Origin of the sequence: Fibrobacter sp. UWH5, from assembly GCF_900142505.1 — a bacterium.
Taxonomy (GTDB): domain Bacteria; phylum Fibrobacterota; class Fibrobacteria; order Fibrobacterales; family Fibrobacteraceae; genus Fibrobacter.
On the sequence record NZ_FRBB01000013.1, the window covers coordinates 1 to 57,671 of the forward strand.

Annotated in this window: 40 protein-coding genes (1 of these 40 running past the window's edge); 22 read left to right on the forward strand and 18 right to left on the reverse strand. The window is 49.5% G+C overall.

What is annotated here, in order from left to right; translation table 11 throughout:
- Positions 1–176 precede the first annotated feature (176 nt).
- The 5 genes from BUB38_RS10665 to BUB38_RS10685 all read right to left on the reverse strand — a co-directional run bounded on the left by BUB38_RS10665 (position 177) and on the right by BUB38_RS10685 (position 4,417).
- Positions 177–746: a hypothetical protein gene (locus tag BUB38_RS10665; protein ID WP_073160377.1), complete on the reverse strand. Its 570-nt coding sequence runs from the start codon at positions 744–746 to the stop codon at positions 177–179.
- Positions 747–1,425: 679 nt separating this feature from the next.
- Positions 1,426–1,806, reverse strand: a complete 381-nt coding sequence (locus BUB38_RS10670) for a hypothetical protein (RefSeq protein ID WP_073160379.1) — start codon at positions 1,804–1,806, stop codon at positions 1,426–1,428.
- 157 nt (positions 1,807–1,963) lie between these two features.
- Complete coding sequence (locus BUB38_RS10675; RefSeq protein ID WP_073160381.1) at positions 1,964–2,974, reverse strand: aspartate-semialdehyde dehydrogenase; 1,011 nt, start codon at positions 2,972–2,974, stop codon at positions 1,964–1,966.
- The gene (locus tag BUB38_RS10680; protein WP_083542109.1) at positions 2,971–3,933 is read right to left on the reverse strand and encodes a hypothetical protein; all 963 of its coding nucleotides are present in this window, start codon (positions 3,931–3,933) and stop codon (positions 2,971–2,973) included. Before BUB38_RS10680 ends, BUB38_RS10675 begins: the two co-directional genes overlap by 4 nt.
- A gap of 4 nt (positions 3,934–3,937) precedes the next feature.
- Positions 3,938–4,417 carry a single-stranded DNA-binding protein gene (locus BUB38_RS10685; RefSeq protein ID WP_073160383.1) on the reverse strand — a complete coding sequence of 160 codons (480 nt, stop codon included), beginning with the start codon at positions 4,415–4,417 and terminating at the stop codon, positions 3,938–3,940.
- Between the two features lie 372 nt (positions 4,418–4,789).
- Between BUB38_RS10685 and BUB38_RS10690 the strand changes: the two genes are divergently transcribed.
- The 5 genes from BUB38_RS10690 to BUB38_RS10710 all read left to right on the forward strand — a co-directional run bounded on the left by BUB38_RS10690 (position 4,790) and on the right by BUB38_RS10710 (position 13,045).
- The gene (locus tag BUB38_RS10690) at positions 4,790–5,887 is read left to right on the forward strand and encodes an exo-beta-N-acetylmuramidase NamZ family protein (protein WP_073160385.1); all 1,098 of its coding nucleotides are present in this window, start codon (positions 4,790–4,792) and stop codon (positions 5,885–5,887) included.
- A 154-nt stretch (positions 5,888–6,041) separates the two neighbouring features.
- Complete coding sequence (locus tag BUB38_RS10695) at positions 6,042–7,124, forward strand: GGDEF domain-containing protein (protein ID WP_073160387.1); 1,083 nt, start codon at positions 6,042–6,044, stop codon at positions 7,122–7,124.
- Positions 7,125–7,416: 292 nt separating this feature from the next.
- Entirely contained in the window at positions 7,417–8,238 is an 822-nt protein-coding gene (locus tag BUB38_RS10700; RefSeq protein WP_073160515.1) for a TIGR02147 family protein, read from the forward strand.
- 13 nt (positions 8,239–8,251) lie between these two features.
- A complete protein-coding gene (locus tag BUB38_RS10705) occupies positions 8,252–10,516 on the forward strand; it encodes a hypothetical protein (protein WP_073160389.1) in 2,265 nt (754 codons plus the stop codon).
- A gap of 153 nt (positions 10,517–10,669) precedes the next feature.
- On the forward strand, positions 10,670–13,045 hold the full coding sequence (locus BUB38_RS10710; RefSeq protein ID WP_073160391.1) for a YdgH/BhsA/McbA family protein: 2,376 nt from the start codon (positions 10,670–10,672) through the stop codon (positions 13,043–13,045).
- Positions 13,046–13,267: 222 nt separating this feature from the next.
- Here BUB38_RS10710 and BUB38_RS10715 read toward each other — a convergent pair whose 3' ends face one another.
- From BUB38_RS10715 to BUB38_RS10745, 7 genes are all read right to left on the reverse strand, one after another.
- Positions 13,268–14,584, reverse strand: coding sequence for a type II toxin-antitoxin system HipA family toxin (locus BUB38_RS10715; RefSeq protein WP_073160393.1), 1,317 nt, complete (start codon positions 14,582–14,584; stop codon positions 13,268–13,270).
- Between the two features lie 18 nt (positions 14,585–14,602).
- On the reverse strand, positions 14,603–15,025 hold the full coding sequence (locus tag BUB38_RS10720; protein ID WP_073160395.1) for a helix-turn-helix domain-containing protein: 423 nt from the start codon (positions 15,023–15,025) through the stop codon (positions 14,603–14,605).
- A 326-nt stretch (positions 15,026–15,351) separates the two neighbouring features.
- Positions 15,352–15,954: a 3-isopropylmalate dehydratase small subunit gene (locus BUB38_RS10725; RefSeq protein ID WP_073160397.1), complete on the reverse strand. Its 603-nt coding sequence runs from the start codon at positions 15,952–15,954 to the stop codon at positions 15,352–15,354.
- Positions 15,955–15,975: 21 nt separating this feature from the next.
- On the reverse strand, positions 15,976–17,385 hold the full coding sequence (leuC, locus tag BUB38_RS10730) for a 3-isopropylmalate dehydratase large subunit (protein ID WP_073160399.1): 1,410 nt from the start codon (positions 17,383–17,385) through the stop codon (positions 15,976–15,978).
- Between the two features lie 135 nt (positions 17,386–17,520).
- A complete protein-coding gene (locus BUB38_RS10735) occupies positions 17,521–17,970 on the reverse strand; it encodes a hypothetical protein (RefSeq protein WP_073160401.1) in 450 nt (149 codons plus the stop codon).
- A gap of 249 nt (positions 17,971–18,219) precedes the next feature.
- Positions 18,220–19,674, reverse strand: a complete 1,455-nt coding sequence (locus BUB38_RS10740; RefSeq protein WP_073160403.1) for a M23 family metallopeptidase — start codon at positions 19,672–19,674, stop codon at positions 18,220–18,222.
- Positions 19,675–19,686: 12 nt separating this feature from the next.
- Positions 19,687–20,097: a hypothetical protein gene (locus BUB38_RS10745; RefSeq protein WP_073160405.1), complete on the reverse strand. Its 411-nt coding sequence runs from the start codon at positions 20,095–20,097 to the stop codon at positions 19,687–19,689.
- Positions 20,098–20,543: 446 nt separating this feature from the next.
- Here BUB38_RS10745 and BUB38_RS10750 point away from each other — a divergent pair, with 446 nt between their 5' ends.
- The 4 genes from BUB38_RS10750 to BUB38_RS10765 all read left to right on the forward strand — a co-directional run bounded on the left by BUB38_RS10750 (position 20,544) and on the right by BUB38_RS10765 (position 37,292).
- On the forward strand, positions 20,544–27,863 hold the full coding sequence (locus tag BUB38_RS10750) for a tandem-95 repeat protein (RefSeq protein WP_073160407.1): 7,320 nt from the start codon (positions 20,544–20,546) through the stop codon (positions 27,861–27,863).
- A gap of 254 nt (positions 27,864–28,117) precedes the next feature.
- Entirely contained in the window at positions 28,118–30,928 is a 2,811-nt protein-coding gene (locus tag BUB38_RS10755) for a T9SS type A sorting domain-containing protein (protein WP_170932288.1), read from the forward strand.
- A gap of 172 nt (positions 30,929–31,100) precedes the next feature.
- Positions 31,101–35,555 (forward strand): acyl-CoA dehydratase activase, encoded by a 4,455-nt coding sequence (locus tag BUB38_RS10760; RefSeq protein WP_073160411.1) that lies wholly within the window; start codon positions 31,101–31,103, stop codon positions 35,553–35,555.
- Positions 35,556–35,690: 135 nt separating this feature from the next.
- Entirely contained in the window at positions 35,691–37,292 is a 1,602-nt protein-coding gene (locus BUB38_RS10765; protein ID WP_073160517.1) for an ABC-F family ATP-binding cassette domain-containing protein, read from the forward strand.
- A 123-nt stretch (positions 37,293–37,415) separates the two neighbouring features.
- Here BUB38_RS10765 and BUB38_RS10770 read toward each other — a convergent pair whose 3' ends face one another.
- From BUB38_RS10770 to BUB38_RS10780, 3 genes are all read right to left on the reverse strand, one after another.
- Entirely contained in the window at positions 37,416–39,800 is a 2,385-nt protein-coding gene (locus BUB38_RS10770) for a DUF748 domain-containing protein (protein WP_073160413.1), read from the reverse strand.
- A gap of 65 nt (positions 39,801–39,865) precedes the next feature.
- The gene (recQ, locus tag BUB38_RS10775) at positions 39,866–41,725 is read right to left on the reverse strand and encodes a DNA helicase RecQ (RefSeq protein WP_073160415.1); all 1,860 of its coding nucleotides are present in this window, start codon (positions 41,723–41,725) and stop codon (positions 39,866–39,868) included.
- Positions 41,726–41,766: 41 nt separating this feature from the next.
- Positions 41,767–43,284 carry a GGDEF domain-containing protein gene (locus BUB38_RS10780; RefSeq protein ID WP_073160417.1) on the reverse strand — a complete coding sequence of 506 codons (1,518 nt, stop codon included), beginning with the start codon at positions 43,282–43,284 and terminating at the stop codon, positions 41,767–41,769.
- 72 nt (positions 43,285–43,356) lie between these two features.
- On the opposite strand from BUB38_RS10780, the gene BUB38_RS10785 reads away from it, so the two are divergent.
- The 7 genes from BUB38_RS10785 (at position 43,357) to BUB38_RS10815 (ending at position 48,413) form a co-directional block, all read left to right on the forward strand.
- Positions 43,357–44,205, forward strand: a complete 849-nt coding sequence (locus BUB38_RS10785; RefSeq protein ID WP_249269339.1) for a nucleotidyltransferase family protein — start codon at positions 43,357–43,359, stop codon at positions 44,203–44,205.
- An 87-nt stretch (positions 44,206–44,292) separates the two neighbouring features.
- Positions 44,293–45,108: an RNA methyltransferase gene (locus BUB38_RS10790; RefSeq protein WP_073160421.1), complete on the forward strand. Its 816-nt coding sequence runs from the start codon at positions 44,293–44,295 to the stop codon at positions 45,106–45,108.
- A 276-nt stretch (positions 45,109–45,384) separates the two neighbouring features.
- Complete coding sequence (locus BUB38_RS10795) at positions 45,385–45,813, forward strand: dUTP diphosphatase (RefSeq protein WP_073160519.1); 429 nt, start codon at positions 45,385–45,387, stop codon at positions 45,811–45,813.
- A gap of 57 nt (positions 45,814–45,870) precedes the next feature.
- The gene (locus BUB38_RS10800) at positions 45,871–46,494 is read left to right on the forward strand and encodes a hypothetical protein (RefSeq protein WP_139258412.1); all 624 of its coding nucleotides are present in this window, start codon (positions 45,871–45,873) and stop codon (positions 46,492–46,494) included.
- A gap of 173 nt (positions 46,495–46,667) precedes the next feature.
- Positions 46,668–46,895, forward strand: a complete 228-nt coding sequence (locus BUB38_RS10805; RefSeq protein ID WP_141100382.1) for a DUF4258 domain-containing protein — start codon at positions 46,668–46,670, stop codon at positions 46,893–46,895.
- Between the two features lie 7 nt (positions 46,896–46,902).
- Positions 46,903–47,172, forward strand: coding sequence for a CopG family antitoxin (locus BUB38_RS10810; protein WP_101478955.1), 270 nt, complete (start codon positions 46,903–46,905; stop codon positions 47,170–47,172).
- Positions 47,173–47,429: 257 nt separating this feature from the next.
- Positions 47,430–48,413, forward strand: a complete 984-nt coding sequence (locus tag BUB38_RS10815) for a diaminopimelate dehydrogenase (RefSeq protein WP_073160427.1) — start codon at positions 47,430–47,432, stop codon at positions 48,411–48,413.
- A gap of 163 nt (positions 48,414–48,576) precedes the next feature.
- Here BUB38_RS10815 and BUB38_RS10820 read toward each other — a convergent pair whose 3' ends face one another.
- From BUB38_RS10820 to BUB38_RS10830, 3 genes are all read right to left on the reverse strand, one after another.
- On the reverse strand, positions 48,577–49,722 hold the full coding sequence (locus BUB38_RS10820) for a histidine phosphatase family protein (protein ID WP_139258414.1): 1,146 nt from the start codon (positions 49,720–49,722) through the stop codon (positions 48,577–48,579).
- 96 nt (positions 49,723–49,818) lie between these two features.
- On the reverse strand, positions 49,819–50,226 hold the full coding sequence (locus BUB38_RS10825; RefSeq protein WP_073160431.1) for an acyl-CoA thioesterase: 408 nt from the start codon (positions 50,224–50,226) through the stop codon (positions 49,819–49,821).
- Between the two features lie 30 nt (positions 50,227–50,256).
- Positions 50,257–51,321, reverse strand: a complete 1,065-nt coding sequence (locus BUB38_RS10830) for a BamA/TamA family outer membrane protein (protein ID WP_073160523.1) — start codon at positions 51,319–51,321, stop codon at positions 50,257–50,259.
- Positions 51,322–51,397: 76 nt separating this feature from the next.
- On the opposite strand from BUB38_RS10830, the gene BUB38_RS10835 reads away from it, so the two are divergent.
- The 6 genes from BUB38_RS10835 to BUB38_RS10860 all read left to right on the forward strand — a co-directional run.
- Entirely contained in the window at positions 51,398–52,447 is a 1,050-nt protein-coding gene (locus BUB38_RS10835) for an ABC transporter permease (protein ID WP_254794942.1), read from the forward strand.
- Between the two features lie 9 nt (positions 52,448–52,456).
- Positions 52,457–53,239: an ABC transporter ATP-binding protein gene (locus BUB38_RS10840; protein ID WP_073160435.1), complete on the forward strand. Its 783-nt coding sequence runs from the start codon at positions 52,457–52,459 to the stop codon at positions 53,237–53,239.
- 13 nt (positions 53,240–53,252) lie between these two features.
- Entirely contained in the window at positions 53,253–54,200 is a 948-nt protein-coding gene (locus BUB38_RS10845; protein ID WP_073160437.1) for an MlaD family protein, read from the forward strand.
- A gap of 54 nt (positions 54,201–54,254) precedes the next feature.
- Entirely contained in the window at positions 54,255–54,854 is a 600-nt protein-coding gene (locus tag BUB38_RS10850) for an ABC-type transport auxiliary lipoprotein family protein (protein WP_073160439.1), read from the forward strand.
- Positions 54,855–54,865: 11 nt separating this feature from the next.
- Complete coding sequence (locus BUB38_RS10855; RefSeq protein WP_073160441.1) at positions 54,866–55,906, forward strand: DHH family phosphoesterase; 1,041 nt, start codon at positions 54,866–54,868, stop codon at positions 55,904–55,906.
- 99 nt (positions 55,907–56,005) lie between these two features.
- On the forward strand, positions 56,006–57,671 hold the 5' portion of the coding sequence (locus BUB38_RS10860) for a toxin-antitoxin system YwqK family antitoxin (RefSeq protein WP_073160443.1). It continues 62 nt past the right edge of the window; 1,666 of the gene's 1,728 nt are visible here — the first part of the coding sequence; the start codon lies at positions 56,006–56,008; its stop codon lies off the right edge, out of view.

The window sequence follows — 57,671 nt, forward strand, 5'->3', positions numbered from 1 at the left end:
ATGGATTTGTATAATTTTGACATGGGCTTTTTTCTTCTGTTTTTTTTGGCGATTAAATTTTAGAAAATAGCCCATTTTTTGTTTAATTTAGGCGAATGTCAACAAAAAAGGGTGGCGAAGCCACCCACACATGTTGATGAAGAGCCAAGAAAGTAGGATAAATAGCCAGGATTTCATCATTTGATATAGCCCTTCTTTTTCATTTCCTCTCTGACTTTTATTCGTATTTCTTCATTTGTTTTTTCATTGCAAAAATTGAAGTTTTTTTCGTAATTGTTGCCAAAACAAGGTCCATTCATCTCCTGTTTTCTTGCCTCAATAGCTTTGTCCAAAAGGCCATTTTGCATAAGGCTATCCAAAATTGAAGCCACATCTTTTTTGTATGCCACCGAATCCTTCATTGCTGAGCAAGAGCGGAATTCTAAACATATTTTATCGACTACATCCAAGAATAGATCCGTATCCTTGGTATAATTCCATTTTCTTACAAATTCTTTTTTTGCTGCCCTAAACGCACGAACTCCCACCGAAATGGAATCTTTCGGGTCAAAATCCTTCAATGTGACTATTCTGGAGCTGTCCAACGGAATTATTCGCTTTTTCTTGTGAGGTGTAATTGCTGGAGGGGTGGTCAACTGTATTTCCGCCGACTGAGTTTCATTCACGTCTTTCTTTTCCGAACATCCGAACATCATAGCCGCCACCACTGCGAAGGCTAAAATCATTTTTGCGAACTTGCTTGCCATATTCAATTTCCTGCTCCATGGTTGTGTAGATAGAATAAATAATGAGTGTGTATTTGTCTATAACTTTTATTTAGGTGAAGTTTTTTTTGAATAGCATAACTTTATGCTAATTGAAATATTTGTCTCATTAGAAGACAAATCTTCATCTGAGAGGCTGGATTTCGCTCACCCGGGAAGTAAGGCTGTTTTTGAAAGACAACGTGATGTAAGAATCATAAGCGTCACAATTCGCAATTGATTTTGACGTGAGAGCAATTACGCTGAACACAGCGAGCAGCTTCATCACATGGCAAACCTCTACAACCTTGCAAGCACCCGTGCGTACGAGGTTCCGGATTTTGCGATTTTGCCCCATCCTCCGAACATCCGATCATCATAGCCGCCGTCACGGCAAATCCATCGCAAAAATCGCAAGTTGCATTAGATTCCCAAAAACCATTCTTTGATGAACTCCCTCCACATTCTGAAACCCACGTTCCTGTGTATGTGAAACGAGAACCTTCGCCTCCCTCAGAAAAACATTCGTTTGCGTAGTGGTCGTGCATTAGCGTTTCAATAAGCGATATCGCATTTTCCTTGCTAAGTCCACCTTCTTCTATATAAGGTGACAATTTTTCACAATATTCTACGGCAGAAGAAATCGACAAAAAATAGTTAGATAAAGTAAAATTTTATTCATTTAATTGCACATTCCCTTCTTTAAACACTCTTTCATCATCTTTCTAAACAATATTTCTGGGTCGGGTTTATGTGGTGACTGGTTTCCTTTTATTTGGTCAAGAGAATCATTGTATTTTTTTACTTCTGTGACGTACAATCTAAAGGAATCTTTTTCCATCTTTTTTTTCACTTTTAATTCGACCAGAGAATCCAATTTTTTTTCGTCCGTTTCAATAAGGAATTCTTCCGTTAATAGTTTCGCTTCATCAACTTTTGCTTTTTCAATCAGACGTTTTTCCTGTTGTTGCTTCTGCGATTTTTCTCCATTCTCCGTACATCCGGCCATCGTTGTGGTCGCTACGGCAAATGCCAAAATTATTTTTGCAAGTTTACTTGCCATATTTAAACCTCTTTTACCTAATATAACCAATCAGGAATTTTATCGGGCAGGGTTGTTTAGATAAAGTAATTCTTTTTGGCGGTAAAAAAACGGCCCGGCTTGAACCGAGTCGTTTTTCAATTGCATTTTGTCGCGGAACCTGTCCGCGCACTCGCCTTTACAGGAGTTCTGCAATCTGGACAGCGTTCAGTGCAGCACCCTTACGGATCTGGTCGCCGGTGAGCCACAGAGTGTTGCCGCAATCGTCAGCGAGATCCTTACGGATACGGCCGACATAAACGTCGTCGTGACCGGCGCTTTCCAGCGGCATGGGGTAGACGTAGTTCTGCGGATCGTCCTTCAGGAATACGCCCGGAGCGTTCTTGAGGGCTGCGCGGATTTCTTCGACGGAAACCGGCTTTTCGGTTTCGAACCACACGGATTCGGAATGAGAACGGAGAGAGCTAACGCGTACGCAAGTTGCACTGGTGCGAACATCGGAGTGCATAATCTTACGGGTTTCGTTGAACATCTTCATTTCTTCCTTGGTGTAGTCATTTTCGGTCATCTTGTCGATCTGCGGAATGACGTTGTAAGCCAGCTGGAAGGGGAACTTCTTGATGTGGGTGGTAGAACCGGTTTCAATGATGTCCTTGTACTGCTGCTGGAGTTCTTCCATAGCAACTGCACCTGCACCGCTTGCGCTCTGGTAAGAGGAAACGCGGATCTTCTTGATGTGGGAAATCTTTTCGATGGGGTTCAGAACCACAACCATCATGATGGTGGTGCAGTTGGGGTTTGCGATAATGCCGCAGCCACCGTTTTCGGCCTTGTGCAGCGGAATGTCGCAAGCGTTCACTTCGGGAACGACCAGAGGAACGTTGTCCATCATACGGAAGTAGCTGGTGTTGTCGACGACGACTGCGCCATTTTCTACAGCAATGGGTGCAAATTCCTTAGAAACTGCAGCGCCTGCGGAAGAGAGAACCAGGTCGACACCCTTGAATGCATCGGCGCAGGTCAGTTCGACCTTCAGCTTTTCACCCTTGAAGGTGAATTCCTTACCGACGCTACGTTCGGAAGCGAGAAGCTTGAGGTTCTGGAGAGGGAAGTTGCGCTGTTCCAAGATGGAAAGCAGTTCCTGGCCAACGGCACCGGTGGCGCCCATAATAGCTACGTTACGAATCATTGTTGATCCTGTTGTTCTATTGGTTGTGGTTTATTGTTTGATTTCAAATTTTCGATATCGTTCCGGAAGCGGTCCAGATAGACGTTCATCTGGGCAATCTGGCTTCGAGTCTGCCTGTATTGCACAAGCTGTTCCTCGGGGTTATCCTGGAGCGTATAGTTGTAAAGGGAATAAGCGGCCAGACGGGCGCTTTCACTTGCCTGAATCAGTTCGGAGTGAGCTTCGCTGGACTCGTGGGGGTGGAACAGTCCCAGAACCTTCTTGTTCAGGGCAACGGCATTGTTGTTGATGGCCAATGCCTGTTGGCTACGAATCTCGCGTTCGCTTTCGCTGATGTTGGCAGGGAGAGGTTCAAAGACGTCGATGGAGTTCGAGATGTCCAGCATGCGTCGAATGACGGATTCTGCCTCGTCTACATAGCTCTCGAGACGGCTGTTGGCGAATTCCCTGTCAGAAGAAGCGGGGGCGCCGATTTTAGATGCGGCGTACTGCTTTGCCTTGTACTGAACAGCCTTGCCTCCGTCGCCATTTTCGAAGGAGGCGATGTAGTCCTGGTAGCGGGCGTTCTGTTCGGCCAGTTCCCTCGGGTTGTATTCCGAAGTGGGAATGAACGTGGGGCGGTCCCAATAGGCGATTCCCAGGAAGCCGGCCAGCATAAATACGGCAAGGAAGATGTTTCCGCTCATGGTGGCTCGGTCTTCGCTACGGATGGCGTAGATGATAGACAGGATTACCATGCTGGCGAAAGTCAACAGCAGGCCGCCGTCGCAGTTGTAGGTGATGTAGGTGTTCTTGGCGAAGTAGAACACGCAGTCCATGGCTACAATCAAAATAGACAGAAGGACTCCCAGAATCTTCTGACTGCGGGTATAGGCTGCTGCTGACTGGAGAATCGCCGTAAAGGTGATCCCCAGCGGAAGCACGAGCATTAATGCAATGTCTGCGACTTGATGGTTCATCTAGTTAGAACGGCAGGTCTTCGTCTGCGCCTTCGGCCATGGGAGCGTCGTAGGCGGGAGCGGAACTCTGCTGGTTGAAACTGTTACCCTGATTGAAACTACTGCCCTGGTTGAAGGAGCCACCGCCGAAATTGCCGCCGTTCTGGTTGCGGGGAGTCAGAAGCTGGAAGGTATCCAGGCTGACTTCGGTGGCGTAGCGCTTCTGGCCGGAAGTCTGGTCGGTCCAGCTGCGGTTGGTGAGAGAGCCTTCGACATAGAGGGTCATGCCCTTGTGGACGCCCAGCTGTTCCATGGTTTCGGCAACCTTGCCCCAGCCGACGATGTTGTGCCAGTCGGTCTGTTCCTTCTGTTCGCCGTTGTTGTCGCGGTAGCGGCGGGAAGTTGCCAGGGAGAAAGACACGCGCTTACGGCCAGTGGGACCTGCGCTAATGACGGGATCCTTGCCGATGTTACCAATGAGCATCACTTTATTGAGATAAGCCATAATTAATCCTATTTTTATTTTTTTGTTTCTACGGGAGCAAAGATAAAAAAAACGAATGTCATTAAACTGTCAATTTGAAAAACCAGAGCATTTTGCAAACAATATGCGACATTTTTTGCTCAAATAACTATCTTAAAGCAGCAAGTTTAAAGGCTAAAGGTACGAGGCTGGATATTAGATATGAGTTGTCAGATACGAAATCTTATAATCGCGCCGAAGGCACCAAAGTTAGGTATGAGGTATCAGGTATGAGGGCGGAGCCTGTGGCTCCTTTCAGCTAAATAATCGCGCCGAAGGCGCCATATTTTAACTCATAACTCATAACTCATAACTCATAACTCTTCACTCTTCACTATTAACTACTAACTAACCATGGTTACTCTCGCTCTTTCCAATTTCGAAAAGTCTTTCCCTGCCGCCCTCCGTGGCAAGCGCCTTGGCGCAGTCCTCCATCCCGCATCTGTTTGCGCTGATCTGAGCTATACTCTTGATCTTCTGAAGTCCTATGATGGCAAGCTGTTTAAGTTGTCTGCATTGTTCGGTCCCCAGCATGGTATCAAGGGCCACACCCAGGACAACATGATTGAATGGGAAGGCTACACCGACCCGGAACTTGGAATTCCTGTTTACAGCCTTTATGGCGAACACCGCGAACCTACCGCCGAAATGCTTTCTCACGTGGACGCCCTCCTGGTAGACTTGCAGGATGTGGGCGCCCGTTATTACACCTTCATCTGGACTCTTTACCTGTGCATGAAGGCTTGCGAAAAGCTGGGTATTCCCGTTGTGGTCGTGGATCGCCCGAACCCCATTAATTGCGTAGATGAAGAAGGTCCGGTACTGGACCTGAACTACACCAGCTTTGTGGGCCTCCACAGCATCCGTACCCGCCACGCCAAGACTATTGGCGAATTGGCTGAACAGTTCAAGGCTGAATGTTTCCCCAAGTGCGAACTTTACGTGATGCACATGGAAGGCTACGACAAAAAGATGTGGTACGATCAGACTGGTTTGCCTTGGATTTTGCCCAGCCCCAACATGCCCACCTTGGACACCGCAATCGTTTATCCTGGCATGTGCCTCTTTGAGGCAACTAACGTCAGCGAAGGTCGCGGTACTACTCGACCCTTCGAAATCTTTGGCGCACCGTTTATCGATGCCGTTAAACTTTGCAAGTACATGAACGGCCTGAAACTGCCTGGCGTCTACTTCCGCGAAAACTACTTCCAGCCCACCTTCCACAAGGGCGCTGGCCAGATTTGCGGCGGCGCCCAGATTCACGTTCTGGATCGCGACAAGTTCCGCAGTTTCGACATGGCAATTAAACTTCTGCAGTACATCTTCAACGAATATCCCAAGGATTTCGCCTGGAAGCAGCCGCCTTACGAATACGAATTCCACAAGCTGCCCATCGACATCTTGCTGGGCAATGGAACCTTCCGTAAGGAATTTATCGAGTCTTCTATCTAATTATTAAAGTTAGACTTGTGCGAAAGCGTCCGCTGTGGCGGGCGCTTTTGCTTTATGCTTATTACCCATAAAAAATGGTGATTCTTGTTGAAATTCTTATAATACAATTTTATATTAAGAACTCCGTTGGGTATGGTGTTGAAGGAGAGGTGTCATGTTTCAGGAACGTCTGGACGAATTCCTGCGTAAGCAGGATACATTGGAAAATGTATTCTTTTGGGTGACTTTGGGCCTTGTAGGCCTGGCGTCGTTCATGTCTGCAGTTTCCTCTGTTGTTGAAAAGCTGCCGGGATCGACAGTTACTTTTTGCTTTTTCTGCTTCTTGTGTGTTGTCCTCCTGGGGGTTCTCGCCAAGATAACTCAGAAAATCTCGTTTTGCTATGTGGCGCTGTGCCTTTTGATGTGCGGCATTATCCTGCCTCTTCAGTTTTTCATGTATGGCGCTCTGAACAGCAGTATCATCATCTATTTCTTTGGCTCGGTGTTCCTCTGTGCGCTTCACGAAAAGAGGGCGACCCGTTATATGTTGATCGCCTTTGCCATTGTGTCGGGCGAAGCTTCTTTTGTGGTGTCCTGGCTGCATCCGGAGTGGGTGACCAACATCGATGCCGAAACCACGTTTATCGATTATTGCGCCACTTATCTGGTGCTGTCCATTTGCCTTGGTGCGACGACTTCGTATTTGCTGAAACTTTATGCCTTGAACCAGAAAGACAAGGACGAACTTCTGGAGAAACTGCGGTATCTGGCCGAAAAGGATCCGCTGACCGATTTGTACAACCGTCGCCATTTTATTGACTACCTGTCGAAAACGGTATGGCATGATCGCAAGGATGGCTATTACGTGTTCATGTACGACATCGATAACTTCAAGGAGATTAACGATACTTACGGCCATCCTTTTGGTGATATGGTGTTGCGCGGTGTTGCGACTATTGGGCGCAGCGTCGAGGATGCCAGCAAGGGGGAATGCGCTGTTCGTTATGGTGGCGAGGAGTTTATCCAGCTGATCCGCGCCAGTTCCATGGAAATGGCCTTTGCCAAGGCGGAATATATCCGCACCCAGGTCCGTGGAATTGCCTATGCCGACAAGCCCGAGATGGTAATATCCATCAGCGGCGGTTTGGTCTGTTGCGGCGATGAAGCCTTTGAAAGTCAGAATAAGATTTTGAGTGGGGTAGACGCCTTGTTGTACAAGGCTAAAGCTAACGGAAAAAATCAGATCTGCAAGGAATAAAAGTCTTGCTTTAAATATGACAAAAAGTCCGAGTCTAGAGACCCGGACTTTTTGTATTGTTCTTTTTTGCGAGAAAAATAGGCTCTTCATCAACATGTGTGGGTGGCTTCGCCACCCTTTTTTTGTTGACTTTCGCTTAAATTAAACACAAAAACTTGACGTTTTTTTTGTATATGGATGTATTGTAGAACTGATTACAGAAAATCTAGAAAGTGTCTCTATATCCTTATAAATACTGCAATTTTGTATTGTAGATTTGATAAGGAAATTATAATGTTCTATATTGTCTATTGTGAAAAGCGTTGTTGAATATTTGGATTACAGAAAGTTTATTTCGGATTTTTATTCGGAACGCAAGGCCATGTACGGTTTTACATGGCGTGAATTTGCCCGCATTGCCAGATTTTCCAATCCCGTGTATCTGAAACAGGTTGCTGATGGTAAGTACAATCTGAGCACGGAGGCGGCAGAACGTGTGGCCAAGGCCGTGGATTTGGTTGGCATTGAATCGACTTATTTCAAGTTGCTCGTTTCTTTTTCCAATGCCAAGAACGACCGCCTACGTCAGGCCGCTTTCGTCCAGATGCAGGCAATTGCCAAGAAACGCAAGAGCACTGCCTTAATCGACGATGTGTTCAAGTTATTTAAGTCTTGGAAATATTCGGTGATTCGTGAATTGGCTGTGTCGATGGACTGCCCGACACCGGTAGAAATTTCCAAAATGTGCTACCCTGAAATCCCCACGGGTGAAGTCAGCGCTGCATTGAAGCTGATGTGTAAGTTGGGGGTGCTGGTTCTGGACGGAACAGGTAATTATCACCAGACGTCGAAGGTTCTTTCCATGATGGATGAGGCGAAGCCCGTTGCTTCCACGAACCTGCAACGTGAAATGGGGAACCTTGCCCTGGATGCACTTAGTGAATTGCCCTTTGCAGAGAGAAGCATGAGCGGACTTACGATTGGCATTTCCTCAAAAAATTATGAACGCATTGTAAAGGAAATTGCAGATTTCAGAAAAAGGATAACGTCGATTGTTGTTGAAGACGAAAAGACCGAACAGGTCTATAGATTGAATTTGCAATTTTTCCCGTTGTCAAAAAAAATAAAAAAATGAAAAAGGCCGTTTTATGAGAAAAAATGTCTTTGGCTTGATTGTTGTTGTTGCTTTGTCGTTGATGCATATTGCTTGTTCCGATAAGGATAAAACTGCTGGCGGTGTTGTGGAAGATCAGGGAGTTGTGGCCATTGTCGATAAGACTGTTGCGGGTGTATCCCAGAAGGGACCGTTCGTAAATGGGTCTTCCATTCTGCTCTTTGAAATGGACGGAAATTATGCCCAGACTGGCAAGAGTTTCCCGGGTAATATTTCCAGTAATAAGGGGGATTTCTCCCTGCGCAATGTTTCCCTGGTGTCTCAATACGCGACTTTGGTGGCAAACGGATACTATAAGAATGAAGTAACTGGTAAGACCTCCTCCGGCACAATTCAGCTAAATGCTATTACGGACTTAAGTGCACGCAGTTATGTTAACGTCAATTTGCTGACTCATCTGGAATATAGGCGTGTCCTGACGCTTTTGGATTCCGGCTTAGCCATGTCTCAGGCAAAGAAACAGACGGAAACTGAAATTTTCAAATTCCTGGGATTCGATGAAAATACTGTTGGAAATGATGCGGAAAACTTCGAGGATCTGGATATTTTCAATTCCGGGGAGGGTGATGCAGCCTTGCTTGCTATCTCTATCCTAACGCAGGGTGATTTGGTAGAAGGTGATTTGACTGAACGTTTGACAGAAGTGTCTGAGGGGTTGGCTGATGAAAAATGGAATGGCGATTCCTTGAAGACTGTAATGGCCGATTGGGCTGTAGATGCTCCACTTGCGAAGATTCGTGGGAATGTTGTTGATTGGAAATTCTCTGATAAGGTTCCTGATTTCGAAAAGTTCGTGAAGCGATTCTGGTGGAATAACTACGGTCTTGGAAATTGCGGTTCAAACAATAAGAATGATTCTGCATTTAATGCCAATAAGTTGAGTCGTCTTTATGAAAAGAAATTTGTTTGTGATGGAGACAATTGGAATCTGCAATTTGATGTATCTAGCAAGACTATTTTGAATACATGGAACGGAAAAAATGGATCGAAGAATATTTATGTAAATGGAAAACTCTTTTCCAACTGGTATTCTGTAACGGACTTGCAGTATCCTGCAGGGAGTACCGAGTTCATCTTTGGCATGGGAAGCGGTGCGGATAGCGTTATTTCCAGTGAAAAAATTGCGGCTTGTGGCGGCCATTGCGGTACCGTGATTTTTTCTGGATGGAAGGATGATGAACATTCTTATTTGAACTGGGGCATTACTGGATTTTGGCTGGACACGGATAACGTGGGCGTTGATGCTTCTGAATGGAATGGGCTTTGTGTGACCTATCAAAAGTCAACGGATGGGGTTATGCTTCTCTACCTAGATACAGATCACGAAGATGATTCTGATAAGCTTCAATATGCCTTTATGCCTGCCGGCCAGCCTACTACCGTGAATATTTCCTGGGATGATTTCTCTCAGGAAGGGTGGGGCATCCCTTTAGACGTGCATGAGTTAGTGAAAAACCTAGTTCATGTGAATTTTATGTTTAAAGCGGAGCCGAATACGGCTATAAAGTTTAATATTCTGGAAGTTGGTCCTTATGGTAAGTGTAGCGGAGACGTGGAATCTCATTTTGATGTGGAAAAAACATTTGAACCCTGGACTGCCGAAAAGGGCGTTCGCGTAATGACGGACTTGATTACGGATACGGTGGCGGTGAGCTGGGCCGGTAAATGGTATGCCTGGACCGATGGAAATGACGGATCTTCGACAATCTTGAATCTGGGACCCGACGATGATAATCCCATTCCGACTATTAAGGATGATCGGGTTCAGGATGAAGTCATAAAGAGGTGTGAAGGACTCTGCGGACACATCTATTTTGGGGATTCTTTGCGTATCAGCGACGGTAAAGGTTATGATGCGGCTCCATGGGCTGTGGAAAAGGTGTCTTTGGTGCAAGATGATGTTCATGGGGAGAGTGCTCTTGATTGGCTTGGCCTTTGCATGGAGTACGTTTCCGATGTGGATATTCAAATGACCGTGGTTTCTGATGTAAAGGACGGAGGTGAAGGATGGGTAAAATTTATTGCTCCTAAAAGCAAGGAAAAAACTGTGATTGACATGCTTTGGAGTGGCTTTAAACAAATGGACTATGCCAAGAAGAAAATCTCAGTGGAGGAATACATTAGAACATTGAAAGCCTTGTTCATTTTTCAATATGGAAAACCTTTTGATGAAGCCTATTTCAACATCACGAAACTTGGTGCTTACGGGACTTGTGGTATAGCTTACAATCAAAACTAGCTGAGATAAAAGCTCTTCATTGCTTATGTGCTCACCGGACTGGTGAGCTTTTTTGTATTGTACTTTATTGATTTGCTGTATTGTTGTGTTTGAATTTAATGATGCCGTGTGTAAATTCTTCTTATCAATTGAAAATATTGTTAAGGAGATAATATGAAAAAAAAAAATTTGGCTGTCGGTGGTCTGGCGGTAACAGCTCTCGTTGCAGCAATGAGTCTGACCGCATGCTCTGCAGAAAACGGCGTTGATGGCAAGGATGGTGTTGCTGGTATTGATGGCAAGGATGGCGTAAGTTGTTCTGCCAAGGCTCTGGAAGACGCTTCTGGCTATACCCTTACCTGCGGTGACAAGGAAATTGGTAAGATTTTAAATGGTAACGATGGTATCGAAGGAAAGGCTGGCGCAAGCTGCTCTGCTGCACCAAACGCCGATACCACGGGCTATGTAATCAGCTGCGATGGTAAGGAAGTTGGCTTAATCAAGAATGGCGTTGATGGCAAGGATGGTGCATCTTGCTCCGCTACGCCTCTTGATGATGAAACCGGCTTTACCTTGACATGTGGTGAAGACGAAATTGGCGTAATCAAGAATGGTACCGCGGGTACCAGCTGTTCTGCAGCGCCCAATGCTGATGCTACTGGTTATGTTCTTACTTGCGGAGGTGTGGAAGTCGGTACCATACTGAATGGAAAAGATGGTGACGACGGTACTTCTTGTTCTGCAGTAGAAAATGTAACAAAGACGGGTTATACTCTTTCTTGCAACGACGAAAATGTTGGTACGATTTTACATGGAACAAATGGTGATGACTGCGTTGCCGAGGCTCTAAAAGATGGTTCCGGTGTGATGATTACCTGTGGTGAAGGCGAAGGTGTCAAGCTGACCAACGGTAAGAGCGTTACCTGCGAGGCTACCGATTACTCTGGTGCTGATGGTACTGGCTACACCATTACTTGTGGTGATGAAGCCCCCTTCACTATCTTGAATGGTGCAAAGGGTGATAAGGGTGAGAAGGGTGAAAATGCCAAGACCATCTACACCATGGCTATGATGAATGGTGGTCGTGTGACTCACGAGTACATTGTGGATCCTACTACAAAAAAACTTGTTGTTGGTACTGTTGCCGAAGCTGACAAGGGCGTTGGCAATTTCGTAACTTGGGATGGTGCTAAGGCTGCAGCCTCTGGGGATTATCAGATCAAGACCGGAAAGGGTAAGCCTGAATATGAACCGGGTTGGTGGTTTTCTTATGGTGAAGGGGACGGCGGTAAGTCTTCTGTGACATGGCCTGTCGATGTCGGTAATCCGTTTTCTGATGATGCCAAGGACCCAGTTATTGATATCTGCGGAGGCCTTTGCGGAACCTATGTCCTTGACCAGGGTGATTGGGACTATGAACCTCTCGTTGGTGTCGGTTTCAATGTGGCTGGCGAAACCAAGGTCGGAACAAAGGGGGTTTTGCAATCGGCAGATGTCACTGATTGGAAGGGCATTTGCGTAGCTTTGGCAGCTAGCGGAACTGAAGGGGTCCATGCATATGTAGAACTATCTCCGCAAGGTGAAAAGACATTGACCGAATACGACAATCCTCTGTTTAAGTTCTCTGCTAAGAGTAGCGCAATTATCAATATGCCCTGGACGGCCTTTGAGGCTGAAGGATGGAGTGGAAATGGTGCAACCGCAGAAGACGTTGTTAAGATTTTGACTCAGATCAAGTTCGTCTTCCGTGGCGAAACTGGTGAAGCCGGCTACTTCAACATCCAGAAGATTGGTATGTACGGTCGCTGCGGTGATGTTGTTAACCCGTACGAAGGCATTCCTCAGTATGAATTCGTAGCAGGAACCAACATCATTAAACCGTTCACTGCTTCTAGTGATGACAAGAGTTCTGAATTCAAGACCTGGAGAGGTGTTGATGGTCAAAGTAAGTTCCCTAATGGTGAAGGCTGGATGTTCTTCTACACGGATAAAAATGAAGACGATCCAGAAATAGCTGCTGCTAATAAATCTGATTTTATTTTCCCTGTCAGCTATGAGGCAGATCATAATTTTGTTAAGAGTCATGTGGAAGCCTGTGATGGCATCTGCGGAACTCTTCAGCTGAAGGCTTCCGAAACAGGGGTGTCTCATGGTCGTTATGCGGGTCTCTATACAAACGTTAGGGAGGACACGGACAAAGGTTCTGATTTGAGTGGCATTAAGGGTCTTTGTTTGACCTATACGCTTAAGGGTGATGTTGACCATGTACATCTGCGAATTGATCCTGTTGATGAAAAGAATACCACTGGTTATAACTATCATCGTAAAGCTTTGCCGCAGGCAGAGACTCCTATTACCTTGAATGTTCCGTGGAGTGAATTCAAACAAGATTCGACTAAGGATGGTGATGGCAATATTTGGGGTGTTGAAAAGTCCATTGACTATGTCGTGAAACAGTCTGCGTCGATTCAGGTGTTCTTCGGTGGTGATGCTGGCCAAACTGCTGATTTTAACATCATGCAGCTTGGTGCCTACGGCAACTGCCAGTAATTATTTCTGTGTTACTGAAATCGAGAATGCGTAATTCTCTATGATGTAGCAAAGGGGCATGGCTTTGACCATGCCCTTTCTTGTATTGTGAAATTCGTTTTGTTTGTATTGTTCTGTTTGATTTTGCGGCTTTTGCTTTTAAAATTGGGCTGATGAATGAAAAACGTTTTTTTTGTGAATTTTGCCTTGATGGTGGTGTTGTAGAAGATGAAGGGGTAAAACCTAAAACGTTCTGTGTACAGCCTTGATCTGCTTGATGTATTCCGCTCTAACTTCGTTTGTTTTTGCAAACTTACTCCATTGGCTGACTGCGCTTTGCACGTCGGCCAATATTTTTTTGTAGCGGCCTTGCTTAAGGCCAGCAAACTTTGCCACGGCCTTGAAATCGTCAGTGGTGAAATAGTCACGCTTGCCGTTGAAGGTGAGCTGATGGGTACCGGTCCAGAGACCGCCCGGATTGTAGGCGTAAGTCATGTCGAATGCGGGGGCCAGGCTCCATTCGCCCCGCTTGTTCATCAGAAATCCGATGTTCTTGGCGTGATCATCCTGGTTGCGGGCACAGATATTGAAAACGGCCCTGCGGAAAAATTCTTCGAGGGTGTCGTAACCGAGGCCTAGCTGTTTGATTATGGTAATTGCCTGCTCGTAGCTGTAGGCTCCTGCAGCATTGAAGTCGTAGTGGGCGAGGCTGCAGAGGGACTGGTAATGCAACTTCTTGCCGCCGGCGAGGCGGTCGAAGCGTCTGGTCATAAAGTGCCTGTGTCCTGCTTTTTCCAATAGACGACATTCGGACATCTGGATGCCTGCTGCATGTGCCATCTGGTAGTAGGTGTATTCGATAGGGCCGTAGCCTTGAATGTCCGCCTTCTCCTTGTCGCTGTTGTTCTGCACATCGTCCAGCTTCAGAAGCCAATAAGTGAAGTTTTCGCTATTGGCGACTTGCCCGGAACGGATTTCGCCGGTGGTTTCGTCCAGGGCGATAAGCACCTTTGCCCTTGCGCCGCCTGCGGATGTGCCTACGCGAAGAATCTGCTCGAAGGTCTGCTGCTGCTTTTTTGTCTTTAGAGGGCGCGCGGCTCCTTTGCCGATGCTAGCCCTGAAATTCTTTCGGCTGTCTAAAATGCTTGCGGCGAAGTTTCGGAGGTTTTCTACATCCAGAATGTCGTTCTCGCTTGCGGCGGGACCTTCGACTGGATAAAATTCCAGGGCGCCCATGCCGCGGCTGCCTGTATAGCAGAGACGCTCCAGGGCTGTAAAAGACTCGGGATTCCTCCCTTGCTTTATAAGCCAGGAATCGATGAGCCTGTTACCGAACTTGTCGGGAATGGAGTCGGCGAAAAGTCCTGGCAGACCTTTAAACGTGTTAGATAAAAGCGGAAATGTGTAAATTTGACGGCTTACGGGCATGGTAATGGGCGAGGGCTCGACGCCGGCCCCGACAAATGCGGGTGCGTATTCAAAATGCGCCACAGATTCGCCTTCCTGCATGGAAAGCGCCCCGATGGTTGTTCCCCAAAGCTTGACTTCGACGGCGATCATGAATCCTCCCAAATGGACTTACTTGTCTTCGTCCCAAACCCATTTGGACTTAGATTCGGCGGCGATACTTGTTTCAGAAAAATCATTTGGACTGTCGAAAGAACTTGCCTGCCCCTGTGTATTGTTTCTTGGTTTGGAGGCACGCTTGCGCTTGTTCTTTTGCTGGTTCTTGGACTGCATCAGAAGTTCCATGGGGCTCGGGCCAAGCTCAGGAACAATGCTGATAAACTGGTTCAAAAGCCCCAGTGCGCGCAGAATTTTTACCATGTTCAGAAGTTGGGTGGATTGCCCTTTTTCGATGTGCTCCACGGTGCTTTTGCTGACGCCCGCCCTGTTAGCGAGCTCCGCCTGTGTCCAGTTGTTGTTGAGCCTGTAGCCTGCAATGCGTTTGCCGAATTCAACAAGGACTGCTTCGTCAGAAAAGGGAGTATACTTGACCATGGTTTATTCCTCCATGGGGTAATATACAAATTTTATTTCGAAATGATGTATTTTTATTTAAAATTTACGAATAAATACTAAATATTTATTATAAATCAGTAAAAATAAAGAATTAAATTTTGTGATGCTAAATTACGATTTTTGTGTAACTACAAAAAAAATGCCCGAGTCTAGTGACCCGAGCATTTTTAATTCGCTCTTTTGCCTTTAAGGCACGGAGTGCCGACCTCTAAGCGATGCGACCTCTTGCCTCAAAGCACCTATACGATACTTGGAACTTTAGTTCCGTAGTAGAGTTATCCACCTTGTGGAGCAGGTGCGCCCTACTACTTAAGGAAGTTCATGTACGGAAGCTTGGATGCCAGTTCCTGCACCTTGTCGGCGTTAGCCTGAAGGGCGGAGCGAGCGTTCCAGGAACCGTCCAGGAACTGACCGCGAGGACCATCAGCCAGAGTGAGGGCGATGGTTTCGTCACCCAGCTTCAGGGTGCGAGCGTCGGTGCTGGTTTCCAGTTCCTTGGAAGGATTAGCTTCGATCCAAGCGAGAATCTTGTCTGCAGTAGCGTGGTCTACCTTGAAGCAGGGAACGCCAAGAGCAACGCAGTTACCGAAGAAGATTTCGGAATAGCTTTCTGCGATGATGGCCTTGATGCCCCAGCGCTTCAGAGCCTGAGGAGCGTGTTCACGGCTGGAACCGCAACCGAAGTTCTGGTTGGAAACCAGGATGGTGCCGTTCTTGTAGGCCGGGTCACGGAAGGGGTGAACCTTGCCCTGGGCTTCCAGGCCGGCGATATCGTCGGCGAAGGCGTTTGCGCCGAGACCTTCGAAAGTCACGCACTTGAGGAAGCGAGCCGGAATGATACGGTCGGTATCGATGTCGTTGCCGCGAACAGGAACGCCGGAACCTTTAACGATGTCAATAGAATTCATTTTTAAATCTCCTTGTTCCTATTACTTGATGTACTTGCGGACGTCGGTAACCTTGCCTTCGATAGCGGCAGCGGCGACCATGGCGGGGCTCATCAAAATGGTACGGCCGGTGGGAGAACCCTGGCGGCCCTTGAAGTTACGGTTGCTGGAAGAAGCGCTAACCTGGCGACCCTTCAGCTTATCCGGATTCATGGCGAGGCAGAGAGAGCAGCCAGCTTCACGCCATTCTGCACCTGCTTCCTTAAAGATCTTGTCGAGACCGAGAGCTTCTGCTTCAACCTTGATCTTCATGGAGCCCGGAACAACCCACATCTTGACGGTGTCGGCAACCTTGTGGCCCTTGATGATTTCAGCAGCAGCCTGGAGGTCGGAGAGACGGCCGTTGGTGCAGGAGCCCACGAATGCGATGTCGATGGGGGTGCCGATCATCTTGCCACCTTCTTCCCAGCCCATGTATTCATAAGCTTCGGAGATGACCTTCTTTTCGGAGCCTTCGAATTCTGCGATCTTCGGCATGTTGTCGTTGAGCTGGATTGCCTGTGCCGGAGTGATACCCCAGGTCACCATGGGTTCCAGGTTGTCGCAGTTGATTTCGATTTCGTCGTCGAACTGAGCGTCGGCGTCGGTAGCCACGGACTTCCAGTAGGCAACAGCGACCTCCCACTTGTCTGCCTTGGGGGCGTAGGGCTTGCCCTTCAGGAATTCGAAGGTCTTTTCGTCGGGGTTGCAGTAACCAACGCGTGCACCGCCTTCGATAGCCATGTTACAGATGGTCATACGGCCTTCCATGCTCATGGCTTCGATAACCGGGCCTGCAAATTCGTAAGCGTAGCCAACGCCACCGTTCACGCCAAGCTTTGCGATGTAGGCGAGGGCAACATCCTTAGCGGTAACGCCCGGCTTCAGCTTACCAGTAAAGTTGATGCGGCGGGTCTTGAGGGGGCTCATGGCCAAAGTCTGGGTAGCGAGAACGTCGGCAACCTGGCTAGTACCGATACCGAATGCGATAGCGCCGAAAGCACCGTGGGTAGCAGTGTGAGAGTCACCGCAAGCGACGGTCATGCCCGGCTGGGTAACGCCTTCTTCGGGGCCGACAATGTGGATCACACCCTGTTCGCAGGTCTTGGGGCCAAAGAACTTGATGCCGTTGGATTCAGTGTTCTTTTCGATATGGGAGAACATTTCTTCGGAAATGCCGTCCTGGAGGGGACGGTTGCGTTCCGGGAAAGTGGTGGGAATAATGTGGTCAACGGTAGCGAAGGTGCGTTCCGGGAACAGGACCTTGGTGCCTTCTTCACGAAGGGAAGCAAATGCCTGGGGGCTGGTCACTTCGTGGCAGAGGTGGAGACCGATGAAAAGCTGGCACTGGCCGCTCTCGAGCTTAGCAACAGTGTGGCTTTCGAAAATTTTCTGGTATAATGATTTTCCCATAGTGTGTCTCGTTTGTTTGCGGGTCCGTACATAACGGACTCAATAAAATTTGCGGTGTAAATCTAGAAAAAATGCCCCGGTTTTTAAACCAGGGCGTTTGAATCAAACCTTATTTATTGATTGGCCAAGGGGCGATTAGTACTGTTCCAGCTGAGTTTCGAACTGATACTTGCCCTTGTAGTAGGCCAGCATTTCGCTGGTGCTGGTGAAAGCGCCTGCGCGGATGGCGTTACGGACTTCGGGATCGTTACGGGACATTTCTACGATCTTTGCATCCACATCCTTGAAGAACAGGACGTTTGCGGCCATGGCCACGTGGTTCTGGTTGAAGTTCAAATTGTAGCGGCGTTCCAGAGTCTGGAACAGTTCAGACTGGCAGGCGTTTTCCGGAGGATTGCGCTTGGCGACGGGCATGTAGCACTTGTTGATGTATTCCTGCTTCAGGGATACGATCATGTTGTCAATAGCGGGAATGCTGTGGTCAGAGTCGTGGGAAGCCAGTTCTGCCTTGGGGGTGACGATGCCGGAGCATGCGGTGAGTAGGGCGGCGGTAATGGTCAAGAAAGCCAAAACACTAAACTTCATTTTTATTTCCTTTTTTACCCGTTGTTTTTTACCAATCCCTAATTCCGCGTGCAAAGTTATTTATTTGTGGATATCTTGGCGAGATGGCGAATGTAATTTTTAGATTACACAATGCCTAAAAAGCATAAGAAAAAGTTTTTTTGAACATATTTTCGTTTCGCTTGTGTTAAAAATCACACAGAAAAAAACGATGTAGGGTGTTGTGTTTTTTACAACGGCTGGCGGGCTGGATTCCGCTAAAATAAAGGGCTAGGGACTGTTTGGCTTAAAGAGATAGAACCACTTGATAGGGTCGATTACCTTGTAGCGGACGTTGCCGATGCGCTTGTCTCCGTTCCTGTCGATAAGGCCTGTGACAACGTGGGCGTGAGGGCCTGTAGTGTGTCCCGTGATACCTACGGTTGCGATGGGATCGCCTGCCATAACTTCCTGACCGTCTAGGTAAAGGAGCTTGTCGCAGTGCATGAACAGGATGACGTCCTTTTCGCGTACAAGGCCGATGATGACGCCGCCTCTTTCGTCTTTGCTGGTCCAGGCCTTTGCTGCGAACGGAGCCAGGATTCGGGCGCCCTGGCGGCTGGCCAGGTCAATGCCGTTGTGCTGGCGCTGGTTGGCGCTCGGCTTTGCGTGGTAAAATTCAGTAAGGTAGCTGATGCTGTCAGAGACGATGGAGGTCCAGTACTTCCAGGCGGCACCGATGGAGTCTGTGGCTGTTTGGCCCAGGTAGTCGGGGCGGGAATACTTGATTGTTGTTCCGGCGGGAGGGATGTGGAAACCGTTCTTTTCCCAGGATTTGCCGTCGTAACCGTTTTCGTCTAGGGTGACGTTGACGTATTGACGGATCATGCGTTCGTTTGTAATGGTGGCGTTGAATCGTCCGATGGCGTAACGGGCGATTCGTTGCATGGTTTCCTTGCCGTCGAAAACGTATTCGAAGGACGGTGCCACAGACAGGTGGTCTCGCTCCTGGGTTCTGTTGCGGATGTTCGAAACTCCGGGTTCCAGGTGGCTGAAGAAGAAGAACGGAATTGTAATTGCCAGTAGCAGGAACAGCGGGAAGAATCGCTTGAAGACTTTGGAAATACCGTCTAGGGGGTTCTTTCTGAGAATCTCCAGCTTGTGCAGGTTCTCGATGATCTTAACGAAGCCGGCTGGATTTGTCTGCCAGTTGCTTTTACGGACTTCGCCGAACAGGGATACGCTGCGCTTTACTGCCTTTGCTGCACCGGGGAAACGACGACGGTTTGGAACAAACTTGTGTAACCAGAGCAGAGGTATTTTCTGCAGGCTAGGTGCGTCTTCCAGATAAATTGCCGCCGTGTCGCTGTTGGGTTCGTCGTTGTCGGCGATGATGAGACCGCGGGCGATAAGCGCCAGGTAGCGGGCCTGTACCTCGGTAACTTCTTGCGGAAGGATGCCGATGACCTGGGGCGTTGTTTTCTTGATTTCTTGCAGCAGGTGGTAAAGTTCGCGGAACTGGTCGTCGTTTTCGGGAAGGCTCCTTTTGAGTACGGTGTCGTTAAAAGGATGTTTGCCCGAAAAATCCATAAGCACAAAAGAAGCCCCGGCGTTGAGCGCCAGAGCCAGATTTTGTAGGCTTTCCAGAGGAATAGCCGACTTTTGGGTGTCGGCTTGTTCACAAGGGAAGGCGAAAAGGGTCAGACCGCCTTGACGGTACAGGTTGTCTAGAACCTTACGCTGCATAAAAGCTTTTAATTAAGCCTTTGCGGTGCCGCGGGGGTAGGTGAAACCTGCAGGAGGAGCTGCAACGAACTTGTCCACCTGGAGGAAGAGTTCTTCGGCGGTGGAGGAGGGGTTGAAGTAGATTTCCTGGTTGCGGTTCTGGGTACGGCCCTTGAGGGGCTCGCTACGGCGAGAACGGCTAACGACGCCCAGGGGAAGGACTTCCAGCAGGGGCAGCAGGCCGAAGTAGCGGAACAGGCTGAAATTCTTCTGCCAGGTGGTACGTTCGGCGAGAACTGCGAAAGTGCCGTCAAAGATGGACTTGGTCTGGAGCAGTTCGTCGGAAGTCATGGTGACCAGTTCGTGATTGGTGGGGAAGTTGTTCACGAAGTTGACCATGTCACCCTTGAGGTAATTTGCGTCGCAGAGGAATACGAATTTCATTATATACACCTTTTTATTATTGTTAATTCTGTATGCAAGATAATTTTTTGTTGGAAACTTGTCATAGAAAAAGGGCCTCAAAAAGGGGGTCCTGGGCAACTCGGACGTAAAAAAGTTTCAATTTTACGAAAAATTTACAATTAGAAGTTCTGACTGGGTGAACCCATTACAGGAAAGACTATCCTGTCTCTCTTATTTTATGAAAAAAACTTTTTTTTTAATTACTTTGGTATCTTGTTGATTATCAACGACTTACGAAAGATTGTCTTTTTTGTCAAGTGTTAAAAGTTCCATTTTGGGCTTAAAAACGTCAGTTTTTTGTAAAAATGTGTTTGAAAACACTATATTTGGGCGGTATAACTCGCTTTACCGCTAGCGTGTTTATGGTTTTTGTGAAAACAAAAGTGAACGAATGCATAGTGGATGGAATTTATGGGAGATCATAAATGAAACGAAAAAACTGGTCTGTAGCAGCTCTGCTTGCTTCAACCGGACTACTGGCCTCGGTCGGCGTAATTGCTCAAGAAGCTGGTTCTGGTAATGCAGCCGCTGTCGAAAATAACGCTCCTTCCGTGATGGGTATTCCTGGTGAATCCATTAACGAAGGTGGCAAATTTGCACCGATTAAGTTGGATAGCTACGTATCCGACGATATGGATAAGCCGAACCAGCTGAAGTGGTCCGTCTCCGGCAACAAGAAGCTGAAGGTGTCCATTTCTCCGGAACGCGTGGCAACCATCGAAACACCCGATCAGTACTGGAACGGCAACGAAGACATTACCTTCGCCGCTACCGATACTAAGGGCGCAATCGGTTCTGAAACTGTAAACTTCAATGTTGAATCCGTGAACAATCCTCCGGTGGTGGCTCAGATTCCTGACCAGACCATCGACGAAGGTAAGCAGTTCACCAAGATCAAGCTTGATGACTTCGTTACTGACCCCGACCATCCGAAGAATCAGATGCTTTGGGAATTCGATATCCAGCCCAATGGCAAGGATCAGGCCGATGGCGACCTGAACGTGGAAATCGACCCGAACCGCGTTGCCACTGTGGTGATCCCGGACCCCAACTGGTATGGTTCCGCAAAGATCAAGTTCACTGCAACTGATGGTGAATACGCCAGCGATTCCAAGACCGCTGTGTTCACTGTGAAGCCCATTAACGATGCTCCGGTCATGCAGAAGATTCCTGACCAGACCATCGATGAAAAGAATGAATTCGAATCCATCAGCCTCACTGATTTCGTGAGCGACGTTGATGACGATGTCGCCAAGCTGAAGTGGACTGTCGAAGGTGGTAAGGACCTGAAGGTCGAAATCGACAAGTACGGTACCGCCAACGTCAAGATCCCGAATGAATTCTGGAACGGCTCTGAAACCTTTATCTTCAAGGCAACCGACGCTGCCGGTGCTTCCGCTAGCGCTAAGGTAACCTTCACCGTTAAGTCCATTAACGATGCTCCTGAATTTGTTCAAGATGTTCCTGAACAGACCATCGATGAAAAGCAGGAATTCAAGCCCATCGAACTGGACAAGCTGATCAAGGATCCGGACCACTCTTTCGAACAACTTAAGTGGACCATTTCTGGTACTAAGGACCTGAAGGTTGTTCTGAATGGCAAGACCGCTACTATCAAGATTCCGAACAAACTCTGGAACGGTAGCGAATCCATCAAGTTCAAGGCTTGCGACCCCGAAGGCGCATGCGCTGAATCCGAAAATACCTTCACCGTTAACTCTGTGAACGACGTTCCTGTTCTGGTCAAGGCTATCCCCAACCAGACCATCGACGAAAAGAAGCTGTTCGCCAAGATCAAGCTTGACGAATTCGTGAAGGATGCCGACCACAAGAATTCCGAACTGTCCTGGGAAGCTGATGTTAAGCATCAGGGCAAGGAACCGGAATCTGGTACCCTCAGCGTGAACATCGATGATTCTCGCGTGGCTTCCATCGAAATCCCGGATACCTACTGGAACGGTACTGCAGTGGTGACCTTCACCTGCACCGACCCGGATGGCGCTTCTGTCAAGCAGGATGTGACTTTGTCTGTGAAGTCCATCAACGACCTGCCTGTATTCAAGAAGATTCCTGACCAGACTATCGAAGAAAAGAACGAATTCTCTTCTATCGTTCTGGATGAATATCTGTCTGACGCTGACCACGATATTTCCAAGCTCAAGGTTGAAATTACCGGCAACAAGGATATCAAGGTCAACCTGAATAACAAGACTCGCGAAGTTTCTTTCAAGACCCCCAGCGAACTCTGGAACGGTTCTGAAACTCTGACCTTCTCTGCAACCGACCCCGAAGGCGGCGTTGCTAAGACTCAGATGAAGCTCACCGTGAAGTCCATCAACGATCCTCCTGTCATGAAGGATATCCCGGAACAGACCATCAAGGAAAAGGAACAGTTCAAGGTTGTTGAACTGGATAAGTATGTTGATGATCTGGACCACTCCAAGGATAAGCTGAAGTGGACCATCACCGGTAACCGCGAACTTAAGGTTGCTGTTGACGGTAACCGCGTTATGAAGGTAACTCCTCCGTCTCCGCAGTGGAACGGTTCCGAAACTCTCACCATCAAGGTGACTGACCCGGAAGGCGCTACCGATGAACGCTCTGTGGCTTACACTGTTGAATCCGTGAACGACGTTCCCGAATTCGTAAAGCAGATTGCTCCGCAGACCATCAAGGAAAAGGGCCAGTTCACTCCGGTCAAGCTGGGTGAAATGGTTCGTGACCTGGACCACAAGCTTAGCGACCTGACCTTCTCTGTTGATGTCAAGTCTACTATCAAGGGCAAGGAACCTGGCCTCACTGTTGAAATCGACGCTCAGCAGGTTGCCAAGATCGTTATCCCCAACAAGCTCTGGAACGGTGCCGATGAAATCTCCTTCACCGCCACTGACCCGGAAGGCGCAAAGGCTACCTCTAAGGCCGTCTTTACCGTTCAGTCTGTAAACGATGTGCCGGTTCTCAAGAAGATTCCGGACCAGATGATCGACGAAAAGATGGAATTCGCTTCTATCAACCTGGCTGAACTCGCTTCTGACGCTGACCATGCCTTTGGCCAGTTGAAGTGGGATGTTGCCGGTGCCAAGGCACTTAAGGTTAATATCGACAAGTCCGGTATCGCTACTGTCAAGGCTCCGTCTCCGCTGTGGAACGGTTCCGAAAAGCTGACCTTCACCGTTACTGACCCGGAAGGTGCTTCTGCCAAGAGCGACGCTGTGTTCACCGTGAAGTCCATCAACGATCCTCCTGTCATGAAGGATATTGCTGGCCAGACCATCAAGGAAAAGGGTGAATTCAAGACCATCGAACTGGATAAGTTCGTTGAAGACCTTGACCACGATAAGTCTAAGCTGAAGTGGACTGTTTCCGGCAACAAGGACCTGAAGGTTGCTATTGACGCAAAGCATGTGGCTACCATTACCACTCCCAACAAGTACTGGAATGGTTCCGAAGCTATCACCTTCACCGTTACTGACCCTGAAGGTGCCGCTGACAAGCGTACCGTCAACTTCACTGTTGAATCTGTAAATGACCTGCCCGTATTCACCAAGCCCATTAAGGATCAGACCATTCCTGAAAAGCGTGAATTCGCAATCATTAACCTGAACGATATCGTAAACGATCCGGACCACAAGGCCGATCAGCTCACCTGGTCCTTCGATGTCAAGCCCAAGGCCAAGGGTGCTACCCCGGCTCTGAAGGTGTCTGTTGATGGCCAGCGTATGGCTAAGATCGTTATTCCGGACAAGTACTGGAATGGTGCCGAAGAAATCACCTTCAAGGTGGAAGACCCGGATGGCGGCAAGGCTACCTGCACCGCTCTGTTCACCGTTCAGTCTGTGAACGACGCTCCGACTATCGGTCAGATCAAGGATCAGACCATCGACGAAAAGCAGCAGTTTGCTGACTTCGACCTGGCTGCAATCGTTAAGGATCCGGACCACGCATTCGACAAGCTCAAGATTGATGTTGCCGGTGCTAAGGACCTCAAGGTTACTGTTGGCAAGGACGGCAAGGTTTCTGTGAAGACTCCGAACGTTCTGTGGAACGGTTCCGAAAAGCTGACCTTCACCGTTACTGACCCGGAAGGTGCATCTGCCAAGGCTACGGCTGCATTTACCGTGAAGTCCATTAACGATGCTCCGGTCATGAAGGATATTGCTGACCAGACTATCAAGGAAAAGGGCTCCTTCAAGTCCTTCAACCTGGATAACTATGTTGAAGATCTTGACCACCCGAAGAACAAGCTGAAGTGGAAGATCGAAGGTGCTAAGGAACTGAAGGTTGCTATGGATGCAAGCCACAACGTTTCTATCACCCAGCCCAACCCGTTCTGGCACGGTTCTGAAAAGATCAAGTTCTCTGTCGTTGACCCTGAAGGTGCTGCAGATAGCCGTGAAGTGACCTTCACCGTTGAATCTGTAAACGACGCTCCTGTCTTTGTTAAGGAACTGAAGGATCAGTCCATTGACGAAAAGAAGCAGTTCCAGACCATCAAGCTGGACGACCTGGTTAACGATCCTGACCACAAGAAGGCTGATCTGAAGTGGTCCTTCGACGTGAAGCCGGTTAAGGCTGGTGCTCCTGCTGCCAAGGGCAAGAAGGCTGCAAAGGCTGAAGAAGCTCCTGCAGGTGAAACCCTGTCCGTTAAGGTGGACAAGGGCGAAGGTGGCGCTCGCGTTGCTACCGTCGTTATCCCCAATAAGTACTGGAATGGTGCTGCAGACATTACCTTCTCCGTTACTGACCCTGAAGGCGCAAAGGCTGTAAAGACCGCTCGCTACGAAGTTCGTTCTATTAACGATCCTCCGAAGATTTCTGAAAAGGCCCCGAAGGGTGAAACCATTAAGGAAAATGGTGTATTCAAGACCATCGACCTTTCTACTCTCGCTTCTGACCCGGATCACAAGACCACTCAGCTGAAGTGGAGCGTGTCTGGCAACAAGGGTCTGAAGGTTGACCTCCGTAAGGACAATACCGCTATTGTTTCTGTTCCCAATGACCAGTGGAACGGCAAGGAAACTATCGCATTCACCGTTACCGACCCTGAAGGTGCATCTGCAACTCATAAGATGATCTTCGAAGTGACCCGCGTGAACGACGCTCCGGTCTTCGTCAAGAAGATTGCCGACCAGAAGATCAAGGAAAAGCAGCAGTTCGCCCAGATCAAGCTTGACGAATACGTTAAGGATCCGGACAACAAGCCCAGCGAACTGAAGTGGACCGTTTCTGGCAACAAGAAGCTGAAGGCTGAAATCAATGGTAGCCGCATTCTTACCGTTAGCGCTCCGGATCCGTATTTCTGGTGCAAGCCTGAAATGCTGGTTATCCAGGTCACTGACCCGGATGGTGCAACTACCTCTACTACCGCTACCTTCGAAATCACTTCTGTGAACGATGCTCCTGTCATGAAGGACATCCCGGCTCAGAAGATCAAGGAAAAGGGCCAGTTCAAGGAAATCGATCTTAACAAGTTCGTTAAGGATCCGGACCACAAGCTGGAAGACCTGACTTGGACCGTTAAGGTTGCCAAGGTTGGCGCTGCTGCTCCTGCTCCTGCCAAGAAGCCGGCTAAGAAGCCTGCTAAGAAGGGCAAGAAGGGTGCTAAGGTTGAAGAAGAACCGGAAGCACCGGCACCGGAACCGGTTGACGAATTCCAGGTGGAAATCGACAACAAGAACATTGCTCGTATCAAGATTGCTGATAAGTACTGGAATGGTGAACGTAACGTGACCTTCACTGTTACTGACCCTGAAGGTGCTAAGGACTCCAAGACCGTTAACTTCCTGGTTGAATCTGTGAACGATGCTCCGGCTATCGCTCCGATCCCGACCCAGACCATCAAGGAAAAGGAATCCTTCCAGCCCATCGACCTGACCAAGTTCGTTTCTGATCCTGACCATAAGATTGAACAGCTGAAGTTCGAACTGGCTCCGACCCGCGCTCTCAAGGCTTCTATCAATGCCAAGAAGCAGCTGATTGTTTCTACTCCGGATAAGTACTGGAACGGTACCGAAAAGATCAAGCTCGACGTCTTTGACCCGGAAGGTGCAAAGGCTACCCAGCAGCTGACCTTCGAAGTGACCCCGGTTAACGATCCTCCGGTAATCAGCAAGGTTGCTGGTCAGAAGATCAAGGAAAAGGAAAAGTTCCAGGTTGTTGACCTGTCCAAGTCTGCAACTGACCCGGATAACAAGCCCAATGAACTCCACTGGTCTGTTTCTGGCAACAAGGAACTGAAGGTTGATATCAAGGGTAACCGTGCTAACGTCATTACCCCGAACCCCAACTGGTTCGGTAAGGAAACCCTGACCTTCACCGTTAAGGATATCGCAGGTGCCTCTGCTTCTACTAAGGCTACCTTCGAAGTGACCCCGGTGAACGATCCTCCTGTTCTGAAGCCTGTTCAGCCCTTCGTCATCGAAGAAAAGAAGCAGTTTGCTCCCTTCGACTTCAGCAAGGTTGTAAGCGATCCGGATAACAAGCTGGAAGAACTGGTTTGGACTCTGGATAACGAAACTCCGGCTTCCAAGGCTGCCAAGAATGCTCCGGCAAAGAAGGGCAAGAAGGCCAAGGGTGCTGCTGTTGAAGCTGTTAAGCATGACCTGATCTTCAACATTGACGACAAGGGTGTGCTGACTGTTGAAATTCCGGACAAGTACTGGAACGGTACCGAAACTGTGAATGTGAACGTCTTTGACCCGGCTGGCGAAAAGGCTACCATTCCTGTGAAGTTCACCGTGAAGCCCGTAAACGATCCTCCTGTCGTGAAGGAAATTCCTGGCCAGGAAACTCTGGAAGGTAAGTCCTTCAAGGCTATCAAGCTGGATAACTACGTTACCGACCCCGACCACAAGGTTCATGAAATCAAGTGGAAGGTTACCGGTGCCAAGAACCTGGCTGTTGAAATTTCTGGTGGTCGCGAAGCTGTGATCCGCCCGAAGAAGCAGGATTGGTTCGGCGAAGAAACCCTCGTCTTTACCGCTCAGGATCCGGCTGGTGGCATGGACAAGACTGTTGCCAAGTTCGTTGTTAAGCATGTGAATGCTGCTCCGATCATGCGCGACATTCCTGACTTCACCATCAAGGAAAATGACAACAAGGGCGTTGTGGGTAAGATCAAGCTTGACCAGTATGCCCGCGATAAGGACCATCGCTTCGACGAACTGAAGTGGACCTTCACTGGCAACAAGTTCCTGACTGTCAAGTATGACAAGAACGCTAAGACCGCTATTGTTGCTATGCCGCACGAACACTGGAAGGGCAAGCCGGAACGCATTACCTTCACCGTCACTGACCCTGAAGGCGCAAAGGCTAGCAAGTCCGCTCTGTTCACCGTGATCCCCGTGAACAACGCTCCGGAAGCAAGCAACCAGACTTACATGACCCAGGAAGGCGATGAACTTAAGGTTTCCGCTTCTGAAGGCCTGATGTCCGGTGTGAATGACCCCGATGGCGAAAAGCCGGTGTCTGTTCAGATTGTCCAGAAACCGCGCAATGGTAAGATCAACCTGAATGAAAAGGATGGTTCCTTCACCTATATGCCGAACAAGGGCTTCTCCGGTCTCGATGAATTCACCTTCAAGGTGAAGGATCCGGGTGGACTCTACTCCAAGGTCGCAACTGCTGAAATTAACGTAAGTTTCAAGATGCAGGACCTCCGCGGCGGCAAGAAGGCCGAAGCAAAGAAGGAAGAACCCAAGGAAGACAAGCCGGCCAAGGGTAAGAAGAAGGGCAAGAAGAAGTAATTCTTGAACGATCTTCTATTCCAATAAAAGTTTGACTTTTAGAGCCCTGTGACGCAAGTCGCAGGGCTTTTTTGCATTTCCCATAATAAATCAATGGTTGTACTCTTATGCTCCGTTGTAATGACCTCAAGGGTTATTGGGGTTCGCAAGTCTTTTAGGATACTTTCCTTGTTTGTTGGGTTTATATTATGGCTGGTTTTGAAAATTCCGGTGTTTGGAATTTTCTGATTTAGGGCTCTGCCCAAGGGATGTTTATGGTTAAAGGGTTGTTTGGGGCCACTGGCCTCGTGTTGGGTCTGTCTGTTTTTGCCGGCGCAAAAGCTGCAGATGGATTTAATTGGAGTGCTGTCAGCATGGGCGGTGGCGGATTCGTTAGTGCCATTGTCGCTTCTCCGCTGGAAAAGGGCCTTTTTTACGCTCGTACGGACGTGGGCGGTGCCTATCGCTGGGATGAATCCGGTGCCCGCTGGGTTTCGCTCATGGACTGGGTCGATGTGACTGAACGAGGCCTTCTGGGGGTGGAAGCCATTGCCGTTGACCCTCAGGAAGAGGGCGTGGTCTATATGATGACCGGTACCAGCTACTGGAATAATGGCCGTAGTGCGTTCTTGCGCAGTAAGGATCGCGGTAATTCCTGGGAATTGCTCTACACTTGGGACGAAGATGGTACCAAGGGAGCTAAGGTTACCAGCTTTGGTGCCCACGGAAACGGCATGGGTCGCGGAAATGGGGAAGCCTTGGCTGTGGATCCCAACGATTCGAAGATTATGTTCTACGGTTCGAAGAATAAGGGCTTGTGGAAGTCGGCTGATAACGGCTCCAGCTGGAGTCATGTGGATGCCTGGACAACTGCGGCCGGGTCTGATACGACGTGGAATGGTTCCGGTTTTAGCTTTGTTCAGTATGCGCCTGGCAGTTCCAAGAATCTTTATGCCGGTTTTTTGCGTGAGGGTTCTACCAAGAACAAGACTTTTGAAAATGTGTTTGCTTCGACGGATGGCGGTGCTTCGTGGAAGGCTTTGCCGATTCCTGATAGCTTGCGTACTACGAAGGGTGGCGGCGTTGTCCGTCTGATGCCTCAGCGTGCCGTGATTACCAAGGATGGAAGTTCCATGGTGGTGACTTTTGCCGATGGTGCCGGCCCTCATTCCATGGGTTGGGACGAAGGCTGGGGCCCGATCTGGGATGGCTTTGGTCGCGGAGCCGTACTGAAGTGCAATTTGAAGACGGGCGCCTGGACTGACGTTTCTCCTGCAGATTATCTGGATGGGGAAGGGGAGGCCAAGTATGATATGACCGACTACTCCAAGACGGATGAGTACGAATATATTGCTCCTTATGGCGGCATCACCATTAACCCTAACGATGATAAGGAAATGGTGGTGACCACGGAAGGTTACAATGGACCGCAGTTCTGGTACAAGAAGGGCGAAGACGGAAAGGATGTGTGGAGCGACCGCTGGGGTTCCAATATTTTCCATACCACAGATGGTGGCGAAACATGGATTGCCTCTTTCCGTTACTATTGGATGGAAGGTGGAGTTTATCCGACAACGCAGCAGATGGATGCTAACGGGATCGGCTGGATGCACGACGGTTCCATTCACTGGGCGGGTAGCGTGGCCATGGATCCCTTTGACCATAATCGCGTTTTCGTGACTTCTGGAAATGGAATTTTCAGGACGGACAATCTAACTGATTATACGGTGACGAAGGCGGAAAACTCCTGGGAAGAAGATCAGATTGCCATGAATCAGGTTTGGCATTTTAGTGCCCATGGCGTTGAAGAAACCGTGCCTTTCGAGGTGGTGAGCATTCCTGGCGGCCCCATGATTTCCATTATTGGCGACTACGACGGATTCCGTCATGATGATATTACCAAGTTCCCGCAGTTCCGTCATATGACGGACGTGAGCGGAACGGCAGTTCCTCTGGGAACTACCCAGGGGCTTGCCTATGCGGCGAAGTCCGGTACTTTGGTGAAGGTGGCCAATGCCCGTAAGTATGAGGGCAAGTATAGCGATGTTCCTATTGAACCTCTGCAGTTCTCTAGCGATTCCGGAAAGACTTGGACTGTGGGTACTTACTGCAAGCTTGACGAAAAGATTGCCAACGGCACCGCCGCTATTTCAACTGACGGCGAAGTGGCCTTGTTTGTTCCCATGGAAGGTAGTACCAGCGTTTACCGCTACAGCAATGCGGCCTACACGGAAGTGACGGGTATCGATAACGGTTCCTTTGTTGTGGGTGATCCTGAAAATGCGGATGTGTTCTATGCTTACAACAAGACGGAAGGCCTGTTCTACAAGAGTTCCGACAAGGGTGTTAGTTTTAGCGCTGTTGGAAAACCCGGTGTGAGCGTCTTTAAGAAGTTCCGTGCGATTCCTGGTTATGAGGGCGACTTGTGGCTGCCCATTGCTGAACAGGATCCGTCTACTGGTGTGGGCGTTGGCGGCAGTCTGCAGCACTCCACTGACGGGGGCAAGACTTGGTCTGCGGTGAAGGGCGTTGGCTATTGCGAGGCCGTTGGTTTTGGCGCTCCCAAGACGAAGGGCGGATATCCTGCAATTTATGTGTTTGCCACAATTGACGGCGTTACCGGTGTGTTCGGCTCTGATGACAAGGGCGCTTCCTGGACCCGCGTAAATGATGACGGTCATGAATTTGGCGGTCTTGCCAATGGCGAATTCGTTATGGGCGACATGAATACCTATGGCGTCGTATACATGAGTACTGCAGGCCGTGGCATTGCGGTGCGTGTTCCCGACACCTGGAAGATGGGTTCCTCTGAATCTGATGGTACAATCAAGGTTGGCCCGAGGACTCCGGCGGTTTCTGCTAGCCGTGCGGTTTATGCCCGTGGCAATCTGGAATTGACTCTGAAAAATTCCGGGGCTTCTGTCAGCGTGTTCAATATGCAGGGACAGAAACTGTTTAGCCGATTCTATGGCAGTTCCGTAAGCGTCCCCCTGAAGGAACTGGTGGGTGCCAAGGGCAGTTTCTATGTGCGTGTCGAGAGCGGTAAGCAGGTCTTGTTCAGCAATAAGGTTATTATTGCCCGATAGGGCAAACCTTTTTATAGGTTTGCAGTTCTAATAGCTTATCTGTAAAAAATATACCTGGGTGGCCTAGTGCCACCTTTTTTGTTTTTTTATGGGGTATTTCTGCTCATATTACAGAAAAAATGGGCTTTGTAGGTTTATGTTTTTAAACTTATTTTTCTAAATTTGGCGCACTATGAGTACAACTAAGAATGATTTATGGGTCGGTGTCGACGTCGGTTCTACAACCGTTAAGATTGCCGTCGTTGAACCTGAAACCAACAAGCTTTTACACTACACATACCAGCGCCATAACGCCATGCAGGCCCAGAAGGTCCATGAGGTGCTGCGCGAAGCCCACGGTCTGTTCCCGGGCAAGAACTTTAGAGTCGCTTTCTGCGGCAGTGGCGGTCAGCCCTTTGCCGAGGCAACTCACGCATTTTTCGTACAGGAAGTGGTGGCCAACGCTCTCGCCGTTCGTGCTACTTACCCCGATACCCGTGTCGCTATTGAATTGGGTGGCCAGGACGCCAAGGTGGTGTTCTTCGAGAAGGATCCCACTACTGGCAAGCTGATTGCCAGCGACATGCGTATGAACGGTGTCTGCGCCGGCGGTACCGGTGCGTTCATCGACCAGGTGGCAGAACTCCTCCGTGTGAAGACCGAGGCCTTTGAAGGTTACGCCAAGCGCGGTCAGAAGGTTTATGAAATCTCCGGCCGTTGCGGTGTGTTCGCCAAGACCGACATTCAGCCCATGCTGAACAACGGTATCGCCAAGGAAGATATCGCCCTTTCCAGCTTCCATGCCATTGCCAAGCAGACCATCGGTGGTCTTGCCCAGGGTATGGAAATCAAGCCGCCCGTCATTTTCGAAGGTGGCCCCCTTACCTTTAACCCGACCCTTGTCCGCGCCTTCAAGGAACGTCTGGGAATCACGGATGAACAGGCTATCGTGCCTGAACATTCCGAAGTACTCGTAGCTATGGGCGCCGCTCTCTCCCTGGGCTCCATGTTTGCTGACCAGGAATGCTTTTACCGCGAAGAAGGCTCTCTGGACTCCCTGGTCCACTTTAACGAAGCCCGTCAGGCCGAACATAAGGCCAAGGCTGCCGCCGACCTCTTCTTCAAGAACGACCTGGAATACCAGCAGTTCCTGGAAGATCACAAGATGGCGAGCAACGTGTACCCGCAGCCCGCTTCCGGTTCTACCATCAATTGCTACCTGGGTATCGACGCCGGTTCCACTACCACCAAGTTCGTTCTTATCGATGAACAGGACAACGTGATCGATGGCTTCTACGCTAGCAACAACGGCGAACCGCTCCAGGTGCTCAAGGATGCCATGAACGAACTGACCGACCGTTACGAAGAATACGGTTGTAAGTTGAACATCCTGGGTGTGGGTACTACCGGTTATGGTGAACAGCTCTTCGCTAAGGCCGTTCATGCCGACTACCACACTGTGGAAACCGTGGCTCATGCAAACGCTGCCCAGCGTATCTGCCCCGACGTGTCCTTCATTCTGGATATCGGTGGTCAGGACATGAAGGCAATCTCTGTTCAGGACGGTGTGGTTACCGGTATTATCCTGAACGAAGCTTGCTCCTCGGGTTGCGGTTCTTTCATCGAAACTTATGCACGTTCCCTGGGCATTCCCATGGAAAAGATTGCAGAACTGGCTTTCAATGCCAAGAGCCCGTCTCAGCTGGGTTCTCGCTGCACCGTGTTCATGAACAGCTCTATCATCACCGAACAGCGTGATGGTAAGCAGCCTGAAGACATTATCGCCGGTATCTGCCGCTCCATTATTAACAACGTTTTCACCAAGGTGATCCGTATCCGCAACCTCAACACTCTCGGTAAGAAGGTGGTGGTGCAGGGCGGTACCTTCAAGAACAACGCTGTGCTCCGCGCCTTTGAACAGTACACGGGCCTGAAGCCCATCCGTCCGGAACGTCCGGGTGAAATGGGTGCAATCGGTATTGCTCTTCTCACCAAGAAGTTCATGGAAGAAAAGCGCAAGGAAAATCCGGAACTGAAGTCCAGCTTCATCGGCCTCGAAGCCATGAAGACTTTCAGCTGGCACAACCAGCCGGGTCAGCTTTGCCAGTACTGCACCAACCATTGCTCCAGAACCATCGTTACCTTTAGTGACGGTCAGAACTTCGTTACCGGCAATCGCTGCGAACGTGGTGAAGTGACTGCCGATCCTAACGATCCGAAGACCAAGGCTCTCATCGCCGAAATCAACAAGAAGATGATGGCCGTGCCCGATATGATCAAGCGTACCAACCAGCTGCTGGTGAAGGACTATGCTCCGGCCAAGTTGGTGGAACCGCAGTTGAAGGCTGATGGTACTCAGAAGACCATCGGTATTCCTCGCGCTCTTGAATTCTGGGCAAGTCTGCCTTTCTGGAAGGCTTTCTTTACCAGCCTGGGTTACACGGTTGTTGTAAGCCGTAGCTCTGACTACAAGATGTTCGAAGCTGGCTTGCACAGCGTGCCTTCCGATACGGTCTGCTTCCCGGCAAAGCTTGTTCACGGTCATGTGCTCAGCCTCATCGAAAAGAAGGTTGACCGTATCTTCTTCCCCATGATGGTGGCTGTTCCCAGTGACCACACCAAGTTTGACGCCACTTCTGTTTGCCCGGTGGTGCAGGCTTACCCCAACATCATCAAGAACACCGACGAACCTGAAAAGAACTATGGCGTTCCCATGGATCAGCCGATCTTCCACTGGTTCAATTCCAAGCTCCGTCGCTCTCAGACCATCGACTGGTTCCATGAAAACTGGAAGCTGGACAAGAAGCTGATTTCCAAGGCTGTGGATGAAGGTGAAAAGGCTCTGAACGACTACAAGACTACTTTGCTTGAAGAAGGTCAGAAGATCCTTGATGACGTTCGCGCCAAGAATACTTTTGCCGTGGTGATTGCCGGTCGTCCGTACCATGTGGACCCGCTGATCAACCACAACATTGCCTCTCACTTTACCGCCATGGGCATTCCGGTTCTTACAACCGAATCTCTCCCTGGCGTGTATGACCAGGATGTGCCGAACCACACCCGCGTTGAAATCAAGAATACCTTCCACCTGCGTATGCTTGGCGCTACCATGATCGCTGCCAAGGATCCTAATGTGGAACTGGCTCAGATCGTTAGCTTCGGTTGCGGTCATGACTCCATCTTGACCGACGAAATGTCCCGTATGCTCCATCTGGATTCCAATAAGGAAATGCTGATGTTGAAGCTGGATGAAGGTGACGCCCGTGGTCCTGTTGGCATTCGTATCAAGAGCTTTATCGAAACGGTGAAGGCTCGCCGTGCTGCAAATCTGCCCGACAAGCCCGCTTCCAACGAACCGCTGTTCCATACTCCGTTCGTTGCCGAAGATAAGACTCGCCGTCGCATCTTGACTCCGAACTTGTCTCCTGCATTTACCGTTCTTGCCAGCGAATACATGAAGGCTAACGGCTTTATCGCTGAATACCTGCCCGTGGCCGACAAGAAGGCTGTGGAACTGGGTAAGAAGTACGTGCATAACGATATTTGCTTCCCCTGTCAGGTGAACATCGGTGAAGGTTTGAAGTGGCTGGTGGAACACCCCGAAGTAAAGCCGTCCAACGTTTCTATGTGCTTGGCCAAGAACTGCGAAAACTGCCGTGCCGTGCAGTACGCCGTGCTTGCCCGTAAGGCTTTGGACGAAGCTGGTTTCGAAGATGTAAGTATCATTACCACCGGTGACGACGTGAAGGGTATGCATCCGGGCTTTAAGACCGGTCTTGACTTTAGACTCCACATGCTGTGGGGCCTGGTGACCATGGACGCTATTGAAACCATGTACCGCGCTATTCGCCCCTACGAAGTGAACGCTGGCGACACCCAGAAGGTTTACGACGTCTGGATGCCTCGCATCATGGAAATTGGCGGTCACCTGAAGAAGACAGAATTGCCGCACCCCACCAAGATGCTGGCTGAATTCACCAAGTGTATCGATGCCTTCAACGGTATTGAAATCACCGAAGACCGTAAGAAGGGTATCCGTAAGCCTCGCGTTGCCGTGCTGGGTGAAATTCTCATGAACTACCACCCCAGCGCCAATGGCTTCGTAGAAAACTACCTGATGAACAACGGCATGGAAGTTTACCTGCCGGGTATGACCGACTTCTTCCGCGTGGACGAAGCCGTGCGTGCCGAAAAGCTGAAGCGTGGTTTCTCTGCAAACCCCATTAGCGACCGCATTGTGGGCGGCATTACCGCCAAGGCCTACACCCGCGCTCTGGAAACTGTTCGCAAGATCATGAAGGAACACTTCAGCCTTTACGAACATCATGCAGACTGCTACGAGTTGATGGATTACGTCCGCGACATTATCGACCCCACCTACAATACGGGTGAAGGTTGGTTGATTCCGGGCGAAATCATCTACAACTCTCAGCATGGCATTAATAGCCACATTGTGCTGCAGCCTTTTGCCTGCTTGGCTAACCACATTTCCGGTCGCGGCCTGACCAAGGCTGTTAAGGAACGTTGCCCCCATATCCAGGTCCTGTCTCTGGACTACGACCCGGATACCAGCTTCGCAAACATCGAAAACCGTTTGCAGATGCTGATCATCAACGCTCGCGAACTGGAAAAGGCTAATAAAGCGTAGAGGATAAAGGTTAAAGTTTAAAGGTTAAAGGGGCTTCGCCTCTACGCTTTATGCTTTCCGCTTTCCGCAAAAAGGACGTCGGTTTTGAGGCCGGCGTCCCTTTTGTTTTTTGAAAAAAATTCTAAATTTGGCGCCATGCTGAATGTTTCTAATGTAAGTCTTCAATATGGTAGCCGCGTTCTCTTCAAGGAAGTGAATCTTTCCTTCAAGCGCGGCAACTGCTATGGTGTGATCGGTGCAAATGGCGCCGGCAAGTCCACCTTCCTCAAGATCCTTTCCGGTGAACTGGAACCCAATACCGGTGACGTGACCAAGGACCCGGGCGAACGAATCGCCGTCCTTAAGCAGGATCACTTCGCCTACGAACAGAACACTGTTCTTGAAACTGTGATGATGGGTTTCCCGGAACTTTATGAACTGGGCAAGAAGCGTGACGAACTGTATGCTCTTCCGGAAATGACCGAAGAACAGGGCATGCAGGCCATGGAAATTGAAACCCGTTTCGGTGAAATCGGCGGTTACGAAGCTGACTCCAATGCTGCAGTGCTCCTGAAGGGTCTGGGCATTCCCGAAGAATTCCACTACAGCCTTATGGCCGATCTGGATGGCGGTCAGAAGATTCGCGTGCTCCTGGCTCAGGCTCTTTTTGGCAACCCCGACATTCTTCTGCTTGACGAACCGACCAACCACTTAGATCTGGATACCGTCGCCTGGTTGGAAGATTACCTGGAACGTTTCGAAAATATCGTGATCGTGGTGAGCCATGACCGTCACTTCCTGAATGCGGTTTGCACTCATACTTGCGATATTGACTACGGCAAGATTAACATCTACGGTGGTAACTACGAATTCTGGTATGCAGCTAGCCAGCTGGCCCAGAAGCAGCGTAAGGACCAGAACCGCCGCGCCGAAGAAAAGATTGAAGAATTGAAGGCCTTTATCCGCCGCTTCGCTTCCAACGCCGCAAAGGCCAAGCAGGCTACTTCCCGTAAGAAGCTGTTGGATAAGATGACCGTCGAAGAAATGCCGGCTTCTAGCCGTAAGTTCCCCTGGGTCAACTTCAAGATGGACCGCGAACCGGGCAAGATCGTGCTGGAAGTGAATAACGCTTCTATCGACGGCGGTGATGGCATCGTTTGCAACGGTGTGAACTTCAAGCTGAACAACGGCGACAAGGTTGCCCTGGTTGGCGAATATGACACCCTGAAGACCGCCTTCTTCCAGCTCATTGCCGAAGAAACCAAGGCTGCCGACGGCGTGCTCAAGTGGGGTAGCACCATTAGCTACAACTACTTCCCCAAGAACAACGACGCTTACTTTGCCAGCGAACTTTCTCTGGTGGATTGGCTGCGCCAGTACAGTAAGGAACAGGACGAATCCTTTATCCGCGGATTCCTGGGCCGTATGCTCTTCACCGGCGAAGAAGCCCTGAAGTGCTGTAACGTTCTTTCCGGTGGTGAAAAGGTTCGCTGCATGCTTTCCAAGATGATGCTCTCCAACGCAAACTGCTTGCTGCTGGACGAACCTACCGCTCACTTGGACTTGGAAGCCATTACCGCTCTCAACAACGGCCTGACCGCTTTCCAGGGCCCGGTGATCTTCTGCTCTCAGGACCACGAATTCGTGCAGACTGTGGCAAACCGCGTGCTGGAACTGACTCCCAATGGCGTTGTTGACCGCTCCATCACCTTCGATGAATGGTATGAATCGAAGTCTAAGGGCAACAAGAAGAAGTAAGTCCTGATTTTGTGGGGACTGCAGGTCGGTCCCGCAAACTTTAAAGAAAAATCCTCGGTTTTAAACCGAGGATTTTTTCGCTATAGGAAACGTTTTTCGCTGTAGGTGCAGCGCGACTTCCAATTACTGTACGTCGATCTGTACCTTGAAGTTTGCCTTGCCCTTGTGGTTAACCAGCTGGGAACGGGGAGCGGTTGTGACCGTGACGTTCTTCTTGGTAACACCGGATTGCTGCTGAAGGGTCTTCAGCAGTTCTGCGTTGCGCTTGGCAGCCATGTCCAGCAGTTCCTTTTCGAGAGCCTTGCGGTCCAGATTGGCGGCGTTGGCGGCAACGTAGGCGGTGTAGGCTTCGTCCTTGTCGTCGATGGCGATGATAGCCTTTTCGTCCAGCTCGTTCAGGGCGGTCTTGCCCTGAGTAGACTTGTAGAACTCGGTTTTAAGTTTGCGGGTCTTGTAGGCTTCCACCGTCTTCTTCATATTGAAGGACTGCACAAAGTTCATCTTCAACTTGGGATCCTTGGCCAGGGCAGAAACCATCTTGATTGCCTTGGCGTACTGTTCGCTTTCCATGTGGTTGTTCAGCGGGTCGATAACGATTTCGTCGTTCTTGCCCAGGTCGAAACCGATGGCGCTTGCACCGGATGCGGCGACGTTACCCACAATCTTCAGGGGAGAAAGGGCCACCTTGATCAGCAGGTTCATCACGGTCTTCCAGACAATCTTGAGGTAAGAGAATTCGGGATCCTGCATGTTGCCCTGCACGGGAACGTCAAACTGAATCTTGTCGTCCTTGTCCTTGAGAATGTACAGACCCACCTTCATGGGGACGGTGAATTCCGGGTCGCTGCCTTCTACCTTGTCGCCAACGTCGATGTTGTAGATGTCGATTGTGTTTTTGCTATCCAGGTTGAACTTGTTGATCTTGTTGTCGCTGGCGAAAGCCATGGTGCCAGAAATGATGGGGTAGCCGGTGTAGTGGAGGCTGTAGGGGCTGAAGTGCTTCAGGGCCAGATTCTTGATGCTGACATAGGCATCCATAGTGCTCAGGTCGGAGAGGGCTCCCTTGTACTTTACAGAAACGGTGCCGCCTTCGGGGAAGTTGGCGTTTACGTTAACGGTGCAGGGGGTGTCAAAGTTGATGTTGGAACCGGAAACGCTGATGCCGCTAACCTTATAGTTGAAGGGCGTCTTGATGGTAAGATCGTTTGCGGAGACGGACGTGTTCTTGACTTGCAACCTGTTCAGTACGAATTTCAGAGGCTTTGCTGGGGCGGCCTTGGCTGTTTCGGGAGCGGCTGCGACAGCGGAATCAGACTTGGAAGAGTCTACAGGTGCTTCGGTAACGACGGCTGCGGCCAGGGCGCTGTCAACTGCGCTGGTGTCCTCGGCTGCACCCTTGGGATTTAGAAGTATGTCGATGTTGGTCTTGCCGCCCTTCAGCAGGTCCAGATGGGCGAATGCGCCATCGACCACTACTGAATCTACGACAAAGTCCATTTCGTTCAGGTTAGCCTTCTTGATGCCGACCTGTACGCTGTTCACGCCGATGGTCTTTTCGGATGTTTCGGTAAGGACGATATTGTTAAGGCCTACGGTACCTGCAACATTGCTAGAAAGAACGTCATTCACATTGCCTGCAACATTCAGGTTGACGTCCAGGGAGCCGCTAAAGTCCTTATAGTTGATGAAGTCCTTCAGGTAGGGCTTGCCGCAGGCCAGTTCAAACTGCTTCAGGGCGACTGCTACATTGAAGTCCTGAGTTTTCATGTTGAAGAGAACTTTCACGGTCAGATCGCCGCCATCTGCAAACTTCAGGTTTACGCCAATGTCGGTGTCCTTGTTGTTGAAGTAGACGGCGGGAATATCTACAGAGAAATCCTGGAGGTGAATTTTTGAACCGACCTTGCGATCCTGATAGATGATGTTGCCCTTTTCCAGGACGATGTTCTGGATGGCGACATCAAATCCTCCGGTCATTTCGACGGGGTCAATGTTTATGGCCTTGATAGAATCGCCTGCGGCGGAGTCTGCTGCAGCTACGTTTTCGGTTTTGGCGGAGTCTGCAGTTGCATCAGCGGTTGCCGATGGGGTGGCTGCGGAATCTGTGGCGACGCTGTCCTGCTCATTTGCGGCGAACTTATCCAGGATGTCGCTGAAGTTGAAGCGGTCGCCGTCTTGTACTACCTGGGTGTAAAGGCCTTTCAAATAGATTTCGCTGACGTTGATTTCTTTGGACAGCAGGCGAGTGGGATTCACGTTGACGCGGAACTTTTCAAATCCCACGAAAGGTGTTGCGCCGTCCTGTTCGAAAATGGCGAAATCGTCTACGGTAACTGTGAAGGTGAACGGGTTGAAGTCCACGTCGGCAATCTTCATTTTGCGGCCGATGAGTTCCTCGGAATGCTCGACTACATAGTCTTTTGCGATACCGGGGGCGATTTTGAGGGCGGCGATCACGAGAACGATCAATACCGCCAGGACAATGAGGGCAATGTAACGTTTCTTCATATTTCAAATAATAAAAAAAGTGTCCGGAAATTGCACGTTAATTATCATGTACACGCTTTATAATGCTAGTCTTCGCCGTTGATTATCTGCAGAAATTCCTGACCGTATTTTTGCAACTTCATGGCGCCGATTCCGGGGATGTTGGCCATGTCGGTGAGGCTGGCCGGGCGTTCCTGAACCATACCCAGCAAAACCTTGTCGCTGAAGATGACGTAGGGCGGTACGTTGGCGGCGTCGGCAAGATTGCGGCGATGGATTCGCAGGGCCTCGAAAAGTACGGCGTCGCTTCCTTCCAGATTGTCCTTGGCGCTGAGGCGTACAGAAACTTTTTGCGGTTGCGAGCTTCTCTGGTTTGCGATTTTTTTTCGCTTGTCTTCTGTAATCAGGGCCAATTGAATTTCTTTTTCGCCGAAGAGCACCTGCTTCCCGAATTCGGTAATGCGCAAGGTCTTCTTGTCGGTGTAGCTCATGGTAAGGCAACCTAGATGAATCATCTGCTGGATGTAGGATTGCCATTTGTCGGCGGGGGTGGCTGCCCCTACGCCAAAGGTCTTGATTTTGTCGTAACCCTTTTCGATGATTTCTGCCCGATGGGACCCCCGCAGGATGTCGATAATCATGTTGGCGTTCTCTTGTTCGCGGGTGCGGAAGATGGCACTGAGGGCTTTTTGAGCCAGGATGGTTCCGTTAAAACGGCGTGGTGGGTGGTTGCAAATATCGCAGTTGCCGCAGTCCTGTTCCATGACTTCGCCGAAATAGCCTAGTAGGATTCGCCGGCGGCAAACCAGGCTGGTGGCGTAATGCTGGATTCGCTCCAACTTTTCTAGTTGCAGGTGCCGTTGCTGTGGGTCGCTGCAATCCTGGGCGAACTTGGCCAGCTGAACGATGTCGCTGTCGGAATAGAACAGCAGGGTGTCGGCCGGGAGGCCGTCGCGGCCGGCGCGTCCGATTTCCTGATAGAATCCCTCCATGTTTTTGGGCGTGTTGTAATGGATGACGAATCGGATGTTGGATTTGTCGATGCCCATGCCGAAGGCGATGGTGGCGCAGATGACCTTGGTGCGGTCGTAGATGAAGTCCTCTTGAATTCTTGCGCGTTCATCGGCGGTCATGCCGGCGTGGTAGGCGTCTGCCATGATGTGCCTTTTGCGGAGTTCGTCGGCAACAGTTTCGGTAGACTTGCGGGAAAGGCAGTATACAATTCCGCTTTCACCCTTTCTTTCTTTTATAAAGTCTGCGATTTCGTCCAGCTTACTCAATTTTTTATAGTTAAGACGAACGTCTAGGGACAAGTTCTTTCTGTCAAAACTATCCAGGATCAGATTTTCTTCGGGAATGCGAAGCTGCTGTAAAATATCTTCTCGGGTAATGGCGTCGGCCGTGGCCGTCAGGGCGAGAATGGGAATGCCGGGGAAGTTTTCGCGGAGCTTAAAAAGCTGGGTGTATTCGGGGCGGAAATCGTGGCCCCACTGAGAAATGCAATGGGCTTCGTCGATTGCGAACAGCGAAACGCGACCGCGGGGGAGCAGGTTCTCTACTTCAAAAACCAGACGTTCGGGGGAGATGTACAGCAGTTTAAGTTCACCGCGGCAAAAGGCGCTGCGGATCTCGGAAGCTTCTTCAGTTGAAAGGCCGCTGTTCAGTGCCGCTGCGGGGATGCCGTTTTCGCGGAGACTGTCCACTTGATCCTTCATGAGGGCGATCAGAGGCGAAACCACCACGGCGCAACCATCGAAAACCAGGGCCGGAATCTGGTAGCAGATTGACTTGCCTCCACCGGTTGGCATTAGGGCCAAGGTGTCCTTGCGTTCAAGAACCTGTCTGATGACTTCGACCTGCTTGGGTCTAAAGCTGTCGTAACCGAAATATTCCTTAAGCTTCTGCTGTGCTGTATTAAAAAGAAGACTTGCCTGCTGATCACTCATGCAGGTAAATATAATATTTGGTGTACAAATGTGCAAGAGTTTTATTCGTCACGCCAGAAGGTGAAGGCCTTGCCTTCGATCTTCTTGCTGCGGTAAGTGCAGTTATCGATTCTACGGTAGTATTCCTCGAAGTCGATTCCTTCTTCGCCGTTTAGGAATGTTGCGCCCAGGCTAACAGAAATATTTAGGTTGTTCACCTTTTCGAAAGTAATCCTGCTGATAGATTCAAAGAATCTGCTGATAATCTGGATTCCCTGTTCCTCGTTAGAAACTCCGCTCACGAAGAAAATGTATTCATCTCCGCCGAGACGCAATAGAATGTCTTCTTCGCGGAAAGTTTCCTTCATGGCATTGGCGACAGCGATAATAACTTCGTCGCCCATTTGGTGACCGTAGTTGTCGTTGATGTGCTTGAATTTATCTACATCGAACAGGGCCAACATGCCGATTCGGTTTTCGTTGATGGCTGTCTTTATCTTGTCAATACCGGCCTGGCGGTTCAGCAGTCCGGTCATGGCGTCGGTTTCGGCTTTGGCAATCAACGTTGTTTCGATCTTTTTCTGTTCGCTGATATTTTCGACGGCGTAAATAACCTGGCTTGGCTTAACTTCGGTGTTTACGGGACCAATGGCGATAAAGCGGGCTCGGCACCAACCAAAATTCTTGCCCATGAATTCCTGGGTGATGGTGCGCTTGCCTTTGAGCCTGTCGGGTAGTGTTTTGGTGTTTACGAAATCCAGAATGCGGTCCAGGTATTCGGGAGCTGTGGTTGCCGTCATGGCCAGCGTTATTTGTCTGCTGAAATTTTCGTTGAAACTGTCTACGCTAGAATCAATAAAGTTGTTTGTTCTAATTGAGAAGAACGTGTCCGAGTCCAGGTTGATCTGGTGCATGGAAACGTAAATGTCCGAAATGGATCTGAGGTTGTGGGTAAGCTGATCCTTGGTGCTGAACTGGGATACGCGATTTTCAAAAAGCATTCGTTGGCATTTGTCGCGGACGTTGAATATGCCGACAATCATGCCGATGCCGCTATAGACGATGCAGTTGACGATTTCTGTTCCAACAATTTCGGCCGGCTTGACGGAACCGCAATAATAGAGGAAGATGAAATCGGCGATAATAGTGATAATTACGATGTGGATTGGTCGCATGACAAACAGCAGCGGCGAAACCACGTACATGGCCAATAGGGAGGTGGAGGGTTCGTCGCAGGATATCACAAGCGATGAAAACAGGCCGAAGCATAGGAGCATGGGGTAGAAGATGTGACACAAGATTCCGACAACGGTGTGATTTTTCTTTCCGACAGCAAATGCTATGGCGAGACTTACAATGGAGAACATGGCGAACCCTGCGTAGATGGGGGCCTTTTCCAACATGGCGGGGAGTCGGGTTGCAAAGGCGGCTATGCAGGTGAACGAAAAAAAGAAAGTCGATATGGCTGAATATACCAGCAGCGCTCTATGGTTATGATTGGTTTCCTTGTCTCGGATAGTATACAGATCCGAGTTGGTGAGGCTGGCTCTTATCAAATAATCAATGATATACTTAATCATAATTGCTCAAAATGTAAGACCATTTAATTTTAGTAAAAAGATAAATATCCACGTTTTCTATCTTTGATGTTGATGAAAAAATTGAACGTTTTGATCCTTGCCGCGGGTCTTGGAACCCGTTTGCGCCCGTTGACCAGCGATGTGCCGAAACCCTTGGTTCCGGTAGTTGATGCTTCTATATTGGAGCAGCAGGCGGTTAAAGCTAACGGTATTGGAAACGTAAGACTTCACGCCAATGCTCACTATCTGGCCGAACAGGTGGTTGCCGAGGGTAAACGCCTTGGTTTTGAAAAAGTGTGGGTGGAGCCCGAGATTCTTGGAACTGCAGGCCCCTTAAAGCGAATCTATAACGAAGGATACCGTGGGGGCTTGCTGATCATGAACGGCGATGCCTACTGCAGTTTTGACCTGAAGGCCTTTGTGGAAAATGCCAAGCGCACTTTTGCCTCCGCTCAGGACGGCTCTGCCCCTGGTGTGGCCTTGCTGGCTGTGGATTTCCCCAAGGTGAATACCTTCCGTGTGAATAAGGATGGACGTCTGGTAGGAATCGCTGGCCGTTTTGGTTCCGAAGAGGGTGCCGCCGCAACGTTCTCCGGAGTATCCTATTACAGCGACGAGGCTTTGGCCCGAATTGCTGACGGTGAATTTGACATCCGTGAATTCTGGAAGCAGGAAATTGCTGCAGGACGTCCACCTTTTGTGGACATGAGTCAGATGAATGCTACCTGGATTGACATGGGTTCTCCTGAAGGTCTGATGGCCGCTTGCCGTGCCCGCCTTGATGAACTTGGAGTGGATAGCTGGACTGACGAACGCGTTGCTGTGACCCGCGATTCTATCGTGTTTGCAGGAGCCACAGTGGGTGAGGGCGAAACTGTAGAAAATGAAATCCGCGGTAAGGGATTTAGCTGGAAGATTTAGATTTGTGTTGGAATGGTTGAATTGGCTGCGCGTCATTCTGAGCGTAGCGAAGAATCCATAGAAGAATTTGAATGATGAAGGATTGAAATGAGAAAGTTTAGAGTAGTGCTTGTTGAACCGGAACATCCTCACAACGTTGGCTTCGTAGCCCGCGCCATGCATTGCTACGCCCTGGATGAACTGTACATCGTTTACCCCAAGCGTAACAAGGTGATTGAAAATTCCTACCACACGGCAGCCAACAGCCATGACATTCTGGACAAGGCAACCATCGTTCATACCTTCCGCGAAGCTATTGGGGATTGCTCCTGTGCAGTCGCTTTCAGCCGTCGCATTTTCGGTAGTGCTATTAAGCATTGCATGGTTCCCGATCTGTCGGGCATGCTTCCTGATGATGGAACCATCGCTCTGGTGTTCGGTCGTGAATCCTGCGGCCTGGCTCTTGAAGAAGTGAACGCTTGCACCTACCAGTGCGAAATTCCCGTACCGGGCTTGATGAGCTTGAACTTGGGTCAGGCTGTTTCTATTTCTTTGTATGAACTGTGCCGTTCTGGTGCCTTGGCAAACGGTGAAGGCCGTGCCAAGCGTGGTTCCAAGGGAGCCTGCGAAACTCAGCCCGCAACCATCGACCAGATTAACGGATTCAAGAAGTTCCTGGACCGCTATCTCACCGGTCAGTATCATGATCAGGCCTGGAGAGATAACTTCCTGAACACTCTGCTCCAGAGACTGCACCCCACCCGCAACGAACTTTCGGCCCTGTTCGGTTTGCTCCGTAATGTAGCCGGTAAGCCCGCTCGCCTGGAACAGGCCGAAGACCGCGCTGCAAAAGCCGCTGCCGCAAAGGCCGCCGCCGAAGCTGAAGAAACTAAGGCTGCTGCCGAAGAAGGAAAGGCCGGGTAATAACGCCGAACATTAAGAAATTTGAAAAATAGGTTACTAAACGGAGGTTTTGAGCCCTTTTAGTAACCTTGGTTTTAAATAAAGTAATGCTTTTGGGGCGAAATTTCTGTTCTAGAGGTTACTAAATTGCTGTAAATAATGCGTTTAGTAACCTTGTCAAGAAAAAGAAATTGGAAAAAACTCAATCTTTTTAAAAATAAAGTAATAAATGGGTTACTAAATGGGTTGTTGACTTGGAAATAGTAACCCCATAACGCAAAAAGGCATCTTATGGCAATGAAAATCACCATCCAATATCTTGATGATTCCATTCCTCGTCTGGAATATGTGGGCGGTAAGTCCGACTGGATCGACTTGAGCGCTGCAGAAACCGTGACCTTGAAGAAGGGCGAATTCAAGCTGATTCACCTGGGCGTTGCTATGAAATTGCCCGAGGGGTATGAAGCCCATCTGGCCCCCCGCAGCTCCACCTTCAAGAACTTTAAGATCTTGCAGACCAATTCCGTTGGCGTCGTTGATTCCAGCTACTGCGGCAAGGGCGACTGGTGGAAAATGCCGGTCTACGCCACCGAAGACGTGACCATTGAGAAGGGCTCCCGCATCGCCCAATTCCGCATCATGGAAATTCAGCCTAAGCTGGAATTTGAAGAAGGCGAGTTGGCTGACAAGGACCGCGGCGGCTTCGGCAGCACTGGCGTGAAATAAATTCGCTGCGTTGTCGTGAATTTGCTTTGGTACGGGGCAAACTTGGTTGAGGAAATAATGAAAACACTACTGATTCTTATGACGTTTGTAGTGGCGTTATCTTTTTGGGGGTGTGCGAGTCATGCGCCATCTGCAGCTCAGTTTATGAACGTAAAGGATGGTGGCAATGTTGTCGTTGGAGGGACGTTTCAAGTTGGAGACGTTTATAGTGGACATTATGTAAACGAGGATGATTATAGAGCTGATGAAGGAAGGGGTTTCCTAGATTTATCCCTTTATTTTACTGCGAAAAATTTTGTATTCGGACTCTCTTCAGAAAACGTGACGATTCAGAGTTTTGTTGGCTATCGTTTGAAAAATTTTGGATTGCTAGGCTGGTTTGATTTTAATCTTCCGGAAGAGATTGAAACTCCGATTTCTGGGGGCATGATGCTGGTTGAAGAAATCCATGTGACAGATAAGTTTAGAGTTGGTTTCAGCGAACACCTCTCAAGGAATGGCTATGCTGTAGATTTAAATGGGGGGGGCTTGGGTTCTCCTGCAACAGGTTATTATGCTGAGGTTGGCGCCGGAACATATCTAGCTTATGGTGACTTTTCATTTGAAGTGAAGTATGGACGCGACTTTACGGGTGCTATGAATCGATTTTACCTCATGACGCACTATAAAGTTTTGAATTAAAATTTTTCGTAAAACGATGTGATAGGTCTGCAAAATCATTTGCAGGCTTTTTTCTTTTTACAAATGTTTAACGAAAATTTTGGTGCAAAGTTCCTGAAAAATTCGTGTATAAAGGAGGTTCTAAACAAAATATAGGTGTATTGACAAAAGCAATACGTAAAGGTATTTTATACATGAATATAAAATTCAGTGAACATGCAAAACAACGAATGCATGAACGAGGCATAACCGAAGAACAGATAATTCATTTCTTTGTGACGAATGAAGGCCTGCTAGGATTGAAATTGAGTGACAAAGATGAATCGAATCTTTTGGCGGATGCCTTGATTGACGGAAAGAAGTATCGCCTAGTTTATAATGCAGTAGAGGATATTCTTGTAACGGTATTCCCGTTGAAGTAGAGGTTTTATGAAGAAAAGTAAATCGAAAAAAAGTGCTTTGGATTTTGAGAAGGAATACGAAACTTTTGGGGATAATGCGGGAACGAAACTGGACTGCGGTTCTGTTGCAGAAGCTTGTGCCGAAATCAAGAAACGCATGATTTCCATGCGGGTGGAAACGGTCGTCATTGAAAAATTGAAGGTGAAGGCCAATAGGGTAGGGATCCCATATCAGACCCTGGCGGCAAGTGTCCTGAAACGCTACGCGGAAGGTAATTTGGATATCGAACCCGCTTGATGACTGCAGGTGTGGCGGGATCTCGGTGAAAACTGGAAATAACCCCAAAAATGACTAAAATACTACTTTACGAAAAATGTAAAACAAAAAGTGTAAAAACGTCTATTTTTACATAAAACGTAAAGAAAATGGTCGAAAATGGTGTTTTCTATCCAAAAATTGACAAAAAACTTGTGGTTTTGTTTTTCACTCTTTGTTATTTTTCAAGCGCAAAAATTAAAATAAACGATAAAAAAGCCTCTCTATAAGGACTTATTATGGCAAAAATCGCTATTCTCGGTTATGGTAACTTGGGCCGCGGCATCGAATGCGCTGTCAAGAAGACCAAGGACATGGAACTTGTTGCTGTGTTCACTCGTCGTGATCCGGCTACTGTCAAGATTCAGACCCCGAACATTCCCGTTCTCAACGTTTCTGAAATCGAAAAGTGGGCCGACAAGATCGACATGCTGGTGATCTGCGGCGGTAGCGCTACCGACCTTCCCAAGATGACTCCGGAAATGGCTGCAAAGTTCAACGTGATCGATACTTTCGACACCCATGCAAACATCCCCACTCACTTCGCCAACGTTGACGCCGCTGCTAAGGCTGCTGGCAAGATCGCTATGATCTCCGTGGGTTGGGATCCGGGTATGTTCTCCCTGAACCGCGTCTATGCAAACGCAATCCTCCCGGATGGCAAGGACTATACCTTCTGGGGCAAGGGCGTTTCTCAGGGGCACTCCGACGCTGTCCGCCGCATCAAGGGTGTGAAGAATGCTAAGCAGTACACCTGCCCGGTTCCGGAAGCTCTCGAAGCTGTCCGTAGCGGTTCCATGCCTGAACTGACCACCCGTCAGAAGCACACCCGCCTTTGCTACGTAGTTCTTGAAGAAGGTGCAGATGCAGCCTACGTCGAAAACGAAATCAAGACCATGAAGAACTACTTCGATGAATACGACACCACCGTAAACTTCATCAGCGAAGAAGAATTCAACGCAAATCACAGCGGTCTCGCTCACGGTGGTTTCGTGATCCGTACCGGCAAGACCGGCATGAACAACGAACACACCCACGTGATCGAATACAGCCTGAAGCTGGACTCCAATCCGGAATTCACCACTGCAGCTGTTATCGCATTTGCCCGCGCAGCTCTCCGCATGAAGGCTGAAGGCAAGACCGGTTGCTTCACTGTTCTCGATGTTCCTCCTGCATACTTGAGCGAACAGAGCGGCGAAGAACTCCGCGCTCATTTACTGTAGTTCGAAAAACGCATTTTTTACGCTCGGCACCTCCTTTAATGACCGCGCGGGTCTAGCGACCCCAATAGGTCATGCTGACGGAGGTCGGCATCTGATTTTGCGAAAAAGACCTGGGTTTTAGCCCGGGTCTTTTTGCTTATGCATTTGCATATGGTGTTCGCTTTTATTTTTCCGGGAAGACTCTTAGGTAGGGGTCTTCCATGGCGGTAACCGGGATGGTGATTGCCTGGTCGTTTTCGTCTACGATAATGGCAACGCCGGTAAGGTAGTTGATCCAGTAGTCGTAACGGCTTTCTTCATTTTCGTGTTTGTGGAATCGCAGGTCGATGGTATTTCGTTCGCTAACCGAAATGATGAACGGAATCAGGAACTGGTCATGGGAAATGGCGATGGTGATGTCGTGCATCTTGCTGTAGGTGAAGTTGTCCTTGATGAATTCCTGGATGCGGTCGTCTACGTCGTAGAATCCGGCCTGACATTCTCTTGAGACGTCCTCCTCGTAAGCGAAGTAGGAATAGGCGGACCAGCTCCAGCTATGCTGATTCTTGCAGGCGTTAGCCTGGGATTCATCCTTGATGAAATAGCTGTCCAGCAGGTCGGTTCTCTGTTCGTGATCGTCTGCGGAGGTGGCGGTAAAGGGGATGGAACTTTCTGAAAATTCCTGGCCTTTTCCTTCTGCGATTTTCAGCACGGTTTCCATGGTCCGGTAGACCTTGGTATGCATAAAGTAAATGGGGCCAAGGGGTGCCAGTCTTTCGCCCAGTGTAACGGATTGTTCACGGCCGTTATCGTTTAGACGTCCCTCCGTACCCGTGCTGCTCTTATTGCGCTCGGCATGCCTTATGACGTAGGCCACCTTCTCGTTTTCCATGACGCAGTTTACCACATCGGTCAACTGGTGGAATTGGTCCCTTGTGGCGCGGATGTTTTCGCATTCCGTGCTCATCTGTTTGCTTGAACTAGATGGGATTACCACGATAGGTTCGTTAAACTGGTATGAACTAGAGGAACTTTCTGGGGCAGGTTCGTCGAATAGGAAATAGCTGGAAGAGGATGGTTCTTGTTCGGGCTGATAAGGCTCGCTATATTGGGAAGAACTGGATACCTGCGCGCTGGAAGGTAAACTTTGCAGGAAGTCTTTGAAAAAAGGCTTTTGTGACGAGTCTGTCTGGTTGACTTCTAGGGAATCCTCGGTGAGGGAATCGTCTGAGACGATATTCGGATTGTAATACGAAAGTTCGTCGTCACAGGCGGCGAGTAAAAGGCATACGGCAAAAACCGATGCTATATAACAAGCATTTTTTTTCATTCAAGAACCCTTTGCTAACACCGTTCATAAAATTAGTATGAGTTCTTGGAAAAAGTTTTAGTTTTCCTGAAAATTTATAGATAAAATGGGGGGCGTTTAGCCGTTCGGGAATAAAAGTTTCACCTGTTCCGGCAAATCGGGGGTGGGTTTGCCGTTTTTCAGGAAGCAATGTTCCGAAGTTCCTGTGGCGCACAGCTTGCCCTCTACGCTCAGCTTGTAGGTGAACTTGAAGTGGTATTTGCCCTTGCGTTCCAGGGTGGTGTCGATATCCACGGTCTCGCCGAAGTGGGTGGAATTGCGGTACCTGACTGTCAGTTCCAAAACCGGGCAGGCGTACCCTTGTGCTTCAATTTCAACATAGCTGGAACCTAGGGACTTGAAAAATTCCAGTCGGGCCTGTTCAAACCAGATTGGGTAAACGGCGTGGTGTACGATGCCCATCTGATCGGTTTCGGAATAGCGGACTTCTATGTGGCTAGTGTGTTTGTGACTGCAAAGTTCCATAATCTTTTTTACCTGTCAGATTGCCTGCGTTTAAAAGGCCTGGCGTACGTTAAAAGAAATTCCCAGGTGGTCGAAGTCTACCCATGAAAAGTCGGCTCGGGCGAATAATCCTTCGCTTAGGTTCAGCCCCAGCAGTGCGCCTGCGCCCAGGGACTTGTGCCATTTGTTCCGCCAAAGGTCGCTGAAGTAATCGCCTGCCTTACCGCTTTCAAAAAATAGGTGGGCTCCCACGCGGTAGGCGAAGTACTTGCGAATTTCGGACTGGGAAATAATGGCCTGGTTGCCGTTGAAGTAACGGCTTTCTACTCCGCGGAATCGCTTGACCCCGTCGGGGCCGGCCAGCATGTCGAAGGGAACGTCTCCGTTGGTGCGCTGCCAGAGTAATCCCTGGGCGAAGGTGGCTCCCCAGAGTAACATGGTGTAACCGCGCAAATCAATGGATTCAACATCGAAGGTGTAGTCTCCCAGCTTGTCGCTGTAGAATTGCTGCTTCCATTGGGCCAGGAATCCGTGCTTTGTCCAGTTGATGTTGTATCGGGAGTCGTAGCTGATGGTGTAGCCTATGCCGTTGCGCCATCCAGAATGGGTGTCTGGTAATTCTAGACCGCTTTGGTTTTCGTTGAAGTCAATTTGAGAGTCTTCAAAATGGAATACAACGCCGTACTTGATTCCCCTGGGCATGCCGATGGAAGATTCCCAGGTGGATTCTAGATAAAATAGTTCTCGGTCGTAGTTGGTGAATATGTCAATGTCGGGGTTGTTCCCTGCGCCGAAATAGCTGGCGAACCAGTCCTGATAACGTAAGATGGTCCAGACGCTGATTTTGTCGTGGAACAGGTAGAAGATGGGCTCGATGTTGACCTGGATCTGGTCGCGGGTGGTGCGGAACATCGTAAGTCCGATTTCGTGAACCTTGTCGCCCCCTTCATTGGGTCTTAGAAACAGAAGGAACATGGCTCCATACTGTAGTTTCGTTTCTTCGGTGTAGCCCAGTACCGGTACCAATGAAAATCGCTGGAAGTCGTCTTGCACATCCTGGGCGTGGGCCAGGGAGAACATACAGAATATGGCGAAAATCTTTGTGACAAATTTCATTGTGCCCAAATATAGAATGTATGCCAAGATGTTGAAAATTTTTTTCTACATTTGACCTCCGTTGATGCAGACAGAAATGAAATTACCGCAAAATTTGACGGCGGCAAACAGCAAGGAATTGCTGCGCTCGTGTAGAAGGGCGCTCCGACAGGGAGCTCTTCGTCTTGATGGTTCTGAAATGACCTTCATGGACTATAGCGGTGATGCTTTTTTTGCCCTGCTGGCCGAGGTTTCTGCCAAGACTGGAAACCGTCTGGAGCTGCTCCATTTTAACGATGACATTAAGCAGCATCTGTCTGACCTGCGTAAGTTTACCATTCCCGAAAAAGACCGTCGCGAAACTACGAATATTTTCGAGGCCTTGGGTGGAGTGGGTTTTGACTTCATCAAGGAAGTGGTGCAGGTGTTCATCTTGTTGAACATGTGCATTTACTGGACCTTCCTGGGACCTTTCGACAAGGGCAAGCTTCGTTTTGGCGGCGTGGCCAAGCAGATGTTCCGCCTGGGTAGCGAGGCTACCGGAATCTGCTTCTTGATGGTGGCGCTGGTCTGCTTGACCATGGCCTTGCAGAGTTCCGTGATGCTCAATACCATCGGTGCCGGTTCTTATTTGGCCTCAGGTCTTGGATTCCTGATTTTTGCTGAAATTGGTCCGCTGTTGACCACCATCATTCTTGCAGGCCGTTCTGGTTCCTCGATTGCGGCTGAAATTGCCAACATGTCTGTTTGCGAAGAAGTGAAGGCTATCAAGACCATGGCTATTTCACCGGTGCAGTATCTGGTGGTTCCGAGATTTTTGGCCATGAGCGTTTGCACTCCTATCTTGAATTTCTGCGCTTCCATTTTCGGATGTTTCGCCGGCTTCCTGATTGGCTATTTCTGCTGCGACATTACCTTTACCAACTACCTCCAGGGTATCCGCGAAGGGATCGACCCCATGGTGTTTGCGAAGAGCTCCATTAAGGCTCTTGCTTTTGGTTGGCTTGTTACTCTTATTTCCTGTAATAAAGGTTTGAATGCCAAGGGCGGCGCCGAAGCCGTCGGCCTAGCGACAACCTCTAGCGTGGTGACTTCCATTGCCAGCATTGTTATTGCAGATACACTTTTTGCCTTCATTTTCTACTAGGGAGCAGTTATGGACGAAATTCTCAAAGTGGATCATCTGAAGGCGGGGTACGGTGGACGTACTATCCTCCACGACATTACCTTCGGTGTGCGCAAGGGCGAAATCCGTATGATTCTCGGTAGTTCGGGATGCGGTAAGTCTACCTTGTTAAATAACATCCTTAAGCTGTACAAGGCCCAGAGCGGAACCATTACCTATTTCGGTAAGACCTTCGGGGCCCAGGATGGGCTGGATGCCGAAACCCGTATGCGTACCGGCGTGCTGTTCCAGAGTGGCGCTCTGCTTTCGGACTTGACTGTAGCCGAAAACGCCATGCTTCCCCTGAAACGCAGCATGCCCTATATGCCCAAGAGCCAGATGGAAGCCATCGTTGCCGACCGTCTGGAAAAGGTTCATTTGCTGCATGCCTTCCATAGGTATCCCTCGGAACTTTCTGGCGGTATGAAGAAGCGTGCTGCCCTGGCCCGCGCCATTGCACTTAAGCCGGAACTTCTGTTCTGCGATGAACCGTCTACGGGTCTCGATCCGGTAACCGCACACTCTCTCGATGAACTTCTGCTGGAACTGCGGGACACCTTGGGCGTATCCATGGTAATCGTGAGCCACGAACTGGAAAGCATCAAGATCGTATGTGACCGTTTTGTGTATTTGAAGGAAGGCTACGTCCATTTTGACGGCACCTTGCAGCAGGGCCTGGATTCCGAAGATCCAATTCTTAAGACATTCTTTAGCCGTAAGAGTTCAAAGGAACCGAAATCCGATGACACTTACCACTTTAATTTTATTGACTGAGTCGGAGCATTAGATGGAAACCACTCGTTCTGAAAGAATCAAACTTGGCGTATTCATGTTCATATGCCTGGCGCTGATTATCGCCTTTTTGGGTTATGTGCTGAATCGCTTCATTAGCGCCGAATACGACAACTACTACACCGTGTTCAAGGGATCGGTCATCGGTCTTTATAACGAAGCCAAGGTCAAACTGAACGGTATCGACGTGGGTAACGTCACCGGAATCCAGATTGATTCCTCTAGCCTGGATCAGGTGGTGGTGAGCTTCAAGGTGAAGCATGGAACTCCCATTAAGCCGGGTACCCGTGCCGGCATGACCAACGGTCTTTCCCTCACTGGCGAAAAGCACATCGTTCTTTCGGGTGGTCACTTTAGCGAACCTAATTTGCAGGAAGGCGGTTTTGTTCCTGCTGAAGCTTCTTCTTTCGATAAGTTTGCGGACCAGGCTGGCGGCATGGTTGAAAAGGTCGACACCTTGCTCTCCAACTTTAGCAGCGTCTTTACTGCAGAGAATGCCGAGAACATCCGCATCACTCTGAAGAACATGGCCAACATGTCTGCGAACTTGAACCGCACCACTCGCGAAATGGCAAAGCCCATCGAAAGCGTGACCAAGACTGCTGAATCCATGCAGGCTGCCGCCGAGTCCATGAAGTCTGTCATGGCCAGCGTCGAAGAAGCAAAGATCGCGGCCAAGGCTGGCGAGAACTTGGATCTGCTCAAGGAAAAGCTTGATGCCATCGATACCAAGAGCATGAACGACAATCTTGCCCAGGCCATGGAGTCCATCAACAAGCTGGCCCAGCGTCTGGATGCGATGGTCTACAACAACCAGGATCAGGTGGGCGACGTGCTGACGGAACTGAACACCGTGCTTGAAAATCTGGATGAATTTAGCCAGAAGATCAAGAATAATCCCTCTGCCCTTATCCGTTCCGAAAACAAGAGCCGTAGACAATAAATTTTTATGATGACTGTGGGTAAGGCCTGCAGACTGTAAAAGGAAGGTTTGAAAATGAAGTTTGTTAAAGTCCTGACCGCCGTATTGGTAAGCCTCGTGGCCGGCATGATGACCGCTTGCATTGGCGGTGGTTCCAGCGAACCGACCCGCTATTACATAGTGGATGTAGAAAACATTGGCACTGTAGGTGCTGGCAATGCTTCCAAGACCGTTCAGGTCCGCAAGTTTACCATTGACCCGGCATACCAGCGCAGCAACATCGTATACCGCGAATCCGCCTACACCTTCATGTTCTATGATTTGGACCTGTGGGCCTCTCGCCCCGACCAGATGCTGAACAAGACTGCTGTAAAGTACATCGACCAGAGCGGCCTCTTTGCCAAGGGTTCAAAAACCGCTAAGCCCGACTACGAAATTCTGGGCAACATCGATGCTATCGAAGAAGTGGATGAAGGCTCCAGCCGTTACGCCCATTTGGATATGACCTTGACCTTCCGCAAGACCGAAGGCGCTCCGCTCTTTGAAAAGGAATACAACGAACGACTGACCATGGACGGTTCCGAGCCCCAGCATGTGGCCCAGTCCATTTCTAAACTTTATGGCCAGTTCATGGAAGACTTCTTGAAGAACGTTTCCCAGAACATGGGCGAATAAGCGGGCTCAAAATGGGGAACCTGTACCGCGATGCCTTAAAGGCGCTGGACTGGGGCGAGGGAGCGGTTGTCATTGGACACAAGTCTCCCGATGGTGACTCAGTGATGTCAGCCTTGGCTTATGCCAAGCTGATGCAGTCTCTGGGATATAAGGCCGAGGCCAAAATGGCCGGAAAGCCGAACAACGAAACTTTGTTTGTGGCTAAGGTTCTGGGAATTGAACTGCCCGAAAATTTGCCTAGCGTTTCGTCTTGTTCGTTAGCGGATAGAAACTGCGGACCTGCTCGTCTAATTCTCGTGGATCACAGCGATTACGCCCAGGCCGTAGACGGGGCCCGCGATGCAAGAATCCTCCAGGTGCTGGATCATCACGGTATCGGAAACATTTCGGAATCCAAACTGCTTTATGCCAAGTATATGCCTGTGGGTTCTACCTGCAGTATCGTGTATACAAGCTACAGGGAACTTGATGTCGAAATTACGTCTGAGGTGGCGAAGATTCTTTTTGCGGGACTTCTGTCGGATACGTTAAACCTGAAGAAGGTGACCGTGACTGATGTAGACCGTGCCATCTACGAAGACCTGCTGGAAATGCTGGCCCGCGACTGGAATCTGGATAAGGATTGTGCCCGCCAGAAGGCGTCTGAAATTTTTGACGGAATGGTGGAGGCTGCCCACGACTTTAGTTCCATGACCGACGAGGACATCTTTAATTCCGATGCCAAGGATTACGTGATGGGAACCGCCAAGTTCCGCCTGGGTAGCCTGGATTGGCGTGACGTTTCAACCATCGATGAATTTGCGGATCGGCTGTTGGCGGTAATGCCTAACGTAGCCAAGGCTTCGGGATGCAATATGGTTTTCTGCCGTGTGGGTTTTGAAGAAAAGACCTACATGCTTTATGGCGGTGTAGATAGTACGTCTGCCCGGTTTGCCAAGGCCATTGCAGAACGTGCCTTCGGAAAATCTAAGCGGGAAGGCATTGTTTATTGCGAACGTCGCCTGAGTCGCAAGCTTGATGTTGTGCCGATGCTTGCCAAGGCCCTGTCTTAAAGGCAGAGAATCCCCTTCGCTTGCAAAAAATTAGCTGTTTTACCCCCTTGTAAACAAATTTTACAGTACAAATTCGCTATATAAATCTAAATTCGGGGCATGAAATTCGGATTTTATCGTTCCTTGTTAGTTTTCGGTGCTGTTTTTGGTCTTTCTCAGGCCTTCGCTGCTCCCGATGCCACCCATATTGAATATTTTGACTGCTGGATGGAAAAGGGTAGCGCCCTTGTTCCCGCTGAAAAGGCCCGTTTGAAGGCTACAGACGATTCCGGCATCTGTGGTTGCTTCAAAGTTCGCGAAAATGGCGGCTTTGGCTGGCGCGGTAACGATGATCCCAAACAGATTCTCAAGGTCTACGACCTTCCCAAGCCGCACGTCATGAAGTGCGACGACGGATCCTGCCTCAAGGGCAAGGCTCTTGAACAGTGCATGGATAACGTGCGTCAGACCGCTTTTGCCCTGTCTGAATTCGTCGATGGTCATCCTCTGGCCGGTGCCGTGCCTCTGGTCTTTGATGAAGGCTGGGATATGACTCCCTTTGGCGAATACTTCAACCAGCGCAAGGAACGTGCCCGCGAAATTACCTGCTTCCTGAACGTGCATGGTCGCCCCGATCTCCCTAATAGCGCCGACTGGAACAACTCCGGCATCTTCCACATGAAGGGCCTGCCCAAGAAGTTGCTTCCCGAAACTATCGCTCGCTTTAACGACTTTAGTGATGCCCGCTGCCTCGATGGAAACGAACTGACCGGCTTTGCCTACAACGGCTATAAGGAAAATGTTCGCCACGTAGACGACAAGGGCATTCTGCAGGGTGAAGAAATCGGTTACATGAACGATCCCAACTATCCTTCTAAGCAAGGTGATGAATGGGGACAGGTGGCATGGACCGCTAACTATAAAAATGGTATGAAGGAAGGTACGGCTGTCTTCTATAAGTCCAGCGTCATGGACAAGGCCGAAAAGCCTTACTACTTCAAGCACCTTGAAGTCCCCTACAAGCAGGGCTATGTTGACGGTACTGTCCGTATGCTCAGCGACAAGGGCTTTGTCATGGCTGAAGTCTCCACCAAGCGAGGCGGTCTCCACGGCCGTACAACCGTGTTCAACCCCTTCAAGAAGAAGAACCTGGCCATTACCTACAATGCCAACAACCTGGATGGCTTTGTGGACTTTGGTGACTTCGGCGGTGTCTTCAAGGATGGTTTGCCCAACGGCATGATTACTTTCTGGTCTGTGAAGGATACCTGCTATGAATGGCTTCCCGGTTCCTCTGTGTGCTATACAGAACGTCTCAAGAAAAAGCAGTGGGGCGCCTACAACATGGGTATGCCCAAGGGCACCATGGAATGCTGGAATGGCAAGAAGGGCAAGGTTGATATGGACTGCCCCGACCCGATCCAGGATTCTCTGAGCCGCGACCCGCGTCAGATCGCTATCCGCGCTCTGGAACAGGTTGAAAAGGCCAAGAAGGAAGCCAAGAAGGCTCACGATGCTCTGGCCATTGCCGAAGAAGCCGTGGCTATCCGCAAGCAGGATGCTGCCATCGCCGATTCCAATGTAATCAAGGCAGAACGTGCCGCTGTTGTGGCCGATAGTCTGGCAAAGATTTCTGAAGCTGCCGCCAAGAAGGCCGCCGAAGAAAAGGCCAAGGCCGAGGCTGATTCTGCAAAGGCTGCCGGTGTGAATGCCGCCGCCGAAGCTGCTGCTGCTCCTGCTGCTGAAGATCCGAAGGCTGCCAAGAATGTCAAGGGCAAGAAGGGCA

Excerpts from the sequence above, each read along its gene's own strand:
- BUB38_RS10675 (WP_073160381.1), bottom strand. The coding sequence starts at position 2,974 with ATGATTCGTAACGTAGCTATTATGGGCGCCACCGGTGCCGTTGGCCAG.
- BUB38_RS10780 (WP_073160417.1), bottom strand. The coding sequence starts at position 43,284 with ATGATTAAGTATATCATTGATTATTTGATAAGAGCCAGCCTCACCAAC.
- BUB38_RS10680 (WP_083542109.1), bottom strand. The coding sequence starts at position 3,933 with ATGAACCATCAAGTCGCAGACATTGCATTAATGCTCGTGCTTCCGCTG.
- BUB38_RS10770 (WP_073160413.1), bottom strand. The coding sequence starts at position 39,800 with ATGAAGAAACGTTACATTGCCCTCATTGTCCTGGCGGTATTGATCGTT.
- BUB38_RS10830 (WP_073160523.1), bottom strand. The coding sequence starts at position 51,321 with ATGAAATTTGTCACAAAGATTTTCGCCATATTCTGTATGTTCTCCCTG.
- BUB38_RS10805 (WP_141100382.1), top strand. The coding sequence starts at position 46,668 with ATGAATATAAAATTCAGTGAACATGCAAAACAACGAATGCATGAACGA.
- BUB38_RS10745 (WP_073160405.1), bottom strand. The coding sequence starts at position 20,097 with ATGAAATTCGTATTCCTCTGCGACGCAAATTACCTCAAGGGTGACATG.
- BUB38_RS10765 (WP_073160517.1), top strand. The coding sequence starts at position 35,691 with ATGCTGAATGTTTCTAATGTAAGTCTTCAATATGGTAGCCGCGTTCTC.
- BUB38_RS10760 (WP_073160411.1), top strand. The coding sequence starts at position 31,101 with ATGAGTACAACTAAGAATGATTTATGGGTCGGTGTCGACGTCGGTTCT.
- BUB38_RS10705 (WP_073160389.1), top strand. The coding sequence starts at position 8,252 with ATGAGAAAAAATGTCTTTGGCTTGATTGTTGTTGTTGCTTTGTCGTTG.
- BUB38_RS10750 (WP_073160407.1), top strand. The coding sequence starts at position 20,544 with ATGAAACGAAAAAACTGGTCTGTAGCAGCTCTGCTTGCTTCAACCGGA.
- BUB38_RS10855 (WP_073160441.1), top strand. The coding sequence starts at position 54,866 with ATGGGGAACCTGTACCGCGATGCCTTAAAGGCGCTGGACTGGGGCGAG.
- BUB38_RS10715 (WP_073160393.1), bottom strand. The coding sequence starts at position 14,584 with ATGATCGCCGTCGAAGTCAAGCTTTGGGGAACAACCATCGGGGCGCTT.
- BUB38_RS10820 (WP_139258414.1), bottom strand. The coding sequence starts at position 49,722 with ATGAAAAAAAATGCTTGTTATATAGCATCGGTTTTTGCCGTATGCCTT.
- BUB38_RS10740 (WP_073160403.1), bottom strand. The coding sequence starts at position 19,674 with ATGCAGCGTAAGGTTCTAGACAACCTGTACCGTCAAGGCGGTCTGACC.
- BUB38_RS10735 (WP_073160401.1), bottom strand. The coding sequence starts at position 17,970 with ATGAAGTTTAGTGTTTTGGCTTTCTTGACCATTACCGCCGCCCTACTC.
- BUB38_RS10845 (WP_073160437.1), top strand. The coding sequence starts at position 53,253 with ATGGAAACCACTCGTTCTGAAAGAATCAAACTTGGCGTATTCATGTTC.
- leuC (WP_073160399.1), bottom strand. The coding sequence starts at position 17,385 with ATGGGAAAATCATTATACCAGAAAATTTTCGAAAGCCACACTGTTGCT.
- BUB38_RS10755 (WP_170932288.1), top strand. The coding sequence starts at position 28,118 with ATGGTTAAAGGGTTGTTTGGGGCCACTGGCCTCGTGTTGGGTCTGTCT.
- BUB38_RS10825 (WP_073160431.1), bottom strand. The coding sequence starts at position 50,226 with ATGGAACTTTGCAGTCACAAACACACTAGCCACATAGAAGTCCGCTAT.
- BUB38_RS10690 (WP_073160385.1), top strand. The coding sequence starts at position 4,790 with ATGGTTACTCTCGCTCTTTCCAATTTCGAAAAGTCTTTCCCTGCCGCC.
- BUB38_RS10710 (WP_073160391.1), top strand. The coding sequence starts at position 10,670 with ATGAAAAAAAAAAATTTGGCTGTCGGTGGTCTGGCGGTAACAGCTCTC.
- recQ (WP_073160415.1), bottom strand. The coding sequence starts at position 41,725 with ATGAGTGATCAGCAGGCAAGTCTTCTTTTTAATACAGCACAGCAGAAG.
- BUB38_RS10665 (WP_073160377.1), bottom strand. The coding sequence starts at position 746 with ATGGCAAGCAAGTTCGCAAAAATGATTTTAGCCTTCGCAGTGGTGGCG.
- BUB38_RS10725 (WP_073160397.1), bottom strand. The coding sequence starts at position 15,954 with ATGAATTCTATTGACATCGTTAAAGGTTCCGGCGTTCCTGTTCGCGGC.
- BUB38_RS10785 (WP_249269339.1), top strand. The coding sequence starts at position 43,357 with ATGAAAAAATTGAACGTTTTGATCCTTGCCGCGGGTCTTGGAACCCGT.
- BUB38_RS10670 (WP_073160379.1), bottom strand. The coding sequence starts at position 1,806 with ATGGCAAGTAAACTTGCAAAAATAATTTTGGCATTTGCCGTAGCGACC.
- BUB38_RS10720 (WP_073160395.1), bottom strand. The coding sequence starts at position 15,025 with ATGGTCAAGTATACTCCCTTTTCTGACGAAGCAGTCCTTGTTGAATTC.
- BUB38_RS10835 (WP_254794942.1), top strand. The coding sequence starts at position 51,398 with ATGAAATTACCGCAAAATTTGACGGCGGCAAACAGCAAGGAATTGCTG.
- BUB38_RS10840 (WP_073160435.1), top strand. The coding sequence starts at position 52,457 with ATGGACGAAATTCTCAAAGTGGATCATCTGAAGGCGGGGTACGGTGGA.
- BUB38_RS10685 (WP_073160383.1), bottom strand. The coding sequence starts at position 4,417 with ATGGCTTATCTCAATAAAGTGATGCTCATTGGTAACATCGGCAAGGAT.
- BUB38_RS10850 (WP_073160439.1), top strand. The coding sequence starts at position 54,255 with ATGAAGTTTGTTAAAGTCCTGACCGCCGTATTGGTAAGCCTCGTGGCC.
- BUB38_RS10800 (WP_139258412.1), top strand. The coding sequence starts at position 45,871 with ATGAAAACACTACTGATTCTTATGACGTTTGTAGTGGCGTTATCTTTT.
- BUB38_RS10790 (WP_073160421.1), top strand. The coding sequence starts at position 44,293 with ATGAGAAAGTTTAGAGTAGTGCTTGTTGAACCGGAACATCCTCACAAC.
- BUB38_RS10815 (WP_073160427.1), top strand. The coding sequence starts at position 47,430 with ATGGCAAAAATCGCTATTCTCGGTTATGGTAACTTGGGCCGCGGCATC.
- BUB38_RS10695 (WP_073160387.1), top strand. The coding sequence starts at position 6,042 with ATGTTTCAGGAACGTCTGGACGAATTCCTGCGTAAGCAGGATACATTG.
- BUB38_RS10810 (WP_101478955.1), top strand. The coding sequence starts at position 46,903 with ATGAAGAAAAGTAAATCGAAAAAAAGTGCTTTGGATTTTGAGAAGGAA.
- BUB38_RS10795 (WP_073160519.1), top strand. The coding sequence starts at position 45,385 with ATGAAAATCACCATCCAATATCTTGATGATTCCATTCCTCGTCTGGAA.